Below are 42142 nucleotides of genomic sequence, written 5' to 3'. Positions count from 1 at the left end.
GGGCTTTTCCCTTCGGTCTTGCGTTTCCGACTCTATCAGACTCTTCCGTGTCCGATTCCCCGTCGGAGCGGGGCCGCCTTCCAGATTTCCGCTTTCGCGTTTCCCTTTCCGGCGATTCCGACTCTATCAGATCCTTTCGGGCCTGATTCCCAGTCGGAGCGGGGTTTGTCATCCCGGCCGTTGGGCCGTTCCGACGTCCCAAACCTTAGCGGATTCCGCAGACGACTCATAATCGAGCCCTCGAAATTAATTTCGGCATGCCGAAATTAATCCCGGCTGGGAGATCGTGCTGAGTTTGGGTGCCGCTGCTGCGGCGGGAGTGGCTGTCGCAAAACCGTTCCGGCCCCGTGACAGCTCGGAGAACTTTACGGATCGGCCGGGGGCCTGTCAAACCACCCCGCTCGCCCCGTCCTCCGCTGCCTCAGTCCAGGTCGTTCAGGCGTCCGCCCGCGTCCGGCTGGGCGTGTTCCACGCGGCGCAGGAGGCGGATCAGCATCCCACCGAGGACTCCGCGCTCGTCCCCGGACAGGTCCTGGAGCAGCTCCTCCTCGAACTCGGAGGCCATCCTCATCGCGGCGAGCCACTTCGTACGGCCCTCGTCCGTCAGCTCCACGATCACACGGACGCGGTTGTTCTCGTCGCGGTCGCGCGTGACCAGGCCCTCGCCCGCCATGCGGTCGATGCGGTGGGTCATGGCGGCCGGGGTGAGACCGAGGCGCTTGGCGAGTTCGCCGGGGCCCAGGCGGTAGGGGGCTCCGGCGAGTACGAGGGTCTTGAGAACCTCCCACTCGGCGTTGCTGATACCGAGGTCGGAGACCTGCCGGCCGTACGCCACGTTCATACGGCGGTTCAGCCGGCCGAGTGCCGAGACGATCTGCTCGACCTGGGGGTCGAGATCCCGGAACTCGCGCTGATAGGCGGCGATCTGCTCGTCGAGGCTCGGCTCCTGGAGATCCGGCGTACCGGGTTTCTCGGGGGTGTCGGACATCGGGGCAGTATGCCACGCACCTCTGCTGGCGTTGAAGTCCTTCGATGTGTATTGTTGAGACTCTAACTTTAGCTTTGAAGTCTTGAGACTTCAGTTCTTCAATCTTCTGAGGCAGGTGAGTGTGACCAGGGCGATGGGCGCGGCGATGCGCGGGATCCAGGCAGGGAACGCGCTGAGTGCGTTCGGGCTCGGGTTCACGGTTCCGTATCTCTATGTGTATGTGGCTCAGGTGCGGGACCTGGGCGCGGGTACGGCCGGTGCCGTGCTGGCGGTCTTCGCCATGGCGGCACTGGTCGTCCTTCCGTTCACCGGCCGGGTCATCGACCGGCGCGGGCCGCTGCCCGTGCTGGTGGGGGGCGCGGTGCTGGCCTCCGTGGGTGCGCTGGCCATGGGGTTGTCCGGGGGCGTCCCGGCGGCCGTGCTGTCGGCCACGCTTCTCGGTGCCGGTACGGCCGTCATACAGCCGGCCCTGGCCACGATGATCGTCTGGTGCTCGTCGCCGACGACGCGGACGCGGGCGTTCGCGACCCAGTTCTTCCTGGCGAATCTGGGGCTCGGGGTCGGCGGGCTGATCGGCGGGCAGCTCGTCGACGAGAGCAGGCCGGGGAGCTTCACGCTGCTGTTCTCCATCGAGGCCGTGATGTTCCTCGTCCTGGCGGGCATCGCCCTTACCGTCCGGCTGCCCCGGCCGGACGCTCTCGCGGGTGTCGTGCCCCAGGGCGTCATCGCCGACGGTCGTCGGGGTGGCGGGATACGGGTGCTGCTGGGCCACCGGGCCATGCTCCAGCTGTGTGTGCTGGGGTTCGTGCTGTTCTTCGCCTGCTACGGGCAGTTCGAGTCGGGGCTCGCCGCGTACGGCACCGAGGCGGCCGGGATCGATCCGTCGACCCTCGGGATCGCGCTGGCCGCCAATACGGCGGTGATAGTGATCGCGCAGTTCGTGGTGTTGCGGCTGGTCGAGCGCCGCAGGCGCAGCCGGGTGATCGCGGCCGTCGGGCTGATCTGGGCTCTCGCCTGGGTCATCGCGGGATACGCGGGGCTCGGGCACGGCAGTCGGATGATGGCGACGGTCGCCTTCATCTCGACGTACGCGCTGTTCGGGCTCGGTGAGGCGATGCTGTCGCCGACCGTGGCCCCGCTGGTGGCCGATCTGGCCCCGGCGCCCATGGTCGGGCGGTACAACTCGGCGTTCGCGCTGGTCAAGCAGCTCGCCCTGGCCGTCGGTCCTGCTGTGGGCGGTCCCATGGGGGCCGCGCTGCACGGTCCGTACATCGTGACGTTCGTACTGTTCTCGCTCGGCATTACCGTGCTGGCCCTCCGGCTGGGGCGACAGCTCACCCCCGTACAGGACCAGCCCTCGCTCGCACCGGCCTCTCGGGTGGTCGTCCGGCACCAGCCGGAGACCGCGACCGCCTTGGCACCGACCAACTGACAGCAGTCGGCCTACTGACGGCAGTCGGCGAACTCACAGCCGCCGGCCAACCGACGGCGGCCGGGCCGCCGTGGCGGTCAGTGCGGCAGGGCGAACTCGCACCACACCGCCTTGCCGCCCCCGGGTGTACGGCGTGATCCCCAGGACGAGGCGATCGTCGCGACGATCGAGATTCCGCGGCCCGCCTCGTCCGCCGGTTCGGCGCGGCGGCGGCGCGGCAGATGGTCGTCCCCGTCCGTCACCTCGATGATCAGCCGGCGGTCGGTACGGCGGAGTCTGAGGCGCATGGGCGGTGTGCCGTGCTGCAGGGAATTCGCCACCAGTTCGCTGGTGGCCAGCACGCCCAGATCGCGCAGCTCGACGGGGAAACGCCAGGAGGCGAGCACCCCCATCGCGAAGGCGCGGGCGCGCGGGGCCGCCTCGATGCCGCCGAGCAGATCGAGCGCGGCGTTGTGGAACAGCTCCGCGTCCGGGCCGGTACGGCAGGGGTGCTGCAGGACGAGCACGGCGACATCGTCGTCATGGTCGGCCGTGACGCCCTGCGAGCGGATCAGCCGGTCGCAGACGACCTGGGGTGACCCCTTCGCGCCGGAGAGCGCGCGTTCCAGGGAGGCCACGCCCTCGTCGATGTCCTCACCGCGCCGCTCGACCAGGCCGTCCGTGTAGAGGACGGCCGTGGAGCCGGGCGGGAGCGGGATGGAGCCGGAGGAGTGCAGCCAGCCGCCGGTGCCGAGCGGCGGGCCCGTCGGATCCGCCGCGCGCAGGACCGAGCCGTCCTCGGCCCGTACCAGGATCGGCAGATGGCCGGCGGACGCGTAGACGAGCCGCCCCTCGTTGGGGTCGTGGACGGCGTAGACGCAGGTGGCGATCTGGCTGGCGTCGATCTCCGCGGCGAGTCCGTCGAGCAGCTGGAGGACTTCGTGCGGCGGGAGGTCGAGCCGGGCGTAGGCGCGGACGGCCGTACGCAGCTGGCCCATGACGGCGGCGGCGCGCACGCCCCGGCCCATGACGTCGCCGATGACCAGGGCCGTACGCCCGGCGCCGAGCGTGATCACGTCGTACCAGTCGCCGCCGACCGCCGCGTCTCCTCCGCCCGGCTGGTACGTGGCGGCGACGCGCAGATCGTCGGGCTGCTCCAGCTCCTGCGGGAGCAGGGAGCGCTGGAGGGTGACCGCGGTCTGGCGGTGTCTGCGCTCGCTGGTGCGGAGGCGCTCGGCCGCCTCGGCATGGTCGGTGACATCGGCGGCGAAGACGAGGACGCCCCCGGAGCCCTGGCAGTCGACCGGGGTGCACGTGACGGTGTACGAGCCCTCCTGGGCGCCCTCGACGCGCTCCCCGGCGTGCTCCCTGGTCTGTTCCTTGGCCTGTTCCTTCTGCCGGCCGCGGAGCCGGACCTTGCGTGACTTGACGGTCCGCGGCTTTCCGCTGCGGAGCACCTGGTCGAGCAGCGGGAACAGCCCCAGCTCTGCCAGCTCGGGGCAGCTCGCGGCCGCCGTGGCGCCGAGCGGACGCCGGCCGAAGGCGGCGGCGTACGCGTCGTTCACATACGCCACCCGGTGCTCGGGGCCGTACAACAGGGCGACCAGGGCAGGCAGTCCGCCGAGGATTTCCCGTACGGAGAGGTCTTCGAGGGCGGGAACGTCCGTCACAGGGGCCGGGTCGGGCTCGGGGTCGGGCTGCTGCTCGTACTCACCACGGGCCGCGGGCACGGAACCGCGGCCCGTTCGCGCGGCGGCGCGGCGCTGCGTACCGGGGAGCCGGGCGCTCCAACGCGTGAAGTTCACGGAATCTCAGGCCTCATGGTGTCGATTTGCTGTTCGTCTTGGCCGGGCTGGTCGAGCCGGGGCAGGTCGTCGGGGCCGGATTGCGCCGAGCGGGCCGGATCACTCTGTGCAGATGTGAACCCACCTATGGTCACACGTCCAGTGTGGCCGACCGCACTGACAACGGGGCCAGTCGCGTCTTCTAGGTGTCCTTGGGGCGCTCGGGACGTTCGCCTCCTGCGGCGAGTTCGAATTCGGCGCGCGGGTGCTCCAGCGAACCGAGGGAGACGATCTCCCGTTTGAAGAGCCCGGAAAGGGTCCATTCCGCGAGGACGCGGGCCTTCCTGTTGAAGGTGGGGACGCGGCTGAGGTGGTACACGCGGTGCATCAGCCAGGCCGGATAGCCCTTGAGCTTACGGCCGTAGACATGCGCCACACCCTTGTGGAGACCGAGGGATGCGACCGAGCCCGCGTAGGCGTGACGGTAGTCCTGGAGGGGTTCGCCGCGCAGGTAAGCGACGATGTTCTCGGCCAGGACTTTGGCCTGGCGTACCGCGTGCTGGGCGTTGGGCGCGCACTCCTTGCCGGGCTCGTCCGCCGTCAGATCGGGGACGGCCGCCGCGTCACCGGCCGCCCAGGCGTGCTCGGCGCCGTCGACGGAGAGCTTCGCCGTACAGACGAGGCGGCCCCGTCCGTTCAACGGCAGATCGGCGGCCGCGAGGATCGGGTGCGGTTTGACGCCGGCGGTCCAGACGACCGTACGGGTACGGAAACGGGCGCCGTCGCTCAGTACGGCGACCCGGTCCTCGCAGGACTCCAGGCGGGTGTCGAGCCGTACGTCGATATTGCGGGCGCGTAGCTCGCGTACGGCGTACTTGCCCATCTCCTCGCCGACCTCGGGAAGGATCTTGCCGGTGGCCTCGACGAGGATCCACTTCATGTCGTCGGCCTTGATGTTGTGGTAGTACCGCGAGGCGTAGCGGGCCATGTCCTCCAGCTCGGCGAGCGCCTCGACGCCCGCGTATCCGCCGCCGACGAAGACGAAGGTCAGGGCGGCGGCGCGGATCGCGGGGTCGCGGGTGGAGGAGGCGATGTCCATCTGCTCGATGACGTGGTTGCGCAGCCCGATGGCCTCCTCGACGGTCTTGAAGCCGATGCCGTGCTCGGCCAGGCCGGGGATGGGGAGGGTACGGGAGACGGAGCCCGGTGCGAGGACGAGTTCGTCGTAGGTGAACTCGACGGTGCCGGTTCCCTCCTCCTCGGAGCCCAGGGTCCGCAGGGTGGCGGTGCGCTTGGCGTGGTCGATGGCCGTGGCCTCGCCGATGAGGATCGTGCAGCCGGGCAGTACCCGCCGGAGCGGGACCACGACATGGCGGGGCGAGATGTTCCCGGCCGCCGCCTCCGGCAGGAACGGCTGATACGTCATATAAGGGTCGGGCGACACCACGATGACCTCGGCCTCGCCGCTCCTCAGCTTCTGCTGCAGACGCAGCGCGGTGTACATCCCGACATAGCCGCCGCCGACCACGAGAACGCGCGCGGCCGGCGAGGGAGCGGGGGTCGTCCCCCGGGAGTTCTCAGCCTTCACCATCCCATGACGCAACGGGCCCCGGTGTTTGTCCACAGGCACGACAGATTGTGTGACCGGAGGCCGTTCGCGGTCCCGGGCGGGGGAAAGCGCGGCAATTGCCGGAGGAACGCAGGTCAGCGGGGGCGCGAGAGGGGGTGGGAGGGGGGCGAATCAGGCACCTTCCGGTCCTTGCTCCGATCGGGGGGCGCTCCGTGCGGAACCACCCCCTTCTGAATTGACCCGGGCTCAACTATGTTCGTACCTCGTCGAGGTGTCCGGCTCGTGACTGGACCGCGACCTCGGCTGTCAGAGCGGGGAGTCTCCGGGGGGAGACATCATTACCGGGGGAACGCTATGCACATTCAGGATTCGCATCGGCAGGCTGCCGTCGTCTCGGAAGACGGCGGTAGAACGGGCACGGCGGATACGGCAGGCACGGCGGGCACAGTAGGTGCCGCCGCGAGTACGGCGGGTATAGGCGGTGCGACGGGGCCCGGTGTGCCGGGCCGTTCAGCGCCGCTCCGCGTGGACGCACAGCGCAATCTGGAGCATGTACTGCGGGCGGCTCGCGAGGTGTTCGGCGAGCTGGGGTACGGGGCGCCGATGGAGGACGTGGCGCGCCGGGCCAGGGTCGGGGTCGGTACGGTCTACCGGCGGTTCCCGAGCAAGGACGTACTGGTCAGGCGGATAGCCGAGGAGGAGACGGCCCGGCTGACGGACCAGGCGCGTACGGCGCTGGGGCAGGAGGACGAGCCATGGTCGGCTCTCTCCCGTTTCCTGCGCACTTCGGTGGCGTCGGGCGCGGGACGGCTGCTGCCCCCGCAGGTGCTGCGGGTGGGCGCGGACGCCGAGGACGAGGCGGCGGGACGCGGCGCGCAGGACGAGGCGCGGGTGCCGCAGCAGCGGCAGGCCGGCCGGCCAGAGCTGCGGGTGGTCGGACAGCGGCTGTCGGCGGAGGAGCTGGACGACCCGGGCGCCGTCGAACTGCTGGAGGTCGTCGGGCAGCTGGTGGAGCGGGCGCGGGCGGCGGGTGAGCTGCGGGGCGATGTGACCGTGGCCGATGTGCTGCTGGTGATAGCCACGGCCGCGCCCGCGCTGCCCGACGCCGCGCATCAGGCGGCGGCCTCGGCACGGCTGCTGGACATCCTGCTGGAAGGGCTGCGGTCCCGGCCCGCGTAAGGCGGCGCTCGTACGGCCGGTCGCGGGGGTCCGTTCGGGCCCTCGCGGCCGTCCCGCTTCGAACTGGCCTACCGATCAACGCCCTTGATCTCTCCCCGAAAGGGTGAAGATTAAAGCGATCGTCCGGGAAACCACCCCGGATGAGTGGTTGCCTGGCACGAAGGCACGGGCGGTGCGGCGCGCTGTGGCACGCTGGCCCGGTGTTCGGGTCAGAGGGGTGCGTACGGGGGGTACGGGGGCTTCCGCGATGAGGGGTGACGGACGGGGCAAGCCGCTGCGTGGCGGCGGTGCCGGCGGCGGCACAGGCGGCACCACCGGGGGCGATACGGAACCCGAAGGGGCGTCCGCGTCCGCACGGCAGGTGCCGAGCCAGGGCGGGCCCAAAGGGGCCCCCGGGCTTGGGAGTTCGGGGCGTCGGAGTTCGGGGCTGGGGAGTTCGGGGCGTCGTGGCGGCTCGGGCGGTGCGAGCGGGCCCGCGGAGGCGGAGACCAGCGTGCCGCCGCAGCGTGAACGGAGCAGCGGTTCTTCCGTGGAGCAGCCCGCGGAACCAGTTGTGGATCAATCCGCGGGCCAGGCCGCGGATCGGTCGGGCGACCAGGGGGGCAGTCAGTCGGGCGGTCGGGCGGGCGGTCGGGCGGGCGGTCGGTCCGTGGATCAGCCGACACTCGAACTGTCCGCGGCCGGGCGGCCCATGTCGGACGCCGATCTGATCCAGCGGATGCGGGACGGCGACGACCACGCGTACGAGGAACTGTTCCGCAGGCACTCGGAATCGGTGCGCCGTTACGCCCGCACCTGCTGCCGCGACGCGCACACCGCCGAAGACCTGACGGCCGAGGTGTTCGCCCGTACCTTGCAGGCGGTACGGGGCGGGGCCGGGCCCGAGCAGGCGGTGCGCGCCTATCTGATGACGACCGTACGGCGCGTGGCCGCATCCTGGACGAAGTCCGCGAAACGGGAGCAACTGGTCGATGACTTCGCGGTGTTCGCGGCGCAGGCCGCGCGCGCCTCCGAGGTCGCGGACGCGGACACCCTCGATCTGGGCGCGGACGTCCTGGCGATGCGCGAGGCCGAGCAGTCCATGGCCATGCAGGCGTTCCGCAGCCTGCCCGAGCGCTGGCAGGCCGTGCTCTGGCACACCACGGTGGAGGAGGAGTCGCCGAGCGAGGTCGCGCCACTCTTCGGGCTGACCGCCAATGCCACGGCCGTGCTGGCCAGCCGGGCGCGCGAGGGCCTCAAGCAGGCGTATCTCCAGGCCCATGTGAACTCCGCGCTCATCTCGGAGGGCGACTGTTCCCGGTACGCGGACCGGCTCGGGGCGTATGCGCGCGGCGGGCTGCGGATGCGTGCCGAACGCGGGCTGCGCAAGCATCTGGACGAGTGCGTCAAGTGCCGCCTCGCGGCGGGCGAACTGGCGCAGTTCAACGCCGAGATTCCGGCTGTGGTCCTGCCGGTCGCGGTGATCGGCTGGTTCGCCGCCGGCTACTCGTTGAAGGCGGCCGGGATCGTGGCGGGTGGCGCCGCCGGGGTGGCGGGCGCCGGTGCCGCCGCCGCGGCGACCGGTGCCTCGGGTGGCGCCGCCGCCGGAGCGTCCGGCGGGACCGCGGGCGGCACTGCGGGCGGGACTGCGGGCGGGACTGTGGGCGGAGCCGCCGGTGGAGCGTCCGGCGGGGCCGCCGGTGGAGCCGCCGGTGGAGCCGCCGCGTCCGAGGGGCTCGGCGCCCCGGTGAAGGCCGGCATCGGCGGGCTGGTGGCCGTCGCCGCGGCGGCCGGTCTCGTCTTCGCGCTGGTGAACAACTCCGGGCCCGAGCAGCCGCCCAGGGCCAAGCCTCCGGTCACGGAGCCCCTCGTGCCGCAGAAGCCGGCCCCGTCGCCCGAGCCGCCGGAACCAACCGCGCCCAAGCGGCCCCCGGCCGCGCCCACGCCCACAGCCTCGCCCACCGCCACGCCCACCGCCACGCCCGGCGAGAAGCCCGCTCCCTCGCCGAAGCCCACTCCGTCGAAGACCCCCGCCCCGAAGCCACCGTCCGAACCCAGGCCCGAACCGCCGGCGCCTCCCGCGCCGAAGCCGCCCCCCAGCCCTGAGCCACCGCCGGCCCCCGCCGACTTCCAGGTGAACCAACTGGCGTACAGCGCCTTCGGCGACGGCTCCAAGCCGGAGGTACGGCTCGGCCATAGCGGCTGGCTCTGGCAGCGGTCGAGCGTTTCGATCGGCGGCACCCGCTACGGCCACGGCGTGACCATGCACGCCGCCTCCTCGGTCACCATCGATCTCAACCGGAGCTGCTCCCGCTACGCGGCCCTGGTCGGCGTGGACGATCTCACGATGGGGCTGGGTTCCGTGCGCTTCTCGGTATACGGCGACGGGGCGCGGCTCTGGCGCTCGCCCGTGCTGAGCGGTGGCGACGCGGCCGTGCCCGTGGACGTGGGGATCTCGGGGCGGAAGACCATCCGACTGGTGGTCGAGCCGCATAAGCCGTTCGACGTGGTGGCGCTCGCCGACTGGGCGCGGTCACGGATCAGCTGCCGCTGACGGTCGGCCGCCGGGCCGCCGGCTCACAGTGCCTGCTCGTCGTGCCGGTCCCGCCCGTCGGACCGCCCCTGGCGCTCGGGCTCCTGGCGCTCGGGCTCCTGGCGGGGCGGCGGTGCGAGCGCGCGGTCCGGCAGCTCCAGCAGTCCGGCGACCTGGTCGGGGGTGAGGGCGCGCCCGGCCTCGTACTCCGCCTCGTACCCTCGCGCGCCCAGCTCCGCGCGGGCGAGCGTCTCGATCCGCCGAGCCTCGGTCCACTCCGGTACGGAGCGCGGGCAGTCCACCCGCCACGTCCCGGCGGCGGCCAGGATCCGCACGGCGCGCCGAGGATCACCGGCGAGCAGCATCACCGGGGCCGCCATCTCGGCGAGCTGGGCGACGATGGGGTCCGTCAGCCTGCTCTCCCGTGCCGTCCGCAGCACGGCCGCCAGCGAACGGGCCGCGGCCACCGGCCCCTTCGTCTCGTGCGCGGCGATCCGCGCGTCCAGCGCGTTGGTCACCGCGGCGAAGTGGGGTGGCGGTGAGCCGCGCCCGCTGCCGGACCTCGCCTCGTCCAGCAGCAGTCTGGCGCGGGCGGTCTCGCCCCGGTCCAGGGCGAAGACCGCCCGCATGAGGTGGACGAAAGCGCGGGCGTCCTGGACCTGATAGTGCTCGGCCTCTTCGGCGGCGCGGTCGAGCCTTCTCTCCGCGGCGTCCGTGTCACCGGCGCGGTACGACAGCTCGGCCAGGCGCGCGAGCAGGAAAGGCGCCTCGGCGTGCGCCCCCACCTCGCCGGCGAACCGCAGCGCTTCCTCGTACGCGCACCGCGCCTCTTCGTACCGCCCGCGCGCCATACCCGCCTCGCCGACGACGCTCGCCACCTGCGCGCGCATCCAGCGGTCACCGACGCGTCGGCTCAGCTCGCGCAACTCGGCCAGGTCCCGATCGACGCCGTCCAGTCCCCCGGGCCTGTCGACGATCATGTGCGTACGGCCCATCAGCAGCACGCCCGTCTCCCAATCGCCGCCGTGGGCACGGCAGTTGGCGATGGCCGCGTCCATCAGGGCGCGTATGTCCAGCTTCTCGTCGCTCGCGTAGACGATCAGCACCCAGAGCAGCCCGGGAAAGCGGGCGGACTGCGGACCCGGTCTGCCGAAGACCTCGCGGATCCGCAGGACGAGTTCCTGGAAGTGCGGGTCGGCGCGGAGCTTCTCGTTCTGGCCGCTCTCACCGGCGAGAAAGACCCGTAGCACCTGGAGCTGCATCCGGGGCCAGTACCGGAGGTCGTCGGTGCCGGCCGGTTCGGCGCCGAGGCCGAGCGCGCACTCCACCCAGGCCAGGCCCTCGGGGCGGTGGTTGCGCAGCCACCAGAACCAGCCCATGGCGAAGACCAGCCGCAGCGTCGTCTCCTCGTCGCCCGCGAGGACGCTGCGGTGGAGGGCTGCGCGGATGTTGTCGAGGTCGCTCTCCAGGCGGCTGATCCAGGGGAGTTGGTCCCCGGAGCGCAGCCGGGGCTCGGCCTCCTCGGCGAGAGCGGTGAAGTACGCGGTGTGCGCGCGCTCGGCGGCGGACCGCACGGCAGGTGTCTCGGCGGCGCGTTCCGCGGCGTACTCGTGGATGGTCTCCAGGAGGCGGTAGCGCATCGCGCCGCCGGGGCCGGGGACCGGGGTGGCGACGACGAGGGACTTGTCGACCAGCGCGCCCAGCAGATCGGGGACATGGGGCGAGTCGGGGGACGCACGGCCGAAGGAGCCGTGGGACGCGCCGCCCGAGGGGGCACCTGAGGGGGCACCCGCCGCGCCGTCCGAGGGGGCACCCGCCGCGCCGCCGCACACGCCCTCGGCCGCCGTCAGATCCCAGCTGCCCGCGAAGACGGACACCTCGCACAGGACCGTACGCTCCCGCTCGTCCAGCAGGTCCCAGGACCAGTCGACGACCGCGCGCAGCGTCTGCTGACGCGGCAGAACGGTCCGGCTCCCGCTGGTCAGCAGCCGGAAACGGTCATCGAGCCGATCCGCGATCTGACGCGGAGTCAGCATCCGCAACCGCGCCGCCCCCAGCTCGATCGCCAGCGGCAGCCCGTCGAGACGACGGCAGATCTCCGCCACCGCCTCCGGATCCCCCGCCGGATCGAACCCCGGCCGCACCGCACGGGCACGCTCCGCGAACAGGCGATGCGCCGGATTCGGCGGCAACGGCTCCACCGGCCGCACCGACTCACCGGGCACCCCCAACGGCTCACGACTGGTGGCGAGGATACGGAGGCCGGGGCAGTGGGTGAGCAGTGTCTCGGCCAGGGCGGCGGCGGCCCCTATTACATGCTCGCAGTTGTCGAGAACGAGGAGCGTGCCGCTGCGAGCGAGATGTTCCACCAGCCGGGCGGTCGGATCGTTCTGGGCGGGGCGGCCGTCGCGGGCGGCGAGTTGGGTCTCGCGCAGCCCGAGCGCGCTCAGTACGGCGCCGGGGACGGCGGAGGGATGGTCCAGCGGGGCCAGTTCGGCGAGCCACGCGTTCCGGGGCGCGGCCTCCTCGGCGAGGCGGGTCTTGCCGGAGCCGCCGGGGCCGGTGAGTGTGACGAGGCGGGAGCGGCGCAGATCGGCACGGATGGCGTGGAGTTCGCTCTCGCGGCCGACGAAGGAGGTCAGGCGGGGGCGCAGATTGCCGTGCGGCTCGTGGCTCTCCCCGGCGGGCGCTCCGGCAGCGGCATCGGCGACACCAGCGACATCGGCAGCACCAGCGGCCCCAGCGGTATCGACGACACCAGCGACATCGGCGACGCCCCTATGGGCGGTGTCGCCCGCCGTCAGGGAGCCGTTGCCCGCGGCGGTCTCCCGGGCGCCACCCGCTCCGGTGGCCGCTCCGGTGCCCGCTCCGGTGGCCGCTCCGGTGGCCGCTCCGGTGGCCGCCAGCAACTGTCTTTGCAGCGAGGTCAGTTCGGGACCGGGATCGGCGCCGAGCCCGTCCGCCAGGAAGCGGCGCGTGTCCTCGTACGCCGCGAGCGCGTCGGCCTGCCGGCCTTCCGCCCACAGGGCCCGGATGAGCTGCGCCCTGAAGGGCTCGTCGTACGGGTGGTCCGCGGCCAGTTCCCTCAGCTCCGGTACGAGCGTGGCCGTGGCGCCCCGGCGCAGATCGGCCTCTATGCGCTGCTGGAGGGCGGCCAGCCGCTGGGCCTCGGGCCGTACGCCGCGGTCCCGGTCGGGCAGATCGGCGAGCGCCGCCCCGCGCCAGAGCGCGAGCGCCGCGCGCAGGACGCGGGCGGCGCTCCGCGGGTCGCCCGCGTCGAGCTGCTCCGCGCCCTCGCGCGTGAGCCGCTCGAAGACATACAGATCGATATCGTCGGGCACGGCCGCGAGCCGGTAGCCGCCGGGGGCCGACTCGATCGCCTCCTTACCGAGGACGCGCCTCAGCCGCCCGACGAGCGCCTGGAGCGCGGCGGGCGCGTCCTGCGGCGGCTCGCCGCCCCACACCTCGTCCACCAGCTCACCGACGGCGACGGGCCGGCCGGGGCGCAGCGCGAGCGCGGCGAGGAGCGCCCGCCGCCGGGGTCCCCCCAGCGGCAGGCTCCCGCCGTGTCCGTCACGCACCTCCGTGACGCCAAGGATGAGATACCGCACGCGGCCCATTGTGACCGGAGGGTCTGACAACGGCCGTCGGGTTTCCCGGAGCGGCGCCGTCTTTGCGGGAGACCTCTGCCCCCGCACCCCGCCGCCTGCCCCAGCACCCCGCCGCCTCGCGCCGGACCCCGCTCCACTGGTCCGACGCCTCTACCGGACCGGCGTCGCTACTGATGCAGCGTCGGCCGCGGGATCACGCCGCCCGCCACCGCGCGCTGGCGCGGCGCCGCCGTCCCCGTCCAGCAGGTGCCGCGCCGGGACAGCAGCCGCCGCAGCCACAGCTCCGTGGAGACGAGGTCCGCGATCCCGTCCAAGGGCACCGGCTCGCCCTCGGCCGCCGCGCGCAGCGCCTTGCGTACGACCCGGGCCTCCACCAGGCCCGCGTCGGCGAGCAGCGGCGCGTCGAAAAGGTCGATCAGCTCGCCCACCGCCGCGCGCAGGCCCACGCGCGTGGTGGCGGCGGCGCCGTCCCGGGAGGTGGCGCCCCAGCCCGGCGGCAGCTCATGGATACCGGCCCCGGCGAGGACCGTACGGAGCACGTCCGCGCGGGCGCCCGGCTGCACCCGCAGCGCCTCGGGCAGATCGCGGCAGGCCCGTACCACCTGGTTGTCGAGGAACGGCGCGTGCAGCCGCTGGCTGCGGATCTCCGCGGCCTGCTCGAAGACGCGGTGGTCGGCCGCGTGGCGGGCGAGCGCGGCGCGGGCGCGGGCCTCGCCGGGGCGCTGTACGGAGGTGGGCCGGGTCGACGCCGACATCAGGCGAACCGATACTTCGGCGAGCGCCTCCCCCGTCAGCCAGCGCGCGGCGGGGCCGGGTCTGGACCAGGTGAGGGCGGCCAGCGACGCCCCCAGCGGGCTGATCGCGGCGGCGGTCAGCACCCCCCTGTTGGCCTCGGGGAGCCGGGCGGCGGCCTCTTCGAGACCGGTGCGATACGGCGTACGCGCCAGCCTGCGGGCCGCCCGGTAGACGGTCAGCGGGATGAACAGCGAGGCCGGCGACGGGCCTTCGGCCCTGGCGAGCGCGCTGACCGGGTGCAGGAGATGGCGTCTGCGCCGGTCGAGCAGCAGATCGGCCAGGCGCGCCGGGTGCGCGTCGAGCACCTCGCGGGCGCCGGCCCCGGTGAAGTGGTCGGCGCTGCCCGCGGCGAGCCTGCGGCGGTGCCGCTCGGCGGTGACGAGGGACGGCCCCGGTTCGTCGGTGAGCGGTCCCTCCAACTCGGCGTACGGCAGGGCCTCGTCACCGGCCGCGACGACGACATGGTGCAGCCGCGGGTTGGCGGCGATGGCGCGGGCCCGTTCCAGTTCGGCTTCGTCGCGGCCGCCTGCGGACAGATCGTTGAAGGTGACGGCGAGCAGCCGCTCCCCCGCGCCGGTGCCGTGGCCCAGGACCGTGCCCGGCGCCCCGGGCAGCCCGGCGGCGAGCAGCGCGAGGGTGCCGGAGGCGCTGCCGCCGGACAGGTCGGCGCCGATGCCGGGGACGGGCCCGCCCCGGGCGGCGCGCCGCTCGGCGGGCCCCATGCCGGGGACCGGTCCCGGGTCGGGCGGCAGGGTCTCGGGGGCGTGGCGCGGCGCCAGCAGCCTGGCGCGTACGGCTTCGATGAGCGCGTCCCGTACGCCCTCGACGGCGCGGTCCGGGTCGCGCTGGGGCCCGGCGACGGCGAGGGAGGCGACCGGCTCGTATCCGGTGATCTCGCGCGAGCCCTCGCGCAGCACGAGCGCGTGCCCCGGCGGGATGCGTTTGACGCCGTCGTACGGGGTGGTGTCGCGCAGCGCCTCCGGGGTCTCGGGGCAGGCGAGGAGCGCGGCCAGATGCCCGATGTCGAGCTGCGCCTCGATGAGATCGGCGAGCGGCAGGGCGGCGGTGGCGTACGCCGTGCCGTTCGCCCACGGCGTGTAGAAGACGGGCCGCGCCCCGGCCAGGTCACCGGCGATGGTGATGCGGCGGCCGATCTGGGCGACGGCGGTGTAACTGCCGGGCCAGGCGGTGAGATGGCGCAGGGCGCCGCCGCGCGCGGCGAACAGCCCGACCCGCAGCTCCTCGTCGGTGGCCCCGCAGCAGCCGAGCACGGCGAGCCGGGTGAAGGGATCGACGGTGACGACCCTGACCTCGTCCGGCCGCCAGTCGCCCACCGCCCACAGCGGATCCGGGTCGCCCCACAGGAGCTGGGATCCGACGGGGTGCACGCTGCCGGAATCGGAGCCTTCACCGACCGGGCCGACGGCCCCTGCCGTACCGAAACGCGCGGCGATACTGCTCCATCCCACCAACCAGCGCATCGCCGCCTCCACAGCCTGTGGACAAGTCCAGACCAAGCTGGAAACGCTTGAGCTGAAGCCGTTCGGGAACATGCTGCCATGACAACAGCGCACAGGAGGGCCTACGGAAGCGCGGGTGGGAATGCGAATGCGCCCCTGGCATTGGCCATTTGGCGGAGATGTGGCCCTCCGCGGACAGACAGCATTCAGCCAATCTCCGGGCCCGGCACGTCAGTTCAGCGCCGGTGTACGTTCAGTCCGGGAGGCGTGTCCCGCCTCCCGGACTGATCCACCGCCCGCGGGGATTGGGGCGGCGGGATCCCCCAGCCCACTGGTTCCAGTACGCAGTGGGCCGACCCACGCAGGTCTCATGGAAGCGCTCCCGCTCCACCGGGGCCAAGAGCGCACGGCCGGGCGCACGCTACACAGCCGGAGCACGGCGCGCCGCTCGGGGACCCGCGGCGCGATCATCGCACGGACAACAATCCCGCCATCCGGAACTCCGCCCCTTAACGGTCGGGATGTGGCGAACTACGCTGGGTTTACGAATGCCGCGCGCCTATGCCGCGAAGCGGCGGGCGTCTGTGTGCCGAGGGGTGACGCATGTCCAGGGAGCTACGCGGGCCGAACGAAAAGCTCGGAACCGTTCTCGCCCTCGCGGGAATCAGCAACGCCGGCCTCGCCCGGCGGGTCAACGACCTCGGGGCGCAACGCGGCCTGACACTCCGCTACGACAAGACCTCCGTGGCGCGATGGGTGTCGAAAGGGATGGTTCCGCAGGGTGCGGCGCCCCATCTCATCGCCGCCGCCATCGGAGCCAAGCTGGGACGTCCCGTCCCACTCCATGAGATCGGTCTCGCGGACGCGGATCCGGCCCCCGAGGTCGGGCTCGCCTTCCCGCGCGACGTGGGCGAGGCGGTGCGCGCGGCCACGGAACTGTACCGGCTGGACCTCGCGGGCCGCCGGGCGGGCAGCGGCGGCATATGGCAGTCGCTGGCCGGATCCTTCGCAGTGAGCGCTTACGCCACACCCGCTTCCCGGTGGCTGATAACACCCGCCGACTCCTCGGTCGCCCGTGATGCGGCGGTCGCGGAGGCGGCGCAGGGAGCGCATGGCGGGAGCGGGGGAGCCGTCGATGCCTCTGGATCGGGCGAGGTCACGCCACTGCGCGTGGGCCACAGCGACGTGGCCAAGCTGCGCGAGGCGGCCTCGGACGCCCGGCGCTGGGATTCCAAGTACGGCGGCGGGGACTGGCGTTCCTCGATGGTGCCCGAGTGCCTGCGGGTCGACGCGGCGCCGCTGCTCCTCGGCGCGTACAGCGACGAGGTGGGCAGGGGGCTCTTCGGCGCCACCGCCGAACTGACCAGGCTGGCCGGCTGGATGGCCTTCGACACCGGCCAGCAGGAGGCCGCGCAGCGCTACTACATCCAGGCGCTGCGGCTGGCCCGCGCCGCCGCCGACGTACCGCTCGGCGGTTATGTGCTGGCCTCCATGTCGCTCCAGGCGACCTACCGCGGCTTCGCGGACGAGGGCGTGGATCTCGCCCAGGCGGCGCTGGAGCGCAACCGCGGTCTTGCCACCGCCCGCACGATGAGCTTCTTCCGGCTGGTGGAGGCGCGCGCGCACGCGAAGGCGGGCGACGCGGTGGCGGCGGGGGCCGCGCTGAAGGCGGCCGAGGGCTGGCTGGAGCGCTCCCGGGACGGCGACGCCGATCCCTCGTGGCTGGGTTTCTACTCGTACGACCGGTTCGCGGCCGATGCCGCCGAGTGCTACCGCGATCTGAAGGCACCGCGCCAGGTACGCCAGTTCACGGAGCAGGCGCTGTCCCGGCCGACGGAGGAGTTCGTACGCTCGCACGGCTTGCGCCTGGTGGTGAGCGCCGTCGCCGAGCTGGAGTCGGGCAATCTGGACGCGGCCTGCGCGGCGGGCACGCGGGCCGTGGAGGTGGCGGGCCGGATCTCCTCCGCGCGTACGACGGAGTACGTACGGGATCTGCTGCACCGCCTGGAACCGTACGGGGACGAGCCGCGGGTGGTGGAACTGCGGGAGCGCGCACGGCCCCTGCTGGTGGCGCCCGCCTGATCCCGGGGCCCCGGGGCCCCGGACGGACGGCGCCGCTCCGAAAAGCTGCGTCAATAATTGCGTCGAACGCTGGTTCGAAGAGCTGCTTCGGGGCTGCTTCGGAGAGCCGCTGCGGAGAGCCGCTTCGCAGACGTGCCATAGCCATCAGGCATGGCGCACATGTCCACCGGTCAACGGTTCGAGCGCGGTGGTTTAAGCGCGTCTCCGGCGGGCCAGTGCACTATCGGGGTGGGAGGTGGCGCGCATGAGCGGACGCGGACGTGTGGGATTCGACTGCGAGGTGCTGGTGATCGGCGGCGGAATCGTCGGTCTCTCGACGGCGTACGCGATCACGCGTGCCGCTCCGGGCACCAGGGTCGTCGTGCTGGAGAAGGAGCCGGGCCCGGCCCGCCATCAGACGGGCCACAACAGCGGGGTGATCCACAGCGGCGTCTACTACCGCCCCGGCTCGCTCAAGGCGCGGTACGCGGTGCGCGGCTCCGCCGAGATGGTCAAGTTCTGCGCGGAGTACGGCATCGCGCACGAGATCACGGGCAAGCTGATCGTCGCGACGCGGCGCGACGAGCTGCCCCGGCTGCACGCCCTGGTCCAGCGCGGCAGGGAGAACGGCATTCCGGTGCGCGAGCTGGGCCCGGCGCAGATCACGGAGTACGAGCCCCAGGTGCGCGGCCTCGCGGCGATCCAGGTCGGTACGACCGGGGTGTGCGACTTCGTCGCGGTCGCCGAGCAGCTCGCCGAGTCGGCCGAGGCGGCGGGTGCGTCCGTACGGTACGGATCCGAGGTCACGGCCATCGACCGGCGCCCCTGGGGCGTCGCCGTCCGAACGGCCTCCGGCGCGGTGGTCAGGGCGCGGGCCCTGGTGAACTGCGCGGGGCTCCAGTGCGACCAGGTGGCGCGGCTGGCGGGCGACGACCCGGGGATGCGGATCGTGCCGTTCCGGGGCGAGTACTACGAGCTGGCCAGACCGGATCTCGTACGGGGGCTGGTCTATCCGGTGCCCGACCCGGCGTTCCCGTTCCTGGGCGTGCATCTGACCCGCTCCATCGACGGCGGGGTCCACGTCGGGCCGAACGCGGTTCTGGCACTGGCCCGCGAGGGCTACACCTGGTCGGACGTACGCCTCGCCGAACTGGCGGCCACCCTCAGCTGGCCCGGGTCGTGGCGCACGGCCCGCAAGCACTGGCGGTACGGCGCCGGTGAGCTGCACCGTTCGCTCTCGAAGCGCGCCTTCGCGACGGCAGTACGGCGGCTGCTCCCGGCGGTCACGGACGCGGACCTGCGCCCGGCGGCGGCCGGGGTACGGGCCCAGGCGGTGCTGCGGGACGGCACGCTCGCGGACGACTTCCTGATCCGGCAGACACCCCGCACGGTGCATGTCCTGAACGCCCCGTCCCCGGCGGCGACCGCCGCCCTGCCCATCGGCCGGGAGGTCGCGCGGCGGACGCTGGCGGTGCTGGCGGAGGACTGAGCCCCGAAGCCTCGGGTCTCCGTGGAAGGATCCGTGCCTCCGTAGAATCGGAGGCACTGTGAACGAGACGAACGAGATGGCCGAGAACCGCACCATGAGCCGGATGTTTCCCGAGGGCACGGGCCCCGCGGCCGACCCCGCCGGATCCCACTTCGAACGGCGCATCCGCAGCTTCCAGCCACGCCGGAGCCGTGTCACCACCGGCCAGGCGGAGGCGCTGCGCCGGATGTGGGCCGACTGGGGCACGGACATCGACGGGCAGCGGGTTCTCGACCCGGACGAGATGTTCGGCGGACTGCCGGTCGTCCTGGAGATCGGTTTCGGGATGGGCGAGGCCACGGCGCGCATGGCCGCGGCCGACCGCGGCACCGGCATCCTCGCCGTCGATGTGCACACCCCCGGCCAGGGAAATCTGCTCCGGCTCGCGGAGGAGAACGGTCTGACCAACATCCGGGTGGCCAACGGCGACGCGATCATCCTGCTCAGCGAGATGCTGCCGGCCGAGTCCCTCGCCGGGCTGCGGATCTACTTCCCCGACCCCTGGCCCAAGAAGCGGCACCACAAGCGGCGGCTGATCCAGCGGGAGTTCCTCACGCTGGCCGCGAGCCGGCTCAAGCCGGGGGCCGTACTGCACTGCGCGACCGACTGGGAGCCGTACGCCGAGCAGATGCTGGCGGAGCTGACCGCGCACCCGGGCTTCGAGAACACCCAGGGGGACGGCGGTTACGCGCCACGGCCCGCCTTCCGTCCGCTGACCCGGTTCGAGGGACAGGGACTCGACAAGGGCCATGTCGTGCACGACCTGCTGTTCCGCCGCGTACCGGATCTCCGGCTCCGGACAGCGGAAGGGGACGCGGCGGGACTCCACGCACCTGAGCGCCCTTCCGTCACCGGGCCCGCGTAACCCGCCCCGCACAACTCGACCCGTGTGACCCGCCCCGCGTGACCCGGACCACGTAACCCGAGGTAGTGGCTCGGGCACCATCGCCAGGTGTCAGTGCCCCTCGTTAGGGTCGTCGGGTGTCAGAACCGTCCCCGCAGCCACCCGGTCCGCGTCCGGCGATCCCCGTCTACGAGCGTGAGCAGCGGCCCGATGAGCTGTGGGCCGCCCTGCCGGAGCCCGCCCACAGGCGCTACCGGCCGCGCCGCGCGTTCTGGCGCCGCCGCGCGGTGCGAGTGGCGGCCGTGATCATGGTGCTCGCCCTCTGCGCTCTGGTGATCCTCGCGCTCGTCCGGGACCAGACCGGCACGCAGGGCTTTCTGGTGGGCCTCGGTCTGGCCGTCCTGCCCGTACCGCTGCTCATCACGGCCTTCCGCTGGCTGGACCGGGTCGAGCCGGGCCCCTGGCCGAATCTGATCTTCGCCCTCGCGTGGGGTGCCTTCGCCGCCGCCCTCGTCGCGATCATCGCGAACTCGTTCGCGACCGAATGGATAGCCACCGCCACCGCCGACCCGGCGGGCGCGGAATCCCTCGGTGCCACGGTGATAGCCCCCGTCGTCGAGGAGAGCGCCAAGGCCGCCGCGATCCTGCTGATCTTCCTCTTCCGCGGCAGGACCTTCACCGGGCTCGTCGACGGCGTCGTGATCGCGGGGTTCAGCGCCACCGGCTTCGCCTTCACCGAGAACATCCTCTATCTCGGCAGCGCCTTCGGCGAGGACCAGCACCTGGGCAACTCCGGCCTGGCCTCCGTCACGGCCGCGACCTTCTTCGTACGGGTCGTCATGTCGCCGTTCGCCCATCCACTCTTCACCGTGCTCACCGGCATCGGCTTCGGCCTGGCGGCGACGGCGGCCCGCCGCCAGAAGATCCGCCGGTTCGCCCTGCCCCTGCTCGGTCTGGCCCTGGCGATGGGCCTGCACGCGCTGTGGAACGGATCGGGGCCGGCCTTCGGCCCGTACGGCTTCTATGTGGTGTACGGGGTGTTCATGGTGCCGGTCTTCGCCCTGCTGACCTGGCTGGTGATCTGGAGCCGCCAGCGCGAGCTGCGCACGATCGGGTCCGAGCTCCCCGCGTACGCCGCGGCCGGCTGGCTGACCCCGGCAGCCCCCCTCGCGCTCTCCTCCATGCGGGCGCGCACCCTGGCGCGTGATTTCGCGGGCCGTACGTACGGCCCCGGGGCGGCCAGATCGGTCGGGGAGTACGAGGCGTTCGCGACCTCCCTGGCGTTTCTGCGCCACCGAGCCCACCGGGGAGCCGTGGGCCCGGACTTCATCGAGCGCGAGCAGGAACTGCTGCACCATCTGTGGCAGCGCAGGGAGATAGCCGGGCCCGCGCTGACCTATGCGGCGCGGGCCACGGGCCGGGTGCGGGTACCGCCGCCGTACATCGACTACGACGGCTACAACCCGTACCGCCAATGAGAAACCTGTCCGACGAGGGCGTCAGGCGGACGCCGCGGTGAGCTCCGCCAGCTCCTCCCCCGTCAGTTCGAGGTCAGCCGCCGCCAGCAGCGCGGGCAGCTGCTCGGTCGAACGCGCGGACGCGAGCGGTGCGACCACGGTCGGCTGCGCCGCCAGCCAGGCCAGCGCGATGGTCGGGATCTCGGCGTCCCGCGCCCCGGCGATCCGGTCCAGCGCGGTCAGGACCTTGGCGCCCCGCTCGGACCTCAGATATTCGGCCGCCCTGCCGGCACGAGGACTGTCGACCGTGGTCCCAGGACGGTACTTACCGGTGAGGAAACCCGAGGCCAGCGCGGGGTACGGCACGGTCGAGAGGCCGTGACGCCGCACGGTGTCCCGGAGGTCGCCCTCGTACGTGTCCCGGGAGACCAGGTTGTACCGCGGCTGGAGCGCGACATAACGGGCCAGCCCCTCGCTCTCCGAGAAGGCGAGCGACGCGGCCAGCCGCTCCGCGTCGATGTTGGAGGCGCCGATCGCGCGGACCTTGCCCGCCTTCACCAACTGGTCGAGGGTGGTGATGATCTCCTCGACCGGGACCTCGGGGTCGTCGAAGTGCGTGTAGTAGAGGTCGATGTGGTCCGTACGGAGCCGGCGCAGCGACTCCTCGACGCCGGCCGTGATGGTGGCCGCCCGGAGCCCCTTGTACCGCGGGTGCGCGCCGATCTTGGTCGCGACCAGCACCTCGGAGCGATTGCCGCGCGAAGCGATCCAGTTGCCGATGACGGTCTCGGATTCACCGCCCTCGTTTCCCGGTGCCCACGAGGAGTACAGGTCGGCGGTGTCGATGAAGTTCCCGCCCGCGGCGGCGTACGCGTCGAGAACGGCGAAGGAGGCCGTCTCGTCGGCGGTCCAGCCGAAGACATTCCCGCCGAGGGCGAGCGGGAAAACGTGCAGGTCGGAGGAGCCCAGAGGGCGCAGAGTGGTCACGGGCGGCTGTAACTCCCCGAGGAGTCCGCCCTATTCCGCTCCGCGCCCTCATGTGGGCCGTATGGAGGAACGTCCGCGGGGAGATGCCCGCGGGGAAGGTCTGTGGAGGAAAGGTCCGCGGAAGGGAGGTCTACGGGGTGAGGCCCTTGCCGCGCAGCCAGCTCATCGGGTCGATACCCGTGCCGCCCGCCGTGTGGACTTCGAGGTGCAGATGCGCGCCGGTCACATTGCCGGTCGCGCCGACCCTGCCGATGACCTCGCCGGTGGTGACCTTCTGCCCGGCGCTCACGCTGATGGACGACTGGTGGGCGTACCAGATCTCCGTGCCGTCATCGAGCTCCAGGACCGTGCGGTATCCGTACGAGCCCGACCAGCCGGCCGACTTGACGGTGCCGCTGTGCACGGCCTTGAGCGGGGTGCCCGTCGGCGCGGCGAAGTCCAGGCCGGTGTGGTAGCCGGAGGACCACAGGGAGCCGGACTGACCGAAGGTCGAGGTGATCGTGTACGAGGAGGTGGGGATCGCGTAGCTGGCGGCCAGCTTGGCCAGCCGTTCCTTCTCCGCCTTGGCCTTGGCCTCCGCCTCGGCCTTCTTCTTCGCCTCTTCGATCTTCTTCTCGGCCTCGGTCTGCTGCTTCTTGGCCTCGGCCGCGGCCTTCTTCGCCGCCGCCGACTCCGCGGCCGCCTGCCGCGCCGCGTCGGCCCCGGTCTGCTGCGCCTCGGCCTGCTGGAGGATACGGGCGCGCAGCGCCTCTCCCGCGTCGGTGGCGCCCTGTTCGGTGTCCGTGACCGTGAGCCCGGCGGTGGTGAGCGGGGCGGCGAGCGTTTCGGGCTCGGAGTCGTCCGACCCGAGGGAGCCCATTCCCGGCAGGGACTTGGCGTCCGGGAGCTTGTCCGTGATCGCGTCGGGCAGGGATATGGAGACCGCGGGCTTGTCCTGCGCGGTGGCGATGCCGCCCGCGCCGACGGCGGCGATGACGCCGACACCGAGGACAGTGGAGCTACGGGCCAGTCCGCGCTGCTTGGCGACGCGGTGCCTGCCGCGTACGGGCCGTATGGACTCCTCGGTGGGGTTCCATTCCCCCCATGCCCTGTCCGGCTCGTCGCCGGGGGAGCGTGTTTCGAAGAGGGCTTCGGGGGCAGGCTTGTTGGACGCCACTGAGGCGTGCTCCTTTCCTTCCTTCTCGCCTACCGGGTTAGCTGACGGGTTCGGAGCAGGAAGGTCTCCTACGGGCGCTCCTGCCGCACAAGGCGACAAAAGACACCCGATTCACCCCAATTGGTGGTTCCCCGGTTCCCTCGCGGGATTCGGCGCGTGCGCACGGTGCCATCTCTTGCGACGGCTGGGACGACCGCGCTGCGTTATCGAACGTTAATAGAGACCCGGGCCTTATTCCAAGCTGTTCCGGGTGATCGTTAACGACTTCGCATCGGACGTACCAGGACAGACAGGAACGCAATCGGGCGAGTTGAGGGCCCGTCAGGGCGGTTCGCATTTCTGACGGTGTGTCAAATGTTATGCGGAGCGGTACCTCTCGACTACGGACGGTGGCGAGGGCTCCGGCGAGGGCGATTCCGGTGCCGTCGCGGGAGCCGGCTCCGGCGCCGGCCGCGGCCGTCTCACGGCACCAGCGTCCGCCTCACGGCGCCGGCCGCCGACTCACGGCACCAAGGGAATGGTCCTGCGCCGCTCCGGCTCACCCTCCGAGGGCCGGCTGACCGCCAGCAGCGCCATGTCGTCCTGGCTCCCGCCGCCCGTGTGCCGCCGCACGTCGTCGATGATCGCCTGGAGCATCTCGTCGGGCCCCTGGAAAACCCGTCCGTCGAGCCGTTCGCGCGGGACGTAGAAGACCCCATGGGCATCGCGCGCCTCGGTGAGCCCGTCCGTGTAGAAGAGCAGCGTCGCGCCTTCCGGATACAGGGCCTGTTCCGCGCGGTCCGGCCACGAGCCCAGTTCGCTCATCCCGAGCGGCAGCGCGGGGTCGCTCGGGATGAGCATCCGCACCTCGCCGTCGCCGCGCATCAGCAGCGGCTCGGGGTGGCCGCGGTTGACCAGCCGCACCACACCCTCGTCGTGCGGGATCTCGGCGAGCACGGCCGTGGTGAACCCCTCGAAGACATCGAGCCCGTCCCGCCGCGTCCCCTCCCGCCTGAGCGCGCGCTCCAGCCGCTGCGCGACCGCTTCGAGCGAACTCTCCTGCTCGGCGGCCTCCCGGAAGGACCCGATGACCACCGCCACCGCTTCGACCGCGTCAAGACCCTTCCCCCGTACGTCACCGACCACCAGCCGCACCCCGTACGGCGTGTCCTGTACGGCGAAGAGGTCCCCGCCGATGAACGCGCCCTCCTGCGCCGCCTCGTACCGCGCGGCGATCCGCAGCCCCCCGATCCGCTCGGCGGGTCTGGGCAGCACGGCGCGCTGGGCGGTCTCGGCGATGACGCGGGCGGAGGCCAGCCGCTCACCGCTGCGCCGTACGACACCGTTGATGTACAGCGCCAGCAGGGAGACCACCAGCACCGTCAGCACCTCGCTGATCGACTCCACCTGGAACTGGGTGTCCGCATGCGTATGCAGCACCACCTCGGCGACCAGCGAGGTGAAGGCGATGATGACGGTGCCGGCCATCGGGTAGAACGGGGCGGCGATCAGCGGAGCCGCGGCGAAGAGGGGGGACGCGGTGACGCGCGTCGGGGTCACCAGGTCGAAGATCACCGCGGCAATGATCACCAGCACGGGCAGCACCCGCACCAGCCTGCGTCCGGTACGGCCACGTCCGCCCGGATACCGGCCGCCGCCGCGGACATTGTCGCCGGGCGTCCAGAAACCCGTTCCACGACCTGCCCAGCGACCGGCCTCCTCAGCCGCCCGTCGGCCTCTGCCGCCGATGCCCTTTCCGAGCTTCCTCAGTCTCCACACCAGTGGTCTCCTGCCCGGTCCGCCGACTGCTGCGGACGGTGCCGCGCTCCACCAGGCTGGCCGCTGCCACCCCGGGCGGCGACTCGCCGTCGGCCGAGTGGACTACCGCGGCGGATCCGCCGGCCGGCCGAAGCTCCCGGGGAACGGCGAGCCGACGGCCCGATCAGTCGGTCAGGTGGCGCTCGGCGTACACCTTCATGGCATCCCGCACGAGCACAGCCGTACCTTCACCGTACTTGTCGTACGTGGCGGCGAAGCGCGCGTCATCGACATACATCGCCGACACCCCGATGACATACGACCTGGTGGGCTCGGACGTGGCAGACAGCCAGTCGCAGTGACGCCGGGCCACCGCCTGCGCCTGGTCGCTGTCGGCGGCGAGCCCCGCCGCGGCCGCGCGCCCCCAGTCCCGGGCGATGCCCTCGTGCTGGTCCAGGTACCCCCGCCGCTCCTCCTCGCTCAGCGACCGCCACCAGCGGTCGCTCTTCTCGTATGCCGCGCGGCCCCACCGCTCGGTCACCTCCTCCTCGTACCGCGTGTGATCGAATCCGTCGAGTACGTCCTCGGCCATGAGTTCCTCTCCCGTCGCCGTCTTGTGGAGAGTGGTCCGCACCGAGGCGATCAGCCGCCCGATGCGCTCGCGTTCCTGCTCCAGCAGCTTCAGATGGCCGCGCAGGGCGGCGGCCGTGTCCTGCTGGCCGTCGAGGACCCGCGCGATCGCCGGCAGACCGAGCCCCAGTTCCCGCAGCAGCAGAATCCGCTGGAGCCGGAGCAGGGCGTCCTGCCCGTAGTAGCGATAGCCATTGCTGCCGGTACGGCTGGGCTCAAGGAGCCCCAGCTCGCCGTAGTGCCTGAGCGTGCGGCTCGTCGTGCCCGCTTTCTTCGCGATTTCCTGGATCGACCACTCCATGGCTTCGACGGTAGAACTTGACGTTACGTAAAGGTCAAGACGTAAAGGTCGAGCGGGTAAGCCGGACCGGGCGGCCGGGTGGGCGGACACGACGAAGGCCCGGATTCACCAGGAATCCGGGCCTTCGTTTTCTTCCAGTAGCGGGGACAGGATTTGAACCTGCGACCTCTGGGTTATGAGCCCAGCGAGCTACCGAGCTGCTCCACCCCGCGCCGTTGAATGCAACTCTACGCCATCCGGAGCAAGATCATCACCACTCGGCGCACGGACGTCCTAGGCGGCCTCGACGACATCCGCGTGGACGGCGGCGGCCCACTCCACCAGAAGCCGCTGGTAGCGCTCCTGCTCGGCGGGCGGCAGCGTGCCACCGGCGCGCGCCCACAGGGCACGGATCTCCGCGTTGACGACAGCGGCGGACCTGACGGCGCGTAACGAGTCACCGTCACCGGAAGCGTGGGAAGAAGTGGACGAGGAAGCGAACATAGGAGCAAGGCTACGGCCAGCCACTGACAATCGGCAGAGCGTGTCCCCCTGGGGCCTGTCTTCGAAGTAGTGCCGGCCGCCGCCGGGCAGCCGGGACTTTGAAGGCAGGCCCCAGGTCCTGGCCGGTCGATCTTCGTGGCCCGCGGGCTGATCCACGAAGATCGGCCGGCCAGGACCTAGGCTTACACCGGTGATTGAAACCATCGTGTTCGACGTCGGCGAGACCCTCGTCCGCGACGACCGCTACTGGGCGTCCTGGGCCGACTGGCTGGGCATTCCCCGGCACACCATCTCCGCGCTCGTCGGCGCCGCCACCGTCCAGAACCGGGACAACGCCGACGCCCTCCGCCTCATCAAGCCCGGCATGGACGTCGGCGAGGCCTACCGCGCCAGGGAGGCCGCCGGCCGCGGCGACCATCTCGACGAGTCCGATCTCTATCCCGATGTACGGCCCGCCCTGGCGAGCCTCCGGTCCCTCGGCGTCCGCGTCGTCCTCGCGGGCAACCAGACGGTCAGGACCGGGGAGCTACTGCGCGGCCTCGATCTGCCCGTCGATCTCATCGCCACCTCGGGCGAGTGGGGCGTCGAGAAGCCGTCACCGGAGTTCTTCGCGCGTGTCATCGAGGCGTCCGGGGCGGCGCCCGACAGGACGGTGTACGTGGGCGACCATCCCGCGTACGACCTGTTCCCCGCCCGGGAGGCAGGCCTGCGCGCCGCCCATCTGCGGCGCGGGCCGTGGGGCTATCTGTGGGCGGACGACCCGGAGGTGATCGAGGCGGCGGACTGGCGTATCGACAACCTGACGCAGCTGACCTCGATCGCGGCGGAGCAGAGGGAACGGGCCGGCTACGCGGAACGGGCGGACCAACAGGGCTGACACTGCTGACAGGGCTCCCGAAGCTGACGAGGCGGAAAGGACCTGGGCGGGGCGGCGCGCCGGGCGCGCGGTCCACGGGGCTCACAGGTCCGCGTACTCGCCCACGTACTCACCCAGGCCCACCCACGTACTCACCCAGGCCCACCCACGTACTCGCCCACGCCCACGCACGACGCCGGCTCACACCACGGTGTACTCATGCGCCGGGCCGCCCTGCCACTCCACCCAGGCCGGGTCGTCCAGCAGCTCCCAGGCGTCCGGCAGCCCCGCCAGACGCAGGAATTCGATCAGATGGTCGTCGGAGTGGGCGAGCCCCATGATCCGCCCACGGACCGTGACCCGCCGCCCGCCTGTCCCTGACGCCCGGTGGACGACGATCGGTGCATCACTCATAGGCCCAAGAGTGCGTCGATCCCGCCCCATCCGCAGCCTCTGGGACCCGCTTCTTTTCCGCACGGGCTGTCGGTTGGATCACACCCGGTCGTGCCGGGGACGTGCCAGGGAGGTGCCCGTCTCAGCGGAGGAGGGCGAAGACCTCGTCGATCGCGGCGCACGTCCGGTCCGTGTCGTCGTCCGTCACGGCGGCCGAGACGAACCAGCAGGCGAGTCCGTGGGCGTTGGTGTGGATCCCGCGGCGCAGCAGTTCGTGCCGGAAGGTGTCGTAGCGCCGCTGGTCGAGGCGGAGGGTGTCGCGGTAGTGCCGGGTGGGGGCGCCGTCGTCCGAGAACACCACCTGGAACATCGCGCCGACCCCTTGCACCGCGCACGGGACCCGGTGGTCGGTGGCTGCCCGGCGCACGGCCTCCATGATCCGCTGCCCGGTGTCGTCGATCCTCTTGATGACGGCCGGGTCGGCGAGCGTGCTGAGCGTGACCAGGGCGGCCGTGGCGCAGAGGGGCGAGGCGTTGTACGTACCACCGTGCTTGACCCGGCCGGTGGCGAGCGCCGCCATCACCTCGTGGCGGCCGGCGAACGCGGCGATGGGCAGTCCGCCGCCCAGGGCCTTCGAGTAGACGGCCAGATCGGGGACGACGTCGAAGAGCGCCTGCGCACCGCCCGGACCGGTACGGAAGCCGGTGCAGACCTCGTCGAAGATCAGGATGATCCCGCGCTCCGTGCACTCGTCGCGCAGCAGCCGCAGATAGCCGGGGGCGGGCATGGTGCAGGCGTTGTTGGCGACGATGGGTTCGCAGATGACGGCGGCGAGTCGGCCGCGGTGGGCGTCGAGTACGGCGCGCAGGGCGTCCGGGTCGTTCCAGGGGCAGACGACGACATCGCCGGTGACACCCTCCGGGATCCCCGGGGAGTGCGGGACGGAGTGCGGGGCGGCGTACGGGCCCGCCGCCGCCTCGGGCGGCCGGTTGGAGATGGCGAGGGTGTCCGACCACCCGTGGTAGTGGCCCTCGAACTTGAGGACCTTGGAGAGTCCGGTGTGACCGCGGGCGACTCGTACGGCCCCCTGGACCGCCTCCGAGCCGGAGTTGGCGAACCGGACCAGATCGGCGCAGGGGACCATCGCGCGGATCAGCTCGGCGAGTTCGACCTCGGGCACATTGCAGGTGCCGAACATGGGGCCGCTGGCGAGGACTCCGGTCAGGGCGTCGGTGAGCGCGGGGTGTCCATGGCCGAGAATGGCGCTTCCGTACGCGGCGAGAAAATCGATGTACTCGTTTCCGTCCACATCCCGAATACGGGCCCCGGAGCCACCGTTTATATAGAGCGGGTAGGGATGCGGGCCGGTGGAAGTCAGCCTGGAGGAGGAACTGATACCGCCCGCGAGAGACTTCTTCGCGCGTTCGAACAAGGCGCTGCTCATGGCGGTTCCGCCAAGCGCCGGTACGGCCTGCGCCGCCGCTCCGGCCGGTACGCCGGAGAAATTCTGCCGGGCCATATGTCACTCCTGTCCGGGGCGCCATCGCCCGCGTGGAACAACTCTTCGGCTTTCACGCAGCCTTGACCGGGATCGCGGACGGTGTCCAGACTCGCTGCGGAGATCCAGAATGCGGCGAAAGGAAGTCCGGCATGACTGAATCCGCTGAATTGGCCGAAAAGATCTCGGTCGTCACGGGCGCGGGCAGCGGTATCGGTCGCGCGTGCGCGCTGGGGCTGCTGGCGGACGGCTGGACGGTCGTCCTGGCCGGGCGGCGGAAAGACCCGCTCGTGGAGACGGCGGCGCTGGCCGGAGCGGACGTGGCGCGCGCGATACCGGTGCCGGCGGACATCACGGACGGGGACTCGGTAGCACGGCTGTTCGGCGAGGTGGCGACGCGTTTCGGACGTATCGATCTTCTCTTCAACAACGCGGCGGACACCATGCCGTACACACCGACCGAGGACGTCTCGGTCGAGGACTGGCACCGCGTCATGGACTCCATCGCCACCGGAAGCTTCCTGTGCGCGCGGGCGGCGTACCGGATGATGAAGGACCAGACGCCGCGCGGCGGCCGGATCATCAACAACGGCGCCCCCTCCGCGCAGGTCCCGAGGCCGGATTCGATCGCCTTCACCGCCGCGAAGCACGCGGTGGCGGGGCTGACGCGCTCGCTCTCGCTGGACGGCCGCCGTTACGACATCTCGTGCGGGCAGATCGACATCGGCAACGTGACACCGGTGGGGCGGGAGCAGCCCGCGGTCCGGCAGGCGGACGGGACCCTGCGGGTGGAGCCGACCATGGACGTACGGCATGTGGTCGAGATGGTGCTCGTCATGGCGAACCTACCCGTGGGCGTGAACGTCCAGTCCGTCGCCGTCATGCCCAGTGCCATGCCGTACGTCGGCCGCGGTTAGATCCTGTCCCGCCCCCGGGTCCCGGCCCGCGCCCGGTACGTGTCCGGTGGACGCCAGGTCCTCCTCGTACGCCAGGTCCTCCTCATACGCCAGGAACGCCTCGATCCGGGTTCCGGCGGTGAGACGTCCCGCGCGCTCCCAGGCCAGTGCCCGGTGCAGCCCGTCGAGATGGATCAGCCCCTCCCGCACTACCAGCCCCGCGTAGTCGACGCCGGGCACCGCCCGCGTGCTGAGAAACAGCGGGGTGAAGGGCGCGGCGGCCAGGCGGTCGAGCTTGCGGGCACAGACCGGGTTCGTACGGGCGTACGCGCCGCCCGCCGCCTCCAGCCGGGCCACCGCGTCGGCGACCGTCAGCCCGGACTTGGGGATCAGCTCCCGTTCGCCGCCCTCGCCCAGATGCCAGGGCAGGACGACGCGGAGCAGATCGTCCCGGTCGAGCAGCACCCGCCGCCACGCCCCGAGGGACAACTCGGCGTTACGGATGTGCTCCTCGGCCTCGTCGTTCGTGTTGGCCTCGTGGGCGCGGTCGAGCGGATGCGCCCGCGCGAAGGTGTCCAGGACGGATGAGAACGGGACGGCTGCGACGACCTTCATGACACGTTGCCCTTCATTTCGTCAGCCGGACCCGGCCGGGCTCAGCCGGGCTCATCAGGACCCGGGGCTCAGCCGGGACTCGTCCGGACTCCAGCCGGGCTCGACGGAACTCATCCGCCTCAGGCGCGCACGTACTCGGTGAAGTGCCGTTCGGCGAAGAGCTCCGGCCACCGGCCCCGCCCGAGGTCCAGATCCCGCGCGGTGGCGAGCAGATGACGCCAGTACGGCTTGACCGGCGGCCAGCGCGTGCCGGTCTGGCAGTACGAGGCGTCGATCATGTAGCGGGGCCCGCCCGACGCGCCGGGGACCGTACGGCGGGCGTGGAACAAGGCGGAGTGCAGCACCACCGTGGATCCGGGCGGCAGTTCGTCGATGACGGCCTCGGAGGGCAGCGCGGCGGTGCCGAGGTGGGCGCGGGCCGTCTTGTCGGCGACTTCGCGGTGGGAACCCGGGAGGACCGCGAGCCCGCCCATGGCCGGCCGGAGACCGCCGATGTAGTGCAGGGCATGGACCATGAGATGGTCGCGGTCGCGCTGCGGGGACTGTTCGTAGTCATGGTGCCAGCCCTTGCCGGGGGCGCCCGGCGCGCGGCGGTCGCTGTGCAGATGGTGGAAGACGAACGACGGCCCCATGAGACGCGAGAGCAAGGACATCAACGGCGGATGCACGGCCAGTTCGCCGTGGGCCGCGAGCTCTATCTCCACCCTGTCCGGCACGCCGTACACCTCGGGTTCGAGCGCCGCGGCGATGGAACGCTTTCGCAGACCGCTGTCCACCCAGAGGTCGACTTCACGTTCCAGGGACTCCAGTGAATCGGAAGGGATAAATCCGGGAAGGACGAGATAGCCCCGCTCCCTGAATTGCTCCAGCGTGCTCTCGTCGAGTTCCGGGGAAAGTTGTTCGCGCATGGTGCGATGCCCCTCCTTCTCCGCTCTCCACGAATAGCCCGGCGTCCGGTTTTCTCCGGAGGAGCGCCCAAAGGTAGCCAACTATTCATCTCGGCAGACCGGGTGCGCGGAACAATGGCCGAAGCGTGACGATGTGGCGGGAAATACGCGAAGAGATGCGCGAATGGAAAGGTGCCTCCCGCAGGCGATTTTCGGCCGCGGCAGTAAAGGCAACGGCTATCGCGGGGGCATATGCCTGCTCACGCCTCGGCGAGCCGGATCACGTACCGGATGCCCTGCAGTTCCCTCCTTGCCCGCGACGAGAGTTCCCCGTCGTCGAGCAGTGCCGGCAGACATTCGCTGAGCGCGCTCCCCGCCGGGCCCCCGGGCCGCAACAGATTCGGCCGGGCCGCCAGCAGCGCCCACAGGGTGTGGACATTGAGGTCGAAGAACCCGTGACACGGCGTCAGCCCCCGTACGAGGTGATGCATCAGTTTGTCGCCCGGCCAGCGGTCCGGGGTGCGGGCCGCGATGAAGTCGTCGGAGAGCTGGATGTGCGGTGCCTCGCCGATCCAGTACGCCCAGTAGTTCAGATTGGCTGCCTCGCCCGCGTCGTCGTCGGCGAGGGTGCTGTCGATGAAGTGACGCATCCGGTCGCGGTCGCCCTGCCGGGCGGCGACCGCCGCCACCGAGCGGGAGTTGAGCCAGCCCGACAGCCAGTCGTCGGGCCGTTCGGTGCGCTGCTGGCGGGCCAGCCAGCCGGGGGTGTCGGCCCGGTCGTCATAGCCGGCCAGATACAGGGCCTGGCGCCGCAGCAGAAAGCTCTCCGTCCCACGGGCCCGCTCGGCGGTGCGCCGCATCTCCGAGAAGAAGCGGCGCCGGTCCGCGGCCGCCAGCTCGGGCCCCTGGGGCACCGGCCCCCGCCGGGGACGCGGCGGCTCGGGCAACGCGCTCAGACACGTGGGAGCGACCCCGTTGAGCGGCCAGGCGAGCACCTCGACCAGATCCCGCCGCATGACGCACGCGCCGAGCGGGTTGGCCTCGTACGAGGAACCGCCGTCCAGCGCGCCGGCGAGCAGGACGTCCGCCTCCATGGCGCGCTCCAGGGAGAGCAGGAGCGCGGGGACGGTGCCCAGCCGCATCAGCCGGTGGCTGTACACGAACAGCTGCCCGACGGGTACGGCGGTCAGCGCCCGCCGCCCCGACTCCCACCCGGCCACGGTGTCGGCCGACACCCGGAACTGCTCGGCCAGCGCTTCCTGGGTGAGCCCCAGCTGCTCACGGATGATCCGGAAGACAGAACCGGACACGATCCCCGCACGGGCCCTCGGCACTCTTTCCCGACCGCCGGTCAGGGTGAACCGCGGAACGTTCGGCACGAGGCCCCCAATTGCACGCGGACCGCGGCCGGCTACCCGTACCCGTGGTCACTTCAAGCGGTGATCTCCGCTCCCTACTGTCATGAGCCCAGTAATGGACGGGCGACTCAGCGTAGCGGGGAGGGTGTCATGGTGATTGCCGTGGCAGCGCCCCGGCCCAGTGGGTACGGCGTGGAAGCCACACCTACGGATGACACGCCGACCCGGGCGACGACGGACGGACACGATGTGGAAGCGGCCCAGTGACGCCGAAGGCGCCCGCCTATACGGCGCCGGCGTGCCGTATCGAGGAGCACGCGGAGTGCCACGGACCGGGCGAGACCCGGCTCCCCTGGCAGTCGCGCACGGGACCGGCGATCGAAACGCTGCGCTGCGACTGCCCCTGCCACGCCACCCCCCAACGCCACCTGCACACGGCCCCGGACCCGGCCCCGGCTCGCATCCCGTCCCCGTCCCCGTCTCCTTCCCTGGCGCCGACGCCGACGCCGGGAGGATTCCTGACCTGGGCCGAGGCGTAGGCGGCCAAAGCCACCTGGTCGGACACTCCGCACCGCAGGGTTGCCGGGTAAGGGAGTTGAGAGCGTGGATGGCGGACATGAAGAGTGTCGGGTGAGCCGACTCTGTCCGGAAGGCCCCTCACGCCCGTCCGCTCACACATAAGCCGGGGAAACGCCGGAGTGCCCCGGCCGGTCGGAACCGAGCGGGGCACTCTGTGGCAGGCCGGATGGGGTAACCCTTCCCTGCGGGTGGTAGGCCGTGTGGGACTCGAACCCACAACCAACGGATTAAAAGTCCGCTGCTCTGCCAATTGAGCTAACGGCCCTCGGCACAACACACACGAGCATAGCCCGCCCTCGGCCCTGCGCCGATCGGGTATCCCGTCGTGGGTATGTCGCGCGTCGGCGCGGGTGTCTGCGCGGTTCGCGGGGGAGGTGTCGGCAGGGTGGCCGGAGGCGGTTTTCGCGGGCGGAGGCGGACGGGGTGTCCGGAGCCTCGGGCCCTCGGACGCGGGCAGGGCCCGTGCCCCACCTCGGGGGTGGGGCACGGGCCCTGGTGACGCGTCAGGCCGGCCGATGGAGTGTCGGCGTACGGTCAGCCGTTGCGCTTCCAGCGCGGCTTGTCGTCGCGGCGGCCGAAGGAGCCGGTGCCGGTGCCCGTCGTGCCGCCGCGGTGGTCGTCACGGCGGGTGGACGGGCGGTCGTGGCCGCCGGGGCGGAAGCCGCTCGACGGGCGGTCGTCGCGGCGGTCGCGGTTGAACGGGCGGTCGCTGCCCCGGTGGTCACGGCGCTCGAAGGAACGGCCGCCGCGGTCGTCACGACGCTCGCCACCACGGTCGTCACGACGCTCACGGTTGAACCCACCGCGCTCGCCGCCCCGCTCGCCGCCACGGTCGTCACGGCGCTGGAACCCGCCGCGGTCGTCACGACGGTCGCGGTTGAACCCGCCGCGCTCGCCACCGCGCTCACCGCCCCGCTCGCCACCACGGTCGTCACGGCGCTGGAAGCCACCGCGGTCGTTGTCCCTGCGCTCGTCCCGGCGCTCGTCCCTGCGGAAGCCACCGCGGTCGTCGCGGCGCTGGAACCCGCCGCGGTCACCGCCGCGCTCGTCACGCGGCGTGTAGCCCCGCGCGCCGCCCCGGCCACTGCGCTCGCCGCGGTCGTCGCGGCGCCCGAAGTTGCCCCGGTCGTCGCGGCTGTCCCTGCGCTCCTCGCGCTGCGCCGGTACGGCGGCGGCCGCTGCGGCCGCCTCCTCCACCGCGCGCTCGGCCTCGGCGGCCACCTCGGCCACCGCCGCCTCCGGGTCGTCGCCCCGCTCGCGCGCGGCGCGGGCGACCAGGCGCTCGGCCTCCTCGCGCAGTTCGGCGGCGCGGCGCTGGACGCGCTCCAGCTGCTTGGCCAGCTCGGCGGCCTCGCGCTCGGCCTGCTTGGCCGCGTTGTTCGCCGAGTCGGCCTGGACCTCGGTGAGCGAACGCGCGCCGGTGATCTCGGCGACCTCCGGGTCGAACGCGCCGGCTCCGCCGACCATGTGACGCGAGGCGTCCACGCCCGCGTCCTCCATCAGCCGGAAGATCTGGCGGCGCTGGTGCGGCAGCGCCAGCGAGACGACGACACCGGACTTGCCGGCCCGCGCCGTACGGCCCGAACGGTGCAGATAGTCCTTGTGGTCCCCGGCCGGGTCCACGTTCAGCACCAGGTCGATGCCGTCCACGTGGATACCGCGCGCGGCCACGTCGGTGGCGACCAGCGCGTTGACGTGACCGTCCTTGAAGTCGGCCAGCGTCCGGGTCCGCGCGCCCTGCGTCATACCGCCGTGCAGCGCGTCGGCCTTCACGCCCGAGTCGCGCAGCTGCTCGGCGATACGGTCGGCGCCCAGCTGCGTCCGTACGAAGATGATCGTGCGGCCCTTGCGGGCGGCGATCGCCGCGGTGACCGGGGCCTTGTCCTTCGGCTTCACGACGAGCACGTGGTGCGTCATGGTCGTGACATTGCCCTGGGCGCTGTCGACCTCGTGGCTGACCGGGTTGGTCAGATACCGCTTGACCAGCGTGCTGATCTCGTTCTCCATGGTGGCGGAGAAGAGCATGCGCTGACCGCCCGCGGGCACCAGGTCGAGCAGCTCGGTGACCTCGGGCAGGAAGCCCAGGTCCGACATCTGGTCGGCCTCGTCGAGGATCGCGATCTGGACCTGCTCCAGCGAGCAGGCACCGCGGTTGATGATGTCGCGCAGCCGGCCCGGGGTGGCGACGAGAATGTCGACGCCGCGCTCCAGCGCGTAGATCTGGTTGCCCATCGACGTACCGCCGCAGACGACCTTCATCTTCAGGCCGAGCACGTCGCCGTACGGCTGGAGGGCGTCCGCGACCTGCATCGCCAGCTCACGGGTCGGGGTGAGGATGACGCCGCGGGGCTTCTTCTTCTCGGTGTGGCCGCCGGCGAGCGTGGCCAGCAGCGGCAGACCGAAGGAGAGGGTCTTGCCTGAGCCGGTACGGCCACGGCCCAGGATGTCCTTGCCGGCCAGGGCGTCCGGGATGGTCGCGGCCTGGATCGGGAAGGGGGCGGTGACGCCGTTCTGGGTGAGCTTGCGGACGATGCCGTCGGGGAGGCCCAGGTCGCCGAAGGTGAGCCCGGGGGTCTCGTCGGCGTCCGACGCCTCGTCAACCTCGAAGGTGTCGGGGCTCTCGGGGGCCTCGGTGGCCGTCCCGGGGGCCACGACGGCCTCCGCAGCCTCGACGGCCTCCGCAGCCTCGACGGTCTCGGCGGTCTCAACGATCACGGCGGTCTCGGCGGTCACATCGGCGACCGTCTCGGGGGACTCGTTCTCGGGCATGACGGCGTGGTCAGTACTGGAAATGGACATGCGAAATGCGAAACCTTCCGGAGTCTCGGCACGCGCCCAAACTCCGTGATTCGCAAATCGACCGCCTCAATGCGGTCAGCCACGGCAAGGGAGAGTACGCGCCACGCGGCGCTCTTCTGTGTCGGCGCCAGGCAAATGATCAAACGATCTACTACCATACGCACCCTCCCCCCTCTTAGGCAAACCGGTAGACGGGCCACGCGCGGACCACCTCCACCGTTCCCCCCCGTCACACCGGCCCGAGCTGCGGCGATGCCGTTGGCTCCTTCCGCATCCCCATCCCGTCGTCGGCCGACATCGCGCCCACACGGACGTCCGCCGCCGGTGACGCGGACGGCTGCTCCGGCGGCTCGGTCGGCTCCGGCTCGGGCTGCGGTTCCGGATCCGGGGGCTCCGGCGGCGGGGAGTCCGGTGGCGCGGGGCGCGGGGGCTCCTCGGGCGGTACGGGCCCGTCGCCCGGCGGGACCGGCTTACCGGGCCCCGGGCGCGTGCCCTTCGAGGGCTCGGACGAGGGCGTGACGGCGGAACCGGCGCTCGGCGAAGCGCCGTTGCCGCCGCTGTTGCCGTTGCCGCTCCTGCCGCCCTCGTCGCCCGTGCTCTTGCCGTCGCCCTCCTCCTCGTCCCCGTCCTCCTCGCCGTGGCCCTCCGCGCCGGACTCCTCGGCGTCGCCGTCTTCCGTACCGCCCTGCCAGGCGTAGGGCTCACCGGCCCCGGCGCCCTCGCCCGTGACGCCGTCGGGCTCGGTCGCGGCGCCCCGGCCCCCCGCCGACCGCGAGGGCGCTGGCTTTCCTTCGTCCTCACCGACATTCATGCAGCCTGCGGAGGCCGCGACCGCCAGTGACGTGACGATCCAGACGGCGAAACGGCCTGGGGCGGACAACTGGCGCACGAGTGGCACCTCCGGGGGCGCGGAACGGGTCTCCCCGCCGGCGGCGAGGGAAGGGTTTCACTGCTCAACTCCCTTTTCCCCGCCGGGGACACGCCCGGGGCACATCCCGCACCCACGCATGCGGAAGACGGGGGCCGTTCGGCCGGACTCTGCTGGACAATGGCCATGTGCTGGAGATGACACGCGAGACCTTCGAAGAGCTGGTGAGCCAGGCCCTTGATCAGATCCCACCGGAGCTGACCAAGGTGATGGACAACGTCGCCGTCTTCGTCGAGGACGAACCCGACGCGTCCGACCCCGAACTCCTGGGGCTCTACGAAGGGACTCCGCTCACGGACCGCGGCGAGTGGTACGCCGGGGTGCTGCCCGACCGGATCTCCATCTACATGGGGCCGACCCTGCGCTACTGCGAGACCCCCGAGGACGTGGTGCACGAGGTCTCCGTGACCGTCGTCCATGAGATCGCCCACCACTTCGGCATCGCGGACGACCGGCTGCACGAGCTCGGCTGGGGGTGACGAGCCGAGTCGGGGGCAATGAGCCGGGCTCGGGGGTACGGGCCGGGCCGGGGGTACGAGCCGGGCCGCGGGTGAGCGGAATCCCCGCCACTAGTTCTGATGCCACTACTCCTGTTGGCGGCGCCCAGGCATGTCCGGCCTCCGTCGTGGGCATACGCGACCAATGGCCCGTGTTGTACCACGCTTCCCGTTCCGTACCTCGCTCACCCGCATCCAGGGCCATCTCAGTTCCCGCCGCGACGCCCCCACCAGCGCCCTGATCCACTCCCCGCACCCCTACAGCCGCGCTGTCGGGCTGCTCTCCGTCGTCCTGCTGGGCGCCTGGCTCGGACTGCTGATCGTCGGCAGCGTACGGACCCCGGTCGGGCCGATGGACACCAAGATGACGCTGCGCCCGTCCCTGACCGGCGGCACCAAGATCAATGTCTCGCCGCTGGGCGCGCTGGAGCTGAGCACGCACACCGCCCCCATCCGCCTCGACGTCGATGTGGACCAGCTGGACCCCGTACGGTCCCAGGCGCTCGTCGAGCACCCTGAGCGGCTCTCCGGCCTCCAGGGCGAGGTCAGCCACGACGTCATGAACGGCACCACGGACCTGGCCGTACGGTCCGTCGCCGCCGTCGTCTTCGGAGCCACCGCCCTCGGACTCGCCGTCTACCGCCGCCCGCGTCGCGCCCTCGTCGCCGGCGGGCTGGCGCTCACGCTGCTGGCCGCCTCGGGCGTCGGCGCGTATGCCACCTGGAACCCCAAGTCGGTGCTGGAGCCGCGGTTCTCCGGACTGCTCTCCTCCGCCCCGCAGGTGGTCGGCAGCGCGCGTTCGATCGTGAACGATTTCGACGTCTACCAGAAGGAGTTGGCGCGGCTGGTCACCAACGTGACCAAGCTGTACGACGCCGCCTCGACGCTCCCCACCTTCCAGCCGGACCCGGCCACCCTCCGGGTGCTGCATGTCTCGGACATCCATCTCAACCCGGCGGCCTGGCACATCATCGGCTCCCTCGTGGAGCAGTACGGAATCAACGTGATCATCGACTCCGGCGACACCATGGACCACGGCGCCTCCGCCGAGAACACCTTCCTCGACCCCATCGCCGACCTGGACGTCCCGTACGTCTGGGTGCGCGGCAACCACGACTCGCGGGGCACCCAGGAGTATCTGGGGCGCATGAGGAACGTCCGGGTCCTGGACGAGGGCCGGGCCGTGACCGTCGGCGGGGTACGGGTGGCGGGCAGCGGCGACCCGCAGTTCACCCCCGACCGCTCGGTGGAGGCCCAGGGCGACCCGGCCGAACGCATGATGGGCATCCGGCTCGCCTCGGCCCTCCGCGACCAGCGGCGGGCCGGTACGCCGGTGGACATCGCAGTCGCCCACAACCCGGTGGCGGCGCGGGAGACCGACGGCCTCGTCCCGCTGGCCCTCTCGGGCCATATCCATCAGCGCGAGACCGTGGTGCTGCCGCACGGCACCCGGCTGAAGATCGAGGGCTCCACGGGCGGCGGCGGGCTGCGCGCCGTACAGAACGAGAGCCCGGAGAAGGTGCAGATGTCGGTGCTCTACCTGGACCGGAAGACGAAGCGGCTCCAGGCCTGGGACGAGATCACCCTCGGCGGGCTCGGTCTGACGACCGCCGAGGTCAGCCGCCACCTTCCGCAGGAGGTGGTCACACCGGGAGCCGGCGCCTCGCCCGGCCCGGATCCGTCGGGCACCGGCGGCACGGGAGCATCGTCGGGCACCGGCTCCCCGTCACCGCCGCCCGGCTCCCCCTCGCGTACGCCGGGCGCCCCCTCGCCCGCGCCCACCGCACCCTCGCGGACCCCGCCGGGCCTCCCCGTACCCGCTCCCTAAGAGGTCACGTGCATAGGCGGTGCGGAGAGAGGAGCGGGGCCAGGCGCCGCCCATCTCCACGCGACGCCGCCCCACCTGTGCACGCGACCTCCAAACCGTTTTGGCGATAGCTCTGCCCATCCCATATGCTTCTGACGTCCCCGACGCGCTGCAAAGCGCCCAGGCGGGCCCTTAGCCCTCATCGTCTAGTGGCCCAGGACGCCGCCCTTTCAAGGCGGTAGCACGGGTTCGAATCCCGTTGGGGGCACCACGCCAATAGTCCCCCTGACCAGCGGAAAAGCTGGTCAGGGGGACTCTTTGTATCTATAACGTCAGCACCGTGTCAGCACCGTTCTGTTTTACGGTGCGCTGCATGGCGTACATCAGGCAGCGAGCAAAGAGCGACGGTACGACCAGTTACACGGTCATGTGGCGCGCTGGCAGGGCACGGGGCGGGAAGCAGGAGTCCGAGGTCTTCGATGACTCAACGGATGCCGAGCGGTTCCAAAATCTGGTGAACGGCCACGGTCAGCAGTGGCCGCCTGGGTGGGTGCGCGGGCGCGGCTTCGTCGAGGACGTGCGCGAATCCGGCGAACTCTTCGAACCCTTCGCGCTTCGCTACATCGATCAGCTCACCGGAGTCCAGGGCGACACCAAGGCCGAGTACCGCAAGCTGGTCCACCAGAAGCTCTCCCCGTGGTTCCGCAGCTATTCGATGCGCGATGGGGAGGGCGGGCTCACCTCAGACCTCATACGCACCTGGGTCAACGACTTGGAGGCCGGGCGGCCGGCTCCGCATGATCCGGAAGGCACCAAACGCCGCAAACTCAGCCCCAAGACCATCCGCAACGTCCACGGGTTGCTCTCCGGCATCTGTCAGAGCGCGGTAGAGAGGAACCCACCCCTGCGGACGAAGAACCCTTGTGCAGGCACCCGGCTCCCCCGCAAGGACGACGGGGTCGAAGACGAGATGGTCTTCCTCGAACGTGACGAGTGGGCACTGCTGCGCACTCACCTGGTCGACCAGGATGCTCGCGAGCTCGCCGACGCTCTCGCCGAGACCGGCGCCCGCTGGGGCGAGATCACCGCGCTCCAGCCTCGGGACCTCGTGCGTCGCAGCGGTCGGCCCGCGATCCGCATCCAGCGCGCCTGGAAGCGGGACGAGGACGGCGCGGCCTACCTCGGCGCACCCAAGACCAAGAAGGCCCGCCGGACCATAGTGATCACCAGCAATCTGGACCAAATGCTCCGAAGACGAGCCAAGGGCATCACTCCCAACGATCTCCTCTTCACGGGGCCCAAGGGCGGGCGCTGGGACACTTGGACCTTCCGTAGCCTGCGCTGGCACCTCGCGATTGAAGGCGCCCGCGCCGAAGGGCTCACCAAGGCTCCGCGCGTGCACGACCTACGGCACTCGCATGCTTCCTGGCTCATCGCTGCGAAGGTTCCGCTCCCAGCCATTCAGGGCCGCCTCGGACACGAGTCCATCACCACGACCGTCGACCGTTATGGCCATCTGCTCGACGCCTTGGACGACGAAGTCATCGCCGCAATCGACTGGGCCATGAACCCGAACGCACCGCTGTCCGCGTCTTCCCTGGCTGCATGACGGCCTCAGGGCCTCCCCGCACCCCCTCGGAGGGGTGCGGGTGAACGGCCGCGTGGCGGGTGAACTGTTCCACGCAGACCAACGCACGGCGAGCAGTGCGGTACAGGCGAAGCGGGTAAAGAACCCATTTCAGCCCGTCGGTCTTCGTCGGGTATAGTCAGCACTCGGTTCAGGCGCCAGCGCCAGAACCAATCCCCAGCATTACGTGCCCCTTAGCCGGATGCGCGATGCTCAAGGTCCTGTGGAGCAGTTTGGAGTGCTCGCCACCCTGTCAAGGTGGAGGCCGCGGGTTCAAATCCCGTCAGGACCGCTGAAGTTCCTTGTGAACTTCGTGGCTGGGTAGCTCAGTCGGTACGAGCGATCGCCTGAAAAGCGATAGGTCGCCGGTTCGATCCCGGCCCCAGCCACAGCTAAGGCCCCGATCTTTGGATCGGGGCCTTATTGCATTTCGCTGGCAATCTGTGCGACATCCCGTGAGTTCTCTTGAGCCTCGCTGAGTCCCCGGGCCCGTGGCCGGGGGGTTCTTCCTCCTTCGGGTGCTCTGCTGGCCTGTGACGTAACTTCGGGATTCCTGAAGCGTTCTCATCTCGTCCGACCGATCTGCGGTCGGGCTGAAGGCGAGGAGGCTCGGGTTGGCGGCGCTGGCAGTCGTACGGGACCTGCGCGAGCACTGGGCGCCCGCATCGGCGGAGGAACTGGAGCGGTTCGAGACCGACGTGCTGTCCGGGTTCGTCCTGGCGCGGGCCTCGGCAGGGCTGGCGGACGGCACCATCCGCGGGGACGTCGGGCACCTGGATCAGATCAGGTCCTGGTTCGGCCGGCCGCTGTGGGACATGGAGCCCGCTGACGCGGACGTGTACTTCGGGAAGGTGCTGCGGAACTCTCCCAGCGGCACTCGACTGGGCCGGTCGCAGGCGCTGAGCACG

At 71.5% G+C, this 42142-nt stretch carries 30 protein-coding genes, 5 tRNA genes, 1 pseudogene and 1 riboswitch; of the genes and pseudogenes, 17 read left to right on the top strand and 19 right to left on the bottom strand.

Annotated features, from left to right (window positions below; translation table 11 throughout):
* Nucleotides 1–421: 421 nt before the first annotated feature.
* On the bottom strand, nt 422–988 hold the full coding sequence (locus ACIRQP_RS38065; RefSeq protein WP_403899173.1) for a MarR family winged helix-turn-helix transcriptional regulator: 567 nt from the start codon (nt 986–988) through the stop codon (nt 422–424).
* Between the two features lie 133 nt (nt 989–1121).
* Here ACIRQP_RS38065 and ACIRQP_RS38060 point away from each other — a divergent pair, with 133 nt between their 5' ends.
* On the top strand, nt 1122–2420 hold the full coding sequence (locus ACIRQP_RS38060; RefSeq protein ID WP_403899187.1) for an MFS transporter: 1299 nt from the start codon (nt 1122–1124) through the stop codon (nt 2418–2420).
* Nucleotides 2421–2497: 77 nt separating this feature from the next.
* Here the strand turns inward: ACIRQP_RS38060 and ACIRQP_RS38055 are convergent, their stop codons facing one another.
* Both ACIRQP_RS38055 and ACIRQP_RS38050 read right to left on the bottom strand, forming a co-directional pair.
* Nucleotides 2498–4204, bottom strand: coding sequence for a SpoIIE family protein phosphatase (locus ACIRQP_RS38055; protein ID WP_403899170.1), 1707 nt, complete (start codon nt 4202–4204; stop codon nt 2498–2500).
* Between the two features lie 181 nt (nt 4205–4385).
* Nucleotides 4386–5774 (bottom strand): NAD(P)/FAD-dependent oxidoreductase, encoded by a 1389-nt coding sequence (locus ACIRQP_RS38050; protein WP_403899168.1) that lies wholly within the window; start codon nt 5772–5774, stop codon nt 4386–4388.
* A gap of 333 nt (nt 5775–6107) precedes the next feature.
* On the opposite strand from ACIRQP_RS38050, the gene ACIRQP_RS38045 reads away from it, so the two are divergent.
* Both ACIRQP_RS38045 and ACIRQP_RS38040 read left to right on the top strand, forming a co-directional pair.
* Entirely contained in the window at nt 6108–6932 is an 825-nt protein-coding gene (locus ACIRQP_RS38045; protein ID WP_403899165.1) for a TetR/AcrR family transcriptional regulator, read from the top strand.
* Nucleotides 6933–7623: 691 nt separating this feature from the next.
* Nucleotides 7624–9465 carry a sigma-70 family RNA polymerase sigma factor gene (locus tag ACIRQP_RS38040; RefSeq protein ID WP_403899185.1) on the top strand — a complete coding sequence of 614 codons (1842 nt, stop codon included), beginning with the start codon at nt 7624–7626 and terminating at the stop codon, nt 9463–9465.
* Nucleotides 9466–9488: 23 nt separating this feature from the next.
* Here the strand turns inward: ACIRQP_RS38040 and ACIRQP_RS38035 are convergent, their stop codons facing one another.
* Together ACIRQP_RS38035 and ACIRQP_RS38030 are read right to left on the bottom strand one after the other, a co-directional pair.
* On the bottom strand, nt 9489–13055 hold the full coding sequence (locus ACIRQP_RS38035; protein WP_403899162.1) for an AfsR/SARP family transcriptional regulator: 3567 nt from the start codon (nt 13053–13055) through the stop codon (nt 9489–9491).
* Between the two features lie 167 nt (nt 13056–13222).
* Nucleotides 13223–15331, bottom strand: coding sequence for an asparagine synthase-related protein (locus ACIRQP_RS38030; protein ID WP_403899160.1), 2109 nt, complete (start codon nt 15329–15331; stop codon nt 13223–13225).
* A gap of 582 nt (nt 15332–15913) precedes the next feature.
* Here ACIRQP_RS38030 and ACIRQP_RS38025 point away from each other — a divergent pair.
* The 4 genes from ACIRQP_RS38025 (at nt 15914) to ACIRQP_RS38010 (ending at nt 21221) form a co-directional block, all read left to right on the top strand.
* Nucleotides 15914–17392 carry an MFS transporter gene (locus ACIRQP_RS38025; RefSeq protein ID WP_403899157.1) on the top strand — a complete coding sequence of 493 codons (1479 nt, stop codon included), beginning with the start codon at nt 15914–15916 and terminating at the stop codon, nt 17390–17392.
* A gap of 244 nt (nt 17393–17636) precedes the next feature.
* Nucleotides 17637–18860 carry an L-2-hydroxyglutarate oxidase gene (gene lhgO, locus ACIRQP_RS38020; protein ID WP_403899154.1) on the top strand — a complete coding sequence of 408 codons (1224 nt, stop codon included), beginning with the start codon at nt 17637–17639 and terminating at the stop codon, nt 18858–18860.
* A gap of 76 nt (nt 18861–18936) precedes the next feature.
* The gene (gene trmB, locus ACIRQP_RS38015) at nt 18937–19764 is read left to right on the top strand and encodes a tRNA (guanosine(46)-N7)-methyltransferase TrmB (RefSeq protein ID WP_403899182.1); all 828 of its coding nucleotides are present in this window, start codon (nt 18937–18939) and stop codon (nt 19762–19764) included.
* Between the two features lie 116 nt (nt 19765–19880).
* Entirely contained in the window at nt 19881–21221 is a 1341-nt protein-coding gene (locus tag ACIRQP_RS38010) for a PrsW family intramembrane metalloprotease (RefSeq protein ID WP_403899151.1), read from the top strand.
* 21 nt (nt 21222–21242) lie between these two features.
* On the opposite strand, the gene ACIRQP_RS38005 is transcribed toward ACIRQP_RS38010, so the two are convergent.
* From ACIRQP_RS38005 to ACIRQP_RS37980, 6 genes are all read right to left on the bottom strand, one after another.
* A complete protein-coding gene (locus ACIRQP_RS38005) occupies nt 21243–22187 on the bottom strand; it encodes an aldo/keto reductase (protein ID WP_403899148.1) in 945 nt (314 codons plus the stop codon).
* A gap of 130 nt (nt 22188–22317) precedes the next feature.
* Nucleotides 22318–23343, bottom strand: a complete 1026-nt coding sequence (locus ACIRQP_RS38000; protein ID WP_403899145.1) for a M23 family metallopeptidase — start codon at nt 23341–23343, stop codon at nt 22318–22320.
* An 11-nt stretch (nt 23344–23354) separates the two neighbouring features.
* Nucleotides 23355–23508: riboswitch (cyclic di-AMP (ydaO/yuaA leader) on the bottom strand.
* A gap of 336 nt (nt 23509–23844) precedes the next feature.
* A complete protein-coding gene (locus ACIRQP_RS37995) occupies nt 23845–25071 on the bottom strand; it encodes a PP2C family protein-serine/threonine phosphatase (RefSeq protein ID WP_403899179.1) in 1227 nt (408 codons plus the stop codon).
* 193 nt (nt 25072–25264) lie between these two features.
* Nucleotides 25265–26011: a TipAS antibiotic-recognition domain-containing protein gene (locus tag ACIRQP_RS37990; RefSeq protein WP_403899142.1), complete on the bottom strand. Its 747-nt coding sequence runs from the start codon at nt 26009–26011 to the stop codon at nt 25265–25267.
* A 138-nt stretch (nt 26012–26149) separates the two neighbouring features.
* Nucleotides 26150–26223, bottom strand: a tRNA-Met gene (locus tag ACIRQP_RS37985).
* Between the two features lie 61 nt (nt 26224–26284).
* Nucleotides 26285–26494 carry a hypothetical protein gene (locus ACIRQP_RS37980; RefSeq protein ID WP_403899140.1) on the bottom strand — a complete coding sequence of 70 codons (210 nt, stop codon included), beginning with the start codon at nt 26492–26494 and terminating at the stop codon, nt 26285–26287.
* Nucleotides 26495–26687: 193 nt separating this feature from the next.
* Here ACIRQP_RS37980 and ACIRQP_RS37975 point away from each other — a divergent pair, with 193 nt between their 5' ends.
* Entirely contained in the window at nt 26688–27371 is a 684-nt protein-coding gene (locus tag ACIRQP_RS37975; protein WP_403899176.1) for an HAD family hydrolase, read from the top strand.
* Nucleotides 27372–27551: 180 nt separating this feature from the next.
* Here ACIRQP_RS37975 and ACIRQP_RS37970 read toward each other — a convergent pair whose 3' ends face one another.
* Together ACIRQP_RS37970 and ACIRQP_RS37965 are read right to left on the bottom strand one after the other, a co-directional pair.
* On the bottom strand, nt 27552–27764 hold the full coding sequence (locus ACIRQP_RS37970; RefSeq protein ID WP_403899137.1) for a hypothetical protein: 213 nt from the start codon (nt 27762–27764) through the stop codon (nt 27552–27554).
* Nucleotides 27765–27885: 121 nt separating this feature from the next.
* Nucleotides 27886–29262, bottom strand: coding sequence for an aspartate aminotransferase family protein (locus tag ACIRQP_RS37965; protein WP_403899135.1), 1377 nt, complete (start codon nt 29260–29262; stop codon nt 27886–27888).
* Between the two features lie 131 nt (nt 29263–29393).
* On the opposite strand from ACIRQP_RS37965, the gene ACIRQP_RS37960 reads away from it, so the two are divergent.
* A complete protein-coding gene (locus ACIRQP_RS37960; protein ID WP_403899132.1) occupies nt 29394–30158 on the top strand; it encodes an SDR family oxidoreductase in 765 nt (254 codons plus the stop codon).
* Here the strand turns inward: ACIRQP_RS37960 and ACIRQP_RS37955 are convergent.
* From ACIRQP_RS37955 to ACIRQP_RS37945, 3 genes are all read right to left on the bottom strand, one after another.
* Nucleotides 30087–30752 (bottom strand): DUF6309 family protein, encoded by a 666-nt coding sequence (locus ACIRQP_RS37955; protein ID WP_403899129.1) that lies wholly within the window; start codon nt 30750–30752, stop codon nt 30087–30089. The two genes, ACIRQP_RS37960 and ACIRQP_RS37955, sit on opposite strands and share 72 nt — an antisense overlap.
* Before the next feature lie 119 nt (nt 30753–30871).
* Complete coding sequence (locus ACIRQP_RS37950) at nt 30872–31660, bottom strand: phytanoyl-CoA dioxygenase family protein (RefSeq protein WP_403899126.1); 789 nt, start codon at nt 31658–31660, stop codon at nt 30872–30874.
* Nucleotides 31661–31899: 239 nt separating this feature from the next.
* On the bottom strand, nt 31900–32949 hold the full coding sequence (locus tag ACIRQP_RS37945) for a helix-turn-helix domain-containing protein (protein ID WP_403899124.1): 1050 nt from the start codon (nt 32947–32949) through the stop codon (nt 31900–31902).
* Between the two features lie 311 nt (nt 32950–33260).
* On the opposite strand from ACIRQP_RS37945, the gene ACIRQP_RS37940 reads away from it, so the two are divergent.
* Nucleotides 33261–33536 (top strand): hypothetical protein, encoded by a 276-nt coding sequence (locus ACIRQP_RS37940; protein WP_403899121.1) that lies wholly within the window; start codon nt 33261–33263, stop codon nt 33534–33536.
* 229 nt (nt 33537–33765) lie between these two features.
* Here the strand turns inward: ACIRQP_RS37940 and ACIRQP_RS37935 are convergent.
* The 3 genes from ACIRQP_RS37935 to ACIRQP_RS37925 form a co-directional block, all read right to left on the bottom strand.
* Nucleotides 33766–33841 (bottom strand) — tRNA-Lys (locus ACIRQP_RS37935).
* A gap of 269 nt (nt 33842–34110) precedes the next feature.
* The gene (locus tag ACIRQP_RS37930; RefSeq protein WP_403899118.1) at nt 34111–36375 is read right to left on the bottom strand and encodes a DEAD/DEAH box helicase; all 2265 of its coding nucleotides are present in this window, start codon (nt 36373–36375) and stop codon (nt 34111–34113) included.
* 229 nt (nt 36376–36604) lie between these two features.
* Nucleotides 36605–37264, bottom strand: coding sequence for a hypothetical protein (locus ACIRQP_RS37925; protein WP_403899115.1), 660 nt, complete (start codon nt 37262–37264; stop codon nt 36605–36607).
* Between the two features lie 167 nt (nt 37265–37431).
* Here ACIRQP_RS37925 and ACIRQP_RS37920 point away from each other — a divergent pair, with 167 nt between their 5' ends.
* From ACIRQP_RS37920 to ACIRQP_RS37890, 7 genes and pseudogenes are all read left to right on the top strand, one after another.
* Nucleotides 37432–37782, top strand: a complete 351-nt coding sequence (locus tag ACIRQP_RS37920) for a metallopeptidase family protein (RefSeq protein WP_030350046.1) — start codon at nt 37432–37434, stop codon at nt 37780–37782.
* A 163-nt stretch (nt 37783–37945) separates the two neighbouring features.
* Entirely contained in the window at nt 37946–39628 is a 1683-nt protein-coding gene (locus tag ACIRQP_RS37915; RefSeq protein ID WP_403899113.1) for a metallophosphoesterase, read from the top strand.
* A gap of 174 nt (nt 39629–39802) precedes the next feature.
* A tRNA-Glu gene (locus tag ACIRQP_RS37910) sits at nt 39803–39878 on the top strand.
* Between the two features lie 243 nt (nt 39879–40121).
* A complete protein-coding gene (locus ACIRQP_RS37905) occupies nt 40122–41216 on the top strand; it encodes a tyrosine-type recombinase/integrase (protein ID WP_403899110.1) in 1095 nt (364 codons plus the stop codon).
* Nucleotides 41217–41451: 235 nt separating this feature from the next.
* Nucleotides 41452–41526, top strand: a tRNA-Asp gene (locus ACIRQP_RS37900).
* Nucleotides 41527–41549: 23 nt separating this feature from the next.
* A tRNA-Phe gene (locus tag ACIRQP_RS37895) sits at nt 41550–41623 on the top strand.
* A 225-nt stretch (nt 41624–41848) separates the two neighbouring features.
* Nucleotides 41849–42142: pseudogene (locus ACIRQP_RS37890) on the top strand (site-specific integrase); the annotation flags it as partial.

The organism is Streptomyces sp. NPDC102274 (assembly GCF_044766385.1).
Taxonomy (GTDB): Bacteria; Actinomycetota; Actinomycetes; order Streptomycetales; family Streptomycetaceae; genus Streptomyces.
This window is presented reverse-complemented; position numbering and strand designations above follow the sequence as displayed.

Excerpts from the sequence above, each read along its gene's own strand:
- ACIRQP_RS38065 (WP_403899173.1), bottom strand. The coding sequence starts at position 988 with ATGTCCGACACCCCCGAGAAACCCGGTACGCCGGATCTCCAGGAGCCG.
- ACIRQP_RS38060 (WP_403899187.1), top strand. The coding sequence starts at position 1,122 with ATGGGCGCGGCGATGCGCGGGATCCAGGCAGGGAACGCGCTGAGTGCG.
- ACIRQP_RS38050 (WP_403899168.1), bottom strand. The coding sequence starts at position 5,774 with ATGGTGAAGGCTGAGAACTCCCGGGGGACGACCCCCGCTCCCTCGCCG.
- ACIRQP_RS38045 (WP_403899165.1), top strand. The coding sequence starts at position 6,108 with ATGCACATTCAGGATTCGCATCGGCAGGCTGCCGTCGTCTCGGAAGAC.
- ACIRQP_RS38040 (WP_403899185.1), top strand. The coding sequence starts at position 7,624 with ATGTCGGACGCCGATCTGATCCAGCGGATGCGGGACGGCGACGACCAC.
- ACIRQP_RS38030 (WP_403899160.1), bottom strand. The coding sequence starts at position 15,331 with ATGCGCTGGTTGGTGGGATGGAGCAGTATCGCCGCGCGTTTCGGTACG.
- ACIRQP_RS38025 (WP_403899157.1), top strand. The coding sequence starts at position 15,914 with ATGTCCAGGGAGCTACGCGGGCCGAACGAAAAGCTCGGAACCGTTCTC.
- lhgO (WP_403899154.1), top strand. The coding sequence starts at position 17,637 with ATGAGCGGACGCGGACGTGTGGGATTCGACTGCGAGGTGCTGGTGATC.
- trmB (WP_403899182.1), top strand. The coding sequence starts at position 18,937 with ATGGCCGAGAACCGCACCATGAGCCGGATGTTTCCCGAGGGCACGGGC.
- ACIRQP_RS37990 (WP_403899142.1), bottom strand. The coding sequence starts at position 26,011 with ATGGAGTGGTCGATCCAGGAAATCGCGAAGAAAGCGGGCACGACGAGC.
- ACIRQP_RS37980 (WP_403899140.1), bottom strand. The coding sequence starts at position 26,494 with ATGTTCGCTTCCTCGTCCACTTCTTCCCACGCTTCCGGTGACGGTGAC.
- ACIRQP_RS37970 (WP_403899137.1), bottom strand. The coding sequence starts at position 27,764 with ATGAGTGATGCACCGATCGTCGTCCACCGGGCGTCAGGGACAGGCGGG.
- ACIRQP_RS37965 (WP_403899135.1), bottom strand. The coding sequence starts at position 29,262 with ATGGCCCGGCAGAATTTCTCCGGCGTACCGGCCGGAGCGGCGGCGCAG.
- ACIRQP_RS37960 (WP_403899132.1), top strand. The coding sequence starts at position 29,394 with ATGACTGAATCCGCTGAATTGGCCGAAAAGATCTCGGTCGTCACGGGC.
- ACIRQP_RS37955 (WP_403899129.1), bottom strand. The coding sequence starts at position 30,752 with ATGAAGGTCGTCGCAGCCGTCCCGTTCTCATCCGTCCTGGACACCTTC.
- ACIRQP_RS37950 (WP_403899126.1), bottom strand. The coding sequence starts at position 31,660 with ATGCGCGAACAACTTTCCCCGGAACTCGACGAGAGCACGCTGGAGCAA.
- ACIRQP_RS37930 (WP_403899118.1), bottom strand. The coding sequence starts at position 36,375 with ATGTCCATTTCCAGTACTGACCACGCCGTCATGCCCGAGAACGAGTCC.
- ACIRQP_RS37915 (WP_403899113.1), top strand. The coding sequence starts at position 37,946 with ATGGCCCGTGTTGTACCACGCTTCCCGTTCCGTACCTCGCTCACCCGC.